Source organism: Limimaricola variabilis (assembly GCF_034371605.1).
In the GTDB taxonomy this organism is placed as follows: Bacteria; Pseudomonadota; Alphaproteobacteria; order Rhodobacterales; family Rhodobacteraceae; genus Limimaricola; species Limimaricola variabilis.
In genome coordinates, this window is sequence record NZ_CP139691.1 from 1,324,912 (window position 1) to 1,381,677 (window position 56,766).

The following is a 56,766-nucleotide window of genomic DNA, read 5'->3' on the forward strand; positions in this document are numbered from 1 at the left end:
GAGCGTGCCATCGGGCGGCATGCGGTGGTTGGTGCGCCCCGGCAGGTCGCGGATCTCCGGATGCAGCGAGCCGCCCATCGCCACGTTCACCTCCTGGAAACCGCGGCAGATGCCGAGGAAGGGCTGGCCACGCTCGACGCAGGCGCGCACCAGCGGCAGGGTGATGGCGTCGCGCGAACGGTCGAACGCCCCATGCGCGGGGGTCTCCGGCTCGCCGTATTCGTCGGGATGCACATTGGGCCGCCCACCGGTGAGCAGGAAGCCGTCGCAGACCTCGAGCAGTTCCTCGACCGAGACCAGCTTGGGATCGGCGGGGATCACCAGCGGCAGCCCGCCCGCGACCTGCGACACGGCCGAGGAGTTCATCGCGCCGCCGCCATGGGTGACGTAATGGCCGTCGATGACGTGGTTGTTGCCGATGATGCCGATGACGGGACGGGTCATGATCGCTCCGGTTGCTGCCCCTTACAGATATACAGCCGAACCCTTCGTGAAAAGCATCGCGCGGCCCGGGAAACCCGGGCCGCGCGCACATTCGCCGTCAATCACGGCACAATCGGGCGGTGACGCTCAGGCGTCGCCCTTGAGCCCTGCCGCGGCGATCCCCGCCAGCGCCGCCTCGGCGTCGTTGTCGGAGGTATCGCCGGTCACCCCGACCGCGCCAAGCACGGTGCCGTCCTCGCCGCGCACGATCACGCCGCCCGGGACCGGCACGACCTTGCCGCCGAAGGCGCCGTTGGCGGCGGTCATGAAGTAGTGCTGCGCCTCGGCACGGGCCATCTGCGCCGAACCGGGCATGCCCAGCATCACCGCGCCATAGGCCTTGCCCTCGGCGATCGCGTAACGGCCGGGCGACGCCCCGTCCTCGCGCTCGAAGGCGAGCGGGTGGCCACCGGCGTCGAGCACGATCACCGACATGGGCTTGAGCCCCATCTCATGCGCCTTGGCGAGGGTTTCGCGGATGATGGTGCGGGCGGCGTCGATGTTGAGCTTGGTCATCAGACGTTCTCCATGTTCTTCAGTTCGAGGCGACGGCGGTGCAGCACCGGCTCGGTGTAGCCGGAGGGCTGCTTGCGGCCTTCGAAGACGAGGTCGCAGGCCGCTTGGAAGGCGAGGCTGTCGAAATGCGGCGCCATCGGCTTGTAGGCCGGATCGCCCTCGTTCTGGCGGTCCACCACTTCGGCCATCTTCTTCATGGCCGTCATCACCTGCTCCTCGGAGACGACGCCATGATGCAGCCAGTTGGCCAGCGCTTGGGACGAGATCCGGCAGGTCGCGCGGTCCTCCATCAGGCCGACATCGTTGATGTCCAGCACCTTGGAGCAGCCGACGCCCTGATCGATCCAGCGCACCACGTAGCCGAGGATGCCCTGGGCGTTGTTCTCGATCTCGCGGGTGACCTCGGCGTCATCGAAGTTGCGCCCCGTCGCCAGCGGGATCGTCAGCAGGTCCTCGAGCGTGCCACGTGCACCGCCCTTGGCGATCTCCTCCTGCCGCGCCAGCACGTCGACATGGTGGTAATGCGTGGCATGCAGCGTCGCCGCGGTCGGCGACGGCACCCAGGCGCAGGTGGCACCGGCCTTGGGGTGGCCGATCTTCTGGTCGAGCATGTCGGCCATCCGGTCGGGCATCGCCCACATTCCCTTGCCGATCTGCGCCTTTCCCTTGAGACCGCAAGCCAGGCCGATATCGACGTTGCGGTCCTCATAGGCCTGGATCCAGGCCGAGGACTTCATCTCGCCCTTGGGCACCATCGGCCCGGCTTCCATCGAGGTGTGGATCTCGTCGCCGGTGCGATCGAGGAAACCGGTGTTGATGAAGGCCACCCGGTTCTTCGCGGCGCGGATGCACTCCTTGAGGTTGGCCGAGGTGCGGCGCTCCTCGTCCATGATGCCGAGCTTGACCGTGTATTGCGGCAGGCCGAGCATCTTCTCGACGGCGGTGAACATCTCGTCCGAGAGACGCACCTCGTCGGGGCCGTGCATCTTGGGCTTCACGATGTAGACCGAGCCACGGGTCGAGTTGCGCGGTCCTTGGTCCTTGTTGAGGTCGTGCATGGCGATCAGCACCGTGATCACCGCGTCCATCAGGCCCTCGGAGATCTCGCGCTCGTCATCCTTGCCGACGATCGCCGGGTTGGTCATCAGGTGGCCGACATTGCGCACCAGCATCAGCGAGCGGCCTTTGACCGTGCGGGTCGAGCCGTCGGGCGCGGTGTATTCCCGGTCGCCTTCCATGCGGCGGGTCATCTCCTCGCCGCCCTTCTGGAAGGTGGCCTGCAGCGTGCCCTGCATCAGGCCGAGCCAGTTGCGATAGGCCAGGACCTTGTCCTCGGCATCGACCGCGGCCACCGAATCCTCGCAGTCCATGATGGTCGAAACGGCGCTCTCGAGGCGGATGTCGGAGATACCGGCGCGGTCGGAGCCGCCGATCTGGCTCGACGGATCGACCACGATCTCGATCAGCAGGCCGTTCTTCTCCAGCAGCACGCGCAGATCCGCGCCGTCGCCGGTGCTCGAGCCCGCGAACTGCTCGGGCTCCTTGAGACCGTGCTCGGCGTCGCCCTTGCAGCCGACCAGCGTGCCGCCCTTGACCTCGAGCCGGTCGATCTCGGCCCAAGAGGTGCCGTCGAGCGGCGCGACCTCGTCGAGGTGCTTGCGGCCCCAGGCGATCACCTCGGCGCCACGCGCCTCGTCGTAACCCTTGCCCTGCGGCAGGCTGCCCAGCGCGTCGGTGCCGTAAAGCGCGTCATAGAGGCTGCCCCAGCGGGCGTTGGCGGCGTTGAGCGCGAACCGCGCATTGGTGATCGGCACGACGAGCTGCGGGCCCGGCGTATGGGCGATCTCGGGATCGGTGTTCTCGGTGCCGATCTCGAAATCGTCGCCCTCCGGCACGAGATAGCCGATCCCCTTGAGCATCTCGCGATATTCGGCTGGGTCGATCGGCTTGCCCTTGCGGGTCTGGTGCCAGGCGTCGATCTCGGCCTGCATCTTGGCCCGTACCGACAGCGCGTCGCGGATGCGCGGACCGAATTCCTGCGCCAGCGCGGCGAAGCCCTTCCAGAACTCGTCCGCGTCGATCCCCGTGCCCGGCAGCGCCTCTTCCTTGATGAATTCCACCAGCTCGGGGGCCACCATCAGCCCATGCTTGTCGATCCTCTCGGCCATCCGCCGTCTCCTCCTCAAACTGCGTTGCGCAATGGCTAGTCGATCCCCGCGGGAGCGGCAACTAGAAGCCTGTTGCATAAAAGGGGCGCGTGGCCCCGGCCCGCGCCCCCTTCCCTTTCCGTCGGGCGGCTCCGCTTACTGCTGTTCGGCGGTGCCCACGCTGTCGTTGATCTGCTCGGGCGCACCAACGATGTCTTCGCTTTCGGTCTCGACCTCGCCGCTGCCCACGGCTTCGACGGTGCTTTCGGCCTCGGGCTCGTTGCCCTGGCCGAAGCCGAGGAAGACCAGCAGCAGGATCAGTAGCACGCCGAACACCGCCACGATGGCCATGCCGGTCAGCGGTCCCTTGTGGCGTTTTTCCTGTTTCTCGACGTCTGTATGCGGGGCGGACATGGTGTCTCTCCTTGGCTGGGTGCCGTGCGGGCATCGACCCGACGGCGCGGGGCGCGCTTGAAGGCCCCCTGTCGTGGGCCTAACGTCCCGCCTGCCCCGAAGGTTCAGCGAAAGGTTTCGGCATGACGCAGCATGACCCCCGCACCGTGTTTTTGCGGGATTACACGCCGCCCGCCTATCTGGTGGAGGAGGTTCGGCTGACCTTCCGCCTCGCGCCGCACGCGACGCGGGTGCTCTCCGAAATCCGCTTCCGCCCCAACCCCGACGCGGCGGATCGCGACTTCTTCCTGCATGGCGAACAGCTGAAACTGGTCTCCGCCCATGTCGATGGCGCCCCGGTCACGCCCGAGCTGGTCGAGGGCGGCCTCAGGCTCGACGCGCCTGACGCGCCCTTCACCTTTGCCGCCGAGGTCGAGATCGACCCCGAGAACAACACCGCGCTCGAGGGGCTCTACCGCTCGAACGGCATGTATTGCACGCAGTGCGAGGCCGAGGGCTTTCGCAAGATCACCTTCTATCCCGACCGCCCCGACGTGATGGCGCCGTTCCACGTGCGCATCGAGAGCGACCTGCCGGTGCTGCTGTCGAACGGCAACGAGGTGGCGCGCGGCGAAGGCTTTGCCGAATGGTACGATCCCTGGCCCAAGCCGTCCTACCTCTTCGCCCTCGTGGCCGGCGACCTCGTCGCCCATGCCGACAGCTTCACCACCCGATCGGGGCGCGAGGTCGCGCTCAATGTCTGGGTGCGCGAGGCCGACATCGACAAATGCGCCTTCGCGATGGAGGCGCTCAAGAAATCGATGGAATGGGACGAGGAGGTCTATGGGCGCGAATACGACCTCGACCTGTTCAACATCGTCGCGGTGGACGATTTCAACATGGGCGCGATGGAGAACAAGGGGCTGAACATCTTCAACTCCTCGGCCGTGCTCGCCTCCCCCGAAACCGCGACCGATGCCGATTTCGAGCGGATCGAGGCGATCATCGCGCATGAATACTTCCACAATTGGACCGGCAACCGCGTCACCTGCCGCGACTGGTTCCAGCTCTGCCTGAAGGAAGGCCTCACGGTGTTCCGCGACCAGCAGTTCACCGGCGACATGCGTTCGCATCCGGTGAAACGCATCGACGACGCGATGCTGCTGCGCTCGGCCCAGTTCCGCGAAGACAACGGCCCGCTCGCCCATCCTGTCCGGCCCGAGAGCTTCGTCGAGATCAACAACTTCTACACCGTCACCGTCTATGAGAAGGGCGCCGAGATCGTCGGCATGCTCAAGCGGCTCGTGGGGGACGAGGGCTACAGGAAGGCACTCGACCTCTACTTCGAGCGCCATGACGGCCAGGCGGTGACGATCGAGGACTGGCTGAAGGCCTTCGAGGACGCCACCGGTCGGGACCTGTCGCAATTCGCGCGCTGGTATCATCAGGCCGGCACGCCGCGCGTGCATGTGGCCGAGGACTATGCCGACGGCACCTACACCCTGACGCTCTGTCAGGAGACGCCGCCCACCCCCGGCCAGGACGACAAGGCGCCGGTGGTGATCCCGGTCGCGGTGGGCCTTTTGAACCCGAATGGCGACGAGGTGGTCGCGACGCGGGTGCTGGAGCTGAGCGAGGCCGAGCAGAGCTTTGCCTTTGAGGGGCTCTCCACCCGGCCGGTGGCCTCGATCCTGCGCGGCTTCTCCGCCCCGGTGATCCTGCGCCACGAGCAGTCCGACGAGACCCGCGCCTTCCTGCTGGCGCATGACACCGACCCGTTCAACAAGTGGGAGGCGGGGCGCGACCTCGCCAGGACCGGCCTGCTGGCGATGATCCTGGACGGCGCCGGGCCGGATGCGGGCTATGTCGACGCGCTGGGCCAGGCGGTCTCTGACGAGGCGCTCGACCCGGCCTTCCGCGCGCGCCTGCTGGCCCTGCCGGGCGAGGACGAACTGGCGCAGGCGATCTTCGAGACCGGGACCGCGCCGGACCCGACCGCGATCCACGCGGCGCGCGAAGCGCTGCGTCGGGCCATCGCGGAGCGACTGGGCGACACGCTGTCCCGGCTCTACGAGACCCATCAGGTCACCGGCCCCTACAGCCCCGAGGCCAAGGATGCTGGCCGCCGGGCGCTCACCAATGCTGCCCTGTCGCTGCTGACGCTCACGCAGGGCGGCGACCGGGCGCGGGCGCAGTACCGCGTCGCCGACAACATGACCCAGCAGATCGCGGCGCTGGGCGCGTTGCTGGTCATTGGCGAGGGCGAAGCCGAACTGAAGGCCTTCGAGGAGCAGTGGCATCATGAGCGGCTGGTGATGAACAAATGGTTCGGCCTGCAGGTCGCGGCCGCCCGTCCCGAAGAGACCGCCGTCACCGCCGAGGCGCTGACGCGCCACCCGGCCTTCGATTGGAAGAACCCCAACCGTTTCCGCGCCGTGTTCGGCGCGCTGGCGGGCAACGCGGCGGGCTTTCACGATCCTTCGGGTGCGGGCTACAGGCTGCTCGCCGACTGGCTGCTGAAGCTCAACCCGCAGACCACCGCCCGGATGACGCAGGCCTTCTCGACCTGGAAGCGATACGACGAAGATCGCAAGCGCCTGATCCGGACCGAGCTGGAGCGGATCGCGGGCGCGCAGGGGCTCAGCCGCGACACCTCGGAGATGGTCGGGCGGATGCTGGCCGACTGACGGTGACGTGAGGGGGCGTCCCGGAACGCCCCCTCCCTCCTTTCGGTTTGGACCTCGAAGAATTCGAGCCGAGAACCGCAAGGAGACGGACATGACCGATATCAAAGACGCGAAGATCCTGATCATCGCCACCGATGGTTTCGAGAAATCCGAGTTGGAGGTGCCGCGCGACAAGCTGCGCGACGCCGGCGCCACGGTGCATGTGGCAAGCCCCGACGGCACCGCGATCACGAGCTGGGACGAGACCGATTGGGGCCCCGAGGCCGCGGTCGACCTGAAGATCGCGGACGCTAAGGCCGAGGACTATCATGCCATCGTGCTGCCGGGCGGCCAGATCAACCCCGACAAGCTGCGCACCGTGCCCGAAGCGGTGCAGCTGGTGAAGGACTTCACCCTCTCCGGCAAGATCGTCGCCGCCATCTGCCACGGGCCTTGGCTTCTGATCGAAGCCGACGTCGTGCGCGGACGCGAGGTGACGAGCTATCACTCGATCCGCACCGACCTGAAGAACGCGGGCGCCAATATCGTGGACAAGGAAGTGGCCACAGATCAGGGCATCGTGACGAGCCGCAACCCCGGCGATCTCGACGCCTTCGTGGCCAAGATCATCGAGGAAATCCGCGAAGGCCGTCATGAGAGGCAGGCCGCGTGACGACGTCGCGAGGGGCCGTGGCGAACCGGCGTCACGGCCCCGTTTCGGGCCCGGCGCAGGGCCGCCGCTTTCGCAACGATCCGGTCCGCGTCATTGCCAAAACGACCATGATGCCTCAAATGTCACGGAACCGCCGTGTGGGAATGGGTATTGAGGCTCCATGAAAGACCGCATCGACCCGCTGATCGCCGAACGTGCGCCTTGGATGTTCCGGCGGTCGCCCCTGATCCGGCCGTTGCGCGGTCTTCTGCATCTCGCTCTGAGCTATGACCGCACCGTGTCCATCGGTACGCGGCTGCAAGATGAGCCGACCCCACGGATCATGGGGGAGATGGGCGACATGCTGGCGCGGCACCTGACGGTGAACGGCCTCGACAACATTCCCCGGCATGGTCCGGCATTGATCGTTGCCAACCATCCCACCGGCATCGCCGACGGGATCATGCTCTACCATGTTCTCAAGACGATCCGGCCCGACCTCTTCATCTATGCCAATGGCGACATCTTGCGTGTTTTGCCGCAGATGGCGGACCTGATCGTGCCGGTCGAGTGGCGCAAGGAAAAGCGCAGCCACGCCAAGACCAAGGTGACGATGGACCTGACCCGTCAGGCGGTCGAGGACGAACGGCTCGGCGTGATCTTCCCTTCGGGGCGGCTGGCCAAGCGTCGCGGCCTGCGGCTGCACGAGCGGCCCTGGATGGCGTCGGCGGCGATGCTGGCGCGCAAATACGACCTGCCGGTGATCCCGGTGAACATCCGCGCCCGCAATTCGGCGCTGTTCTACCTGTTCGACCTGATCCACCCGACATTGCGTGACATCACGCTGTTCCACGAGATGCTCAACAAGGACCGTCAGCCCTATGTCGTGACGGTCGGCGAGGAGATCTCTCCGGCGGCGCTCCCGGCCAAGTCCGAGGAAGGCATCGAGATGCTGCGCAAGGCGACCTTGGCGCTGGGCGGCCGCGATGCACCGACAGTGAGCCTCGTACGTGCGACGCGACCGCTGCTGCGGACCCGCGCCTGAGCTTCAGGCCGGTCGCGCCTTGGGGCGCGGCACCCGCGCCAGCGGCGCGGGCCGACAGTAACTCTGCGAACGTGTCCATGCCGCCATTTCGGCGCGCATGGTCGGCTTGGTCATCGGCCCCCAATCGGCAGCGATCCCGGCCCGGCGGCCGCCGCTCAGCGCGACGGCGTTGTCCCGTTTGACGGTGCGGGCCATGATCCGGGCGGCGCAGCTCAGGTTGCGGACCGGGTCGCGCAGCGCCGCGCCGTCCCGTGCGACGCAGCCGTATCCGCGTGCCGTGCCGGGCAGGATCTGCAGCAGCCCGTGATAGAGCCCGCCCCCACCGACCGCGTCGGCCCGGTGCCGGCTCTCGAAGCGCGACAGCGCCGACATCACCCCTACCCAGAAGGCGCGACGCATCCGCGGCGGGTTGGCCGCGTAGGCCGGGCACCAATCGGCGATGTCGGCGGGCACGACTTCGGCCAGCTCAGCAGCCGGTCCCCGGAGCGCCGCCATCAGCCCACGGGTCCACAGCCCCGTGCCCTCGCGCCCGTCCCAGCGCGCCGCCGGCAGGAAAGGATCGCGCGCGCGGGGCCGCAGGGTGGCGACGCTGGACGGCGCGGGTGCGGCCAGCGTCATGGGCCGTGGCATCGGTCGCAATGTCGCGGCTGGCAGGGGATCGCCAAGCGTGTCCGGCGCCTCCGGCACGGCCAGGTCAGGGATGGCGGGACCGGTTTCTGGCGGGTTCGGAGTGGGGTGCGCCGGCGCCTTTTCGGACGCGAGGTGCACGGCCGGGCCCGACGGCTCGGCATGGACCGACGGACCCGGCATCACGGCCATCCAACCCCCCAGGATCGTCAGTGCCACGAGCATGGGGCGATAACTGCACCGTGGCGCGGCCACGATGCAACGCGAAAACGACGATATGCCGCGAGGTTGGCGCCGGTCGCAGCCGGCCTGTGTCGCGGCTGCGACAGCCACCCGTCTCAGCCGGCCTTGGCGGGGTCACCCGCCTGCGCGGACTGGCGCGGCTGGCAATAGCTCTGGCTGCGGGTCCAGGCCGCCATCTCGTTGCGCTTGCGCGCCGAGTGGAACGGACCCCAGTCGGCGGCGAGACCGCGCATGCCGGCGGCAACGACGCCGTCGCGGCGCACCGTGCGGGCGGCGATCCGCACCGCGCAGGACAGGTTGGCGACGCCGTCCTTGAGCGCCGAGCCGCTGCCCGCCGCGCAGCCATAGCTGCGCGCGGTCGCGGGCGCGATCTGCACCAGGCCGAACCACTTGCCACCGCCGCCGACGGCCGCAGGATTCCAAGTGCTCTCATGCTTGGCCAGCGCCGACAGCATTCCCGCCCAGAAGGCGGCGCGTTCATCCTCGGAGGCCTGGACGTAGCCGGGGCACCATGTCGCGATGTCGCCGGGCACCTGGCTCAGCAGCGGTGCGCCATGCGCCTTGAGCGCCGCGAGGGTCGCATCGGTCCACTGCGCGCTCTCGGGCCTGTGGTCCCAGGCCATCACCGGCATCGCGGCGGGCGCGGCGGCAACGGGTTCTTCGGGCTCGGGCAGCTGGGCGCAGGCGGCGGCGAGGCTCAGCGCGGCGATCGGCACGAGACGGCGCAAACGCGCGGAAACACGTTTCTGGAACATATTCAGAATTGATCCGTTGTGGCAGCAACTGGAACGATCTGCGTCGCGGCGCGACGCGCTGTCGAGCCTGCTCGACCCATCCCCATGATTTGAGCGGGATATCGCCCATCGCCTGCACCGTTCCGCGCATCCCGCGCCGTGATGCCCGCCCGGCCGTCACCCTTGAAGACGGCCCCGTTCGCGCCTAATCAGGCCCCGACAACGGTGCAAGGAGAGGCGTCCATGCTGGACCTGACTTACGAGGCCCCCGCCCCCAAGGTGATCGCGGGTGCCACGGGCGACTGGGAGCTGGTGATCGGCCTCGAGGTGCACGCGCAGGTCGCCACCCGCGCCAAGCTGTTCTCCGGCGCTTCGACCGAGTTCGGCGCCGAGCCCAATTCCAACGTTTCCTTCATCGACGCGGGCATGCCGGGCATGCTGCCGGTGATCAACGAGGGCTGCGTGGCGCAGGCGGTGCGTACCGGTCTCGGCCTCAAGGCGGAGATCAACCTGCGCTCGGCCTTCGACCGCAAGAACTACTTCTATCCGGACCTGCCGCAGGGCTACCAGATCAGCCAGCTCTACCACCCGATCGTCGGCGAGGGTGAGGTGATCGTCGAGATGGGCGCGGGCGTCGCCCGCCGCGTGCGCATCGAGCGCATCCATCTCGAGCAGGATGCGGGCAAGTCGATCCACGACATGGACCCGCACATGTCTTTCGTCGATCTCAACCGCACCGGCGTGGCGCTGATGGAGATTGTCAGCCGCCCCGACATCCGCGGCCCCGAAGAGGCCGCCGCCTATGTCGGCAAGCTACGGCAGATCCTGCGCTATCTCGGGACCTGCGACGGCAACATGCAGAACGGCAACCTGCGCGCCGACGTGAACGTCTCGGTCTGCCGCCCCGGTGACTACGAGAAGTACCAGGAAACGCAGGATTTCTCGCATCTGGGCACCCGCTGCGAGATCAAGAACATGAACTCCATGCGCTTCATCCAGGCGGCGATCGACTTCGAGGCGCGGCGCCAGATCGCGATCCTCGAGGATGGCGGCAGCGTCGTGCAGGAGACGCGCCTCTACGATCCGGACAAGAACGAGACCCGGTCGATGCGCTCCAAGGAAGAGGCGCATGACTACCGCTACTTCCCCGACCCCGACCTGCTGCCGCTCGAGATCGAGCAGGCCTGGGTCGACGATATCAAGGCCCATCTTCCCGAGCTGCCCGACGCAAAGAAGGCGCGCTTCATGGCCGATATGGGCCTGTCGGATTACGACGCGGGCGTGCTGACCGCCGAGTTGGCCAATGCCGTCTATTTCGAGGCGGTGGTGAACCATCTCGACAGCGCCAAGGATGGCAAGCTCGCCGCGAACTGGGTCATCAACGAGCTGTTCGGGCGGCTCAAGAAGGATGATCTGGGCATCGAGCAAAGCCCGGTCAGCCCGGCGCAGCTCGGCGACATCGTCGCGCTGATCGCCAAGGGCGACATCTCGGGCAAGATCGCCAAGGACCTGTTCGAGATCGTCTATACCGAGGGCGGCGCGCCGGCGAAGATCGTCGAGGAACGCGGCATGAAGCAGGTCACCGACACCGGCGCCATCGAGGCGGCGGTCGACGAGATCATCGCCGCCAACCCGGCGCAGGTCGAGAAGGCCAAGCAGAATCCCAAGCTCGCGGGCTGGTTCGTCGGCCAGGTCATGAAGGCCACCGGCGGCAAGGCGAACCCCGCCGCCGTCAACCAGATCGTCACCGCCAAGCTCGGACTCTGAGCCCGCCACAGGAGAGCGCCATGACCGCTTACGAATACCGCGTCGTCCCCGCGCCCAAGCGCGGCGTCAAGGAACGCGGCCTCAAGACCGGCGAGGACCGCTACGCCCACGCCCTGCAGGGCACGATCAACGAGATGGGTGCGAAGGGCTGGGAATACCTGCGCGCCGAGACCCTGCCCTGCGAGGAGCGCCAGGGCTTCCGGGGCCGCAGCACGGTCTATCATTCGGTGCTGGTGTTCCGCCGCGGCGCCGCCGCCCAGCCGGCAGCCACCCCGGTCGCGGCCGAGCCGATGGCTCAGCCCCAAGCCCCGGGGCTGAGCGCCAGCCGCAACGAGACGCCCGCCGCCGCCCGCCCGGTCGCCTCCGGCCGCGAGGCGCAGGAGATTCCCGACCGTCCGGCGCCGCCGGTTACGGCCGATCGCGGAGAATAATCCCGGCGGAGCCGCGCCGAGGGGGCGGAAAATGCCCGCCGCCCCTTCAATCTCCGGCTCCTTGGACTAAACTGCCGCGTCCGACTCGATAGGATGAGGCAGAGCATGGCGAAGAACGACCCCTTCGGTTTCGATATGTCCGTATCGGCATCGAAGAAGAAAAACCCGCGCGGCAGACGCGGGATGTCCGGTGCCTTCGAGACATCGACGCGGGTCTGCGACCACCCGGGATGCGAGGAGGCGGGCAAGTACCGGGCTCCTAAATCTCCCGACGTGCTCGACGACTATTTCTGGTTCTGCAAGGAGCATGTGCGCGAGTACAATCTCAAGTGGAACTTCTTCGACGGCTCAACAGAGGCGGAATACGCCGAGCAGGTCGACAATGACCGGGTCTGGGGCCGTTCCACCAAGCCCTTCGGCAAGCGCAGCGAGGAGCAGCGCGCCTGGGCACGTCTCGGTGTCGACGACCCGCACCAGGTGCTCGGCGAGAACGCCACCCGCAATCCCGGCCGCAACGCCGCCCAGCAGGGGCATACCCGCCGCCTGCCGGCGACAGAGCGCCGCGCGCTCGAGGTGCTCGACGCCAAGGACAGCTGGTCGAAGGCGGAGATCCGCAAGTCCTACAAGGCGCTGATCAAGGTGCTGCACCCGGACATGAACGGCGGTGACCGCTCCCAGGAGGAGCAGCTCTCCGAAGTGGTCTGGGCCTGGGATCAGATCAAGGACAGCAAGTCGTTCCGCGACAAGGACTGAATGCGAGAGAGATACCGGCGCCGCGCAAGCGGCAGCCGGGATCTCGCATGAGCCCGAGGGACGTGACCGGTCAGAGGGTTGTGACCGGTCCCGCCGCCAGGACCGGGCCGGTGGGCCCCGCCGCGGGCGAACCGCCCGCGGGCTCGTCCGAAACGGCCAGCACCGCCTGCATGAGCATTGGCCGCAGCTCTTCGGGCACACTCACGCGCCCCTCGCGGTCTTCGGGCAGCAGGCCGAGCGAGACAGGCGCCGCCTCGCCCGCAATCAGCCACAACTCCAGCGACCGCCCGGGCGCGGCTTCGCCGCTCGGACGCGAGACGCGCAGCGCATCCGGCTCGGACGGGTCATAGGCCACTTGTACCACGAGGCTGCGATCCTCGGCCGCGATCTCGGCCTGCAGCCCCGGCCCCACCGGGTCGGGACGCAGCAGGTCGAGATTGGTCACCACCGCGTAGGTGCCGGCGGCCAGCGCCGCTGCCGTCAGCGCCGGCCACAGCCCGAGCCGGCGCAGCAGGCTCTCGCGTCGGGCGCCGAAAAGCCGCCTCTCGATCGCCTGCCTGAGCCGCGCGGGCGGTGCCGCAGGCGCCACTTCGTCGGCCAGCGCCGCGAAATCCTCGGCCCAGGCGGCATGGGCGTCGCGATAGGCGGCATCCGTCTCCAGCCGCCTTTCGGCCCGCGCCAATTCCTCGCCTTCCAGCAGCCCGAGCACGTGCTCCGCGGCCAGCAGGCGATCCTCTTCGTGCTGATCTCCTGCCCCGGTCATCGCGTCAGACACTCCTTCAGGCGCAACAGGCTGCGCCGCAGCCAGGTCCGCATCGTGTTGAGCGGGACGTCGAAGCGCGCGGCGAGGTCCGCGTAGCTCTCTCCCGCCAGATAGGCGCCACGCACGGCTGCCGCGCGATCGGGCTCCAGCTCGGTCAGGCAGCCCTCGATCCGAACCCGCTCCGACCCGGCCACGGCCAGCGCCTCCGGCCCCGGCGCCGCGTCGGCCAGATCCGCCGCCTCGGCCATGTCACCCCCCGCACGCCGCTCCGCGCGGCGCCGCGTCCGCAGCCGGTCGATGGCATGGTTGCGGGCGATGGTGATGAGCCAGGTCATCGGGCTCAGCCCGTTCACCTGATAGCGCCCCGCATTGTGCCACACCTTCACATAGATCTCCTGCAGCGCGTCCTCGGCCTCGGCGCGATTGTCCAAGACACGCAGGCAGATGCCGAAGAGTTTCGCCGAAGTGGCGTCGTAGAGCGCGCCGAAGGCGGCGCGGTCGCCCAGCGCGACACGGGCGATCATCGCCTCGATCTCGGTCAGGCGCGACATGATGATGCTGATCCCCCCTGCGTTCGGTTGCAGACAATGACGCCGCGCCCTGAAAAGGCAAGCAGCCCCCGGCCGATGGTCGCAGCCTGCGGCCCTTGAACCCCGCCGCGCGATGCTCCATCACTTGGCGCGACCGCAGACAGGGCCCATGCCCGCACGCGAAAGGATCATCATGGCCGACGCCCAGACCGACCCCAATGCCCGCCCGACCGAGGAAATCGATATCCGCGAGACCTTCGGCTTCGACAGCGCCATGAAGGTCAAGGGCTTCGCCGAGCGCTCCGACCGGGTGCCCGACATCGATCCCACCTACAAGTTCGACCCCGACACCACCCGGGCCATCCTCGCGGGCTTCGGCCACAACCGCCGGGTCATGGTGCAGGGCTATCACGGCACCGGCAAATCGACCCATATCGAGCAGGTCGCCGCCCGCCTCAACTGGCCCTGCGTGCGCGTCAACCTCGACAGCCACATCAGCCGCATCGACCTGATCGGCAAGGACGCGATCAAGCTCAAGGACGGCAAGCAGGTCACCGAGTTCGCCGAGGGCATCCTGCCCTGGGCACTGCGCCACCCCTGCGCCATCGTGTTCGACGAATACGATGCGGGCCGCGCCGACGTGATGTTCGTGATCCAGCGGGTGCTGGAGACCGACGGCAAGCTGACCCTGATGGACCAGAACCAGGTGCTGACGCCGAACCCCTTCTTCCGGCTCTTCGCCACCGCCAACACGGTCGGCCTCGGCGACACCACCGGCCTCTACCACGGCACCCAGCAGATCAACCAGGCGCAGATGGACCGCTGGAGCCTGGTGGCGACGCTGAACTATCTCAGCCATGACGCCGAGGCGGCGATCGTCCTGTCGAAGGCGCCGCATTACAACACCGCCGAGGGCCGCCAGCAGGTGAGCCAGATGGTCACCGTGGCCGATCTCACCCGCACCGCCTTCATGAATGGCGACCTGTCGACGGTGATGAGCCCGCGCACGGTCATCAACTGGGCTCAGAACGCCGAGATCTTCCGCGACGTGGGCTATGCCTTCCGCCTGTCGTTCCTCAACAAGTGCGACGAGCTGGAGCGGCAGACCGTGGCCGAGTTCTACCAGCGCTGCTTCGACGAGGAGCTGCCCGAGAGCGCGGTGAGCACCGCCGGACGCTGAGAATGGGGGCCGGGCTGCATATCGGCCTGATCGGCGGCATCGGCCCGGCGGCCACCATCGTCTATTACCAGCGGCTTTGCGACGCGATGCGCGCGCGAGGCGCCACGCTGGAGCTGACGGTGGTGCAGACCGACATCCACGCGCTGATCGAGAACAACCTCGCCGATCGGCGTCAGGCGCAGGCCGAGATCTATGCCCGGCTGATCGACCGGCTCGCGGCCGCCGGCGCGGATTGCGCCGCCATCACCTCTCTCGGCGGGCATTTCTGCATCGAGGAGACGCGCGCCCTCTCCTCCCTGCCGCTGGTCTCGGCGGTCGCCCCGCTCGACGCCTTCTTCGCCGCCGAGGGGTTGTCGCGGGTTGGATTGCTGGGCACCCGCGTGGTGATGCGCACCCGCCTTTATGGCCAGCTCGAGCGCACGCAGGCCGTCGCCCTCGACGACGAGATCGACCGCCTCGGCCAGCTCTATCAGGATCTCGCCGTGGCCGGGCGCTGTGACACGGCCACTCGGACGGCGCTGATCGAGGCCGGGCGGCGCATGGTCGACGAACAGGGCGCCGAGGCGATCGTGCTCGCAGGCACCGACCTGAATCTCGTCTTCGACGGGCAGGATCCGGGCTATCGTGTGATCGATGCGCTCGACGTGCATGTGGCGCTGCTGGCCGATCTTGCCTCCGGGGCCCGCGGCCTCGACACCCTGCGCGACTAGGACCGGCCGCGCGCTACCTCGAGGGCCGGGTCCCCCGGCCCTTGCCGCCCTGCCACTCAGGTGAAATATCTCTGTCATGAGCCCCAAGTCCGACAACCCCGCCGATCCGTTCAAGAAGGCCCTGACCGAGGCGACCAAGGTCATGGCCGACGACCGCGAGCTCAATGTCAGCTTCTCGGTCGATCCGCCGGGCCTGTCACCGGACAGCCTGCGCCTACCGCAGGTGAGCCGTAGGATGACCGCCGAGGAGGTGCTGCTGGCGCGCGGGACCGCCGACGCGCTGGCGCTGCGCCACCGCTACCACGATGCCGCCGTCAACGCGCGCTACCAGCCGCAGGCCGGCATCGCGCGCGATCTCTATGACGCGATGGAGGGTGCGCGGGTCGAGGCGGTGGGCGCCAAGCGCATGCCCGGCACCGCCGGCAACATCGACGCCAAGATCGGCGCCGAGGCGCGGCGCAAGGGCTACGACCAGATCCGCGACAAGGCCGACGCGCCGCTCGCCGTCGCCGCGGGCTACCTGATCCGCCACCTCGCCACCGGGCGCGACCTGCCTGGCGGCGCCGACAACGTCATGGAGCTGTGGCGCGGCTTCATCGAGGAGATGGGCGGCGACCGGCTCGAGGGGCTGACCGAGGCGCTGCACGACCAGAAGAGCTTCGCCCGCTTCACGCGCGAACTGATCCGCGACCTCGGCTATGGCGACCAGCTCGGCGACGATCCGGATATGGAGGATCCCGATCAGGAGGACGAGGCCTCCGAAGAAGAGGACGACCAGCAGCCGGATTCGACCGGCGAGGACGAGGATCAGGAAGAGGACGAGGCCTCTCCCGAGCAGAGCCAGGATCAGCAGCAAGATCAGAGCCAGGCCCAGGTCTCGATGGACGAGCAGGCCGAGGCCGAGGATGCCGAGGAACAGGAGATGCCCGAGGGCGAGGCGCCGCAGGACCCGCCGCCCCCCGCGATCTCGGATGCCGACCCGAACTACACCGTCTTCGAAACCCGGCATGACGAGGAGATCGGTGCCGAGGATCTGGCCGAACCGGCCGAGCTGGAGCGGCTGCGCGCCTATCTCGACCAGCAGCTCGACCCGCTCAAGGGCGCGGTGAGCCGCCTCGCCAACAAGCTGCAGCGCCGGTTGCAGGCGCAGCAGAACCGGTCCTGGGAGTTCGACCGCGAGGAAGGCATCCTCGACGCGGGCCGCCTCGCCCGCGTCGTCGCCAACCCGACAACGCCGCTCTCCTTCAAGGTCGAGAAGGATACCGAGTTCCGCGACACCGTGGTGACGCTGCTGATCGACAACTCGGGCTCGATGCGTGGACGGCCGATCTCGATCGCCGCGATCTGTGCCGACGTGCTCGCCCGCACGCTGGAGCGCTGCCAGGTGAAGGTCGAGATCCTCGGCTTCACCACCCGCGCCTGGAAGGGTGGCCAGAGCCGCGAGGACTGGCTCGCCGCCGGGCGCCCGCCCCTGCCCGGCCGTCTCAACGATCTGCGCCACATCGTCTACAAGCGCGCCGACGCGCCCTGGCGCCGCACCCGCGACAATCTCGGGCTGATGATGAAGGAAGGGCTGCTGAAGGAGAACATCGACGGCGAGGCGCTCGAATGGGCACATCGACGGCTGCTGGCGCGGCGCGAGGCGCGCAAGGTGCTGATGGTGATCTCGGACGGCGCGCCGGTCGATGACAGCACTCTGTCGGTGAACCCTGCCAACTATCTCGAAAAGCACCTGCGCGACGTGATCGCCATGGTCGAGAAGCGCAAGGCCGTGGAATTGGCCGCGATCGGCATCGGGCACGACGTGACGCGCTACTACGACCGTGCGGTGACGATCACCGATGTGGATCAACTCGCCGGGGCGATGACCGAACAGCTCGCCTCGCTCTTCGATGCGGATCCGCGCAAGCGGGCCCGCGTCCTCGGAATAAACAGGGTCGCCTGATGTACCAGAACTTCGCCACCACCGCCCGCCCCGAACAGGGGCCGCCTCGGCTCGCCAAGCTGCGCGAGCGCATGGAAGCCGTGGGCCTCGACGGCTGGATCGTGCCGCGCGGCGATACTTGGCGCGGCGAGAACGTGCGCGCGCGCGACGAGCGTCTCGCCTGGCTCACCGGCTTCACCGGCTCGGCCGGCTTCGCCGCGATCCTGCAGGACCGGGCCGGGGTCTTCATCGACGGCCGCTACAAGATCCAGATCAAGACGCAGGTCGCATCGGACTTCACCCCCGTCGACTGGCCCGCGACCAAGCTCGCCGACTGGCTGATCTCGGCGCTGCCCGAGGGGGGCACGGTGGGCTACGACGCCTGGCTGCACACGCCCGAGGAAATCCGCGCCCTGCATGACCGGCTGCAGCCCAAGGGCATCGGCCTCAAGGCGCATGACAACCTCGTCGATGCGATCTGGGAAGACCGACCGGCGCCGCCGCCCGCGCCATTCTTTGCCTGGCCGGAGGAGTTCGCAGGCCGGAGCCATGCCGAGAAGCGCGCCGAGATTGCCGCTGTCTTGCGCGAGGCGGGCCAGAAATGCGTGGTCCTCACCCTGCCCGACTCGATCGCCTGGCTGCTCAACATCCGCGGCGCCGACGTGCCCTGCACCCCGGTGCCGCTGAGCTTCGCGATCCTCGACGACACCGGCCGCTGCGAGCTGTTCTGCCCGAAGGGCAAGGCGGACGAGCTGCGCGACCATCTCGGGCCGAATGTCGACGTGCTCGACATCGACGCCTTTCTCGGGGCGCTGGGCCAGTTGTCGGGGCCGGTGCGGCTCGACCCGAAATCGGCGCCCTCCATCATCGAGACGACGCTCAAGGGCTGGGAAACCCATATCGCCGAGGCCGAGGATCCCTGCATCCTGCCCAAGGCGCGCAAGAACGACGCCGAGATCGCCGGTGCCCGCGAAGCGCATCTGCGCGACGGTGCGGCGGTCTGCCGCTTCCTGCACTGGCTGGAAGAAGAGGCCGAGAGCCTTGCCAATGATCCCGGCCACCGGCTGACCGAAATCGGCGTGGTCACCGCGCTCGAAGGCTTCCGCCGTGACACGAACGCGCTGCGCGGCATCAGCTTCGAGACCATTGCCGGCGCGGGCGAGCATGGGGCGATCACCCATTACCGCGTCACCGAGGAGACCGACCGCGACGTGCGGACGGGCGAGCTGCTGCTCGTGGATTCGGGCGGCCAGTATCTCGACGGCACCACCGACATCACCCGAACCATCGCCATCGGCACGCCCCCCGAGGACGCCGCCGAATGCTATACCCGCGTCTTGCAGGGGATGATCGCGCTGAGCCGGGCGCGCTTTCCCAAGGGGCTCGCGGGGCGCGACCTCGACGCGCTGGCGCGTTTCCCGCTCTGGACCGCCGGGCTCGATTACGACCACGGCACCGGCCACGGCGTCGGCGCGTTCCTTTCGGTCCATGAAGGGCCGCAGCGGATCTCGCGGGCCTCTGACACCGTGCTCGAGCCGGGCATGATCCTGTCGAACGAACCTGGCTACTACCGCGAGGGGGCCTTCGGCATCCGGATCGAGAACCTGATCGTCACCCGCACGGCCGCCGCCCTGCCCGGCGCTGATGATCGCGAGATGTACGAGTTCGAGACGCTCACCTACGTACCCTTGGAGCGGCGACTGATCGTCGCGGAGATGCTCTCGGCCGTCGAGCGGGACTGGATCGACACCTACCACGCCGCTACAGTCGCGAAAATCGCCCCGCGCCTCGACGGCGCGGCGCGGGAATGGCTCGAAGCCGCCTGCGCGCCGCTGTGACGGCGGGCCATCCACAGGGAGCATGACGAGATGAGCGATCACATCACGATCCGCCCCGCCGAGGGCACCTGGGTGGTGCGCGCGGGCGGTGCGGTTCTGGGCGAAAGCAGCCGGGCACTCGAGCTGGTCGAGGGCGACTACCCGCCGGTGATCTACTTCCCGCGCGAGGACATCGCGATGGCCTTCCTCGAGCCGTCCAAGACCCGCTCGCACTGCCCGTGGAAGGGTGATGCGCGCTATTTCAACATCATCGCCAAGAGCGGTGCGATCGAGGACGCGGTCTGGTCCTACGAGGAGCCCAAGGACGGCATGGAGCAGATCAAGGACTGCCTCGCCTTCTACAAGAACAAGGTCGCGGTCGAGCAGGTCTGACCGCCTGTCTCAGGAGTGCTCCTCGGCGGCCATCCGCGTCAGCGCGCGGTTGACCGCGCGCAGCGCATCGACCTGGAACAGCGCCCCCCACAGCTCCGGCGCGGCGTCGCCGGGGCCGAAGCGGACCACCGGCACGAAGGGGCGCTGCACGGTCTCGAAGAGCGGCATCGCCTCTTCGAGCGTCGCCCCGGATTGAATGAAGACGCCCTCGGCGATCATCTCGGCGCAGGCGTCGTCGGGCGCGGCCCGCGGCGCGCCTTGGGCGCGCATCACCGTCTCGACCCGGATCGTCCCGGCGAGCCAAGCCTGCGGCCCGGCCGCGAGATGCACGCCGCGCCGCTCCAGCTGGGTCAGGAAGAACGACCGGTGAACCAGCCGCGAGGCCAGCGCCGAGGAAAGCGACACCGCCACCATCACCGCGAGGCCGGTCTGCCAGTCCCCCGTCAGTTCGAACACGATCAGCGTGGTCGAGATCGGCGCGCCCAGCACGGCCGCCGCCACCGCCCCCATGCCTGCCAGCGCGTAGAGCGTCCCCTCACCCGAGAATTCCGGGGCGATGCCCGTGGCCACGGTCCCGAAGGCCAGGCCGGTGAGCGCCCCGATCATCAGCGATGGCGAGAACACCCCGCCGCCCATCCGTCCGGCCATCGTGATTGCCACCGCCGCCACCTTGATCACCACGAAGATCACCGCGAGGTCGAAGGCGATGTTACCCTGCAGCGCCGCCGAGGTGGTCTCGTAGCCGACCCCGATGATGTGCGGAAAGAAGATCGCGATCAGCCCGAGGATCAGCCCGGTCGCCGCCGGGCGCAGCCGGCGCGGCAGCGACAGCCGCTCCTGCACGGTATTGCCGAGATCGTCGGCCCAGAAGATCGCACGCATTTGGACGACAGCGACGAGGCCGCATAGCAGGCCCAACAGCATGAAGGCGGGCAGTTCGACATAGAAGGCCAGCGCGTTCTTGTCCGGCAGCACGAACTCGGTGACGTCGCCCCAGATCAGCCGGCTCAGCACCGTTCCGGCGACGCTGGCGATGACGATCGGCGCGAAGGCGTGCACCGCGAAATGCCGCAGCACCACCTCGAGCGCGAAGAGCGCACCGGCGATGGGGGCGTTGAAGCTCGCCGAGACCGCCGCCGCGACGGCGCATCCCAGAAGGTCGCGCCCGGTGATCCCGTCGGCCCGGATCCAGCTCGAGACATAGGTGGCGAAGACCGAGGCCAAATGCACGACCGGTCCTTCGCGGCCGGTGGAGCCCCCCGTAGACAAGGTGATCATCGAAGCCAGCGCCGAGATCAGCCCGCGCTTGCGTTCGACCCGTCCCTCGCGCAGCGCGGCCCCCTCGATCACCTCGGCCACCGAACGCACGCGACCGTCCTCGGTGAAGCGGTCGAGCAGCAGACCGACGACGAGGCCCCCCGCGACCGGCAGCCCCAAGAGCCAGTACCAGGGCAGCGAGGCGGCGAAGCTGTGCAGCATGGCGACGTCGTCGGTGCCGTAGAGCGCGGCCTGCAGCCATTCGATCCCGGCGCGGAAGCCGATGGCGGCCAAGCCAGAGGCCCCGCCCAGCGCCAGGGCGATGAACCAGAACTGCACCTGGCTCGGCCCGTGGCTGCGCAGCAGGGCCCAGCCTCCGCGCCAGGACCGGCCCAGACGCGCGCTCAGCCGCTCCTTCTGATCGTCTTCCATGCCGCTCATGCCGGCTCGTACCCCGCCATTTCCGTTTCGCTTCTAGGGGGCTGCGCCCAAAAGGAGAAGCCGAACGGTCGCCTTCGGGCGACGCCGCATACGAGGCCTGCCCGTTTTTTCGGCCATCCTAACCGAACGGGGTATGATAAAAAGGGCAGGAACCGGCTAGGATCGTCTCATTGACCTGAGACATTAGCGACCCTCGATTAATTCCGCACGCTTCGCGCGGACATGCATTGGCCGAGATGCGGTGAGGAGCCGTGATCGGCAGGATCTCATTTCTACCCGTCCGGCCGGGCAATGCCGTATTCGGGCGATGTGACGGTTTCGGGAATCCCCCGCCGACGCATCGCCCTATTACCGTCGAGCGCCGCCTCAGGCCGCGTCGGCATCCCCCAGCAGGACACGCGCCGCGCCGCGTGCGGCATCGGTCACGATATCGCCCGCGAGCATCCGCGCGATCTCGTCGATCCGCGCCGGTTCGTCGAGCGGAACGACCCGCGAGGTCGTCATTTCACCGGTCGGACCGGTGCTGACGGACTTCTCGACTCGCCAATGATGGGCGCCGAGCGCCGCGACCTGCGGCGAATGCGTCACCACCAGAACCTGCGCTCTCGAGGCCAGCCGCGACAGCCGTCGTCCCACGGCGTTGGCCGTGGCCCCGCCCAGACCGCGGTCGATCTCGTCGAAGATCAGCGTCTTGCCGGCATTGTCACCGGTCAGGCAGACCTTCAGCGCCAGCAGGAAGCGCGACAATTCACCGCCCGAAGCGATGCGCGACAGGGGCCCGGAGGGCGCGCCGGGGTTGGTGGCAACCCGAAAGCTCACTTCGTCGCGGCCCTCTGGGCCGGGATCGGTGGGGGCAACGTCGACCTCGAAGACCGCGCGGTCCAGCTTGAGCGGGGCCAGCTCCTCGGCCATCGCGCGCGCCAGGCGCCCGCCCGCTTCGACGCGGCGGGCCGTCAGCTCAGACGCGGCCGCGTCATAGGCCGCATCGGCCGCGCGCACCGCCGCCTCGAGATCGGCCATGTCGCCTTCGGAGGCGTCGAGCGCGCGCAGCCGGGCGCGCAGCGTTTCGGCGAATTCCGGCAGCTCGTCCGGCATGACCTCGTGCTTGCGCGCGAGGCCGCGCAGCGCGAAGAGCCGTTCCTCGGCCGTCTCGAGCGCGCGCGGATCGACCTCCATCGCGTCGAGCGCGTCACGCACGCCGGTCTCGGCCTCGCCGAGCGCGTCGAGCGCGCGGGTGAGCGCCTCGATCGCCGGATCGAGCCGTCCCTCGGCGGCCTCGACAGCGCCGTCGAGCCAGCGCAGCGCGTCTGCCACCAGCCCCTCGGCCCCTTCGCCCGCAATTACCTGATGGGCGCGCGCCATGTCGCCGCGCACCCTCTCCGCGCCCTGCATCCGACGACGCAGCGTGTCGAGCTCGGCTTCCTCGCCCGGCTGCGGGTCGAGCGCATCGAGTTCGGCCACGGCATGGCGCAGATACTCCTCTTCGGCACGAAGGGCGGCGACCTGCTCGGCGGCGGCGTCGAGCGCCCGGCGCGCGGTACGCCGCGCGGCCCAGGCGGCGCGGGTCGCGGCGATCAGCGGCTCGGCCCCGGCAAAGTCGTCGAGCATCAAACGATGCCCGCGCGGATCCAGAAGGCCACGGTCGTCATGCTGCCCATGCAGTTCGAGCAACTCGTCCGACAGGGCGCGCAGCACCTCGCCCGACACCCGGCGATCATTGACCCATGCGGTCTTGCGGCCGCCCTCGGTGTTGACCCGACGCAGGATGAGCTCGCCCTCGGCCTCGATCCCGGCCTCGGCCAGTACCGCGCGGGCGGGATGATCCGGTCCGACCTCAAACACCGCCGTGACCTCGCCTTGGCTCGCGCCCGCGCGCACCAGCTCGGCCCGGCCACGCCAGCCCAGAACGAAACCCAGCGAATCGAGGAGGATCGACTTGCCCGCGCCGGTCTCGCCGGTGAGGACGTTGAGGCCGGGCTGGAACTCGAGCTCCAGCCGGTCGATGATCAGCATGTCGCGAATGTCGAGCGCGCGCAGCATAGGCTTATCCCCCCGGAGCCAACGTCAGCGCGCGCATCTCAGATCCATTCACCGCGCACCAGCTGGCGGTAGATCGTGGCGAGCCAGTTGTCGCCCGCGGCCTCCACCGGCAGGCCCCGCCCGGTCAGCAGGGCATAGCTGTCGCGGTACCAGTCGGTGCCACGGTAGTTGTAGCCCAAGATCGCGCCGGCGGTCTGCGCCTCCTGCACCAGCCCGAGCGAGAGATAGGACTCGACCAGCCGGTGCAGCGCCTCGGCGGTATGGGTGGTGGTCTGGAAATCCTCGACGACGACGCGGAAACGCCGGGCGGCGGCGGCGTAATGACCGCGCTTGAGGTAGTAGCGCCCGATCTCCATCTCCTTGCCGGCGAGGTGATCGAAGGCGAGGTCGAACTTGAGCTTGGCCTCGGCGGCATAGCTGCTGTCGGGATAATGCTCGATCACCGCGCGCAGCGCCTGCAGCGCTTGGAAGGTCAGACCCTGGTCGCGGCCGATGTCGTCGATCTGGTCGTAATAGCTCAGCGCCAGCAGGTACTGCGCATAAGCCGCATCCTCGGCGGTCGGGTAGAAGTCGAGATAGCGCTGCGCGCTGGCGCGGCTCTCGTCATAGGCCCGGTCCTTGTGATGGGCGAAGGCCTGCATGATCAGACCGCGCTTGGCCCATTCGGAATAGGGATAAAGCCGCTCGATCTCACCGAAATAGAAGGCCGCGTCGTCGGCGGCGCCGCCTTCGAGGCTGGCCTCGCCCTGCTGGTAGATCTCGATGGCGCTGAGCTCCTCGAGCGCGCCGCGCTCCAGCCGGTCGCTGGGGCTGCCGCAGCCGGCCAAGAGTCCGAGGGCCAGTATCAGGCCCAAGCCGGCCCGTGTTCCGCTGCCTGCCATCCGCGCGTCCTGCATCCTGTCGGTCATCTGCCCATCCCGGGGTCCACGCCCCGTTCACGCCCCGTACCGGGGCCGCTCAGGCCTCGGTCTAGCATGAAAAAATCGGGGGCAAAATGGCTTTTCCCGAAGCCGTCCCGCAGCAGGCCTCAGGCCACTGCGGCGAAGTCCGCCGGCTTCAGGCGGCTGCCCGGCAGGCGATCGGCAAGCGCGGCGTCGCAGGTCACGACGCGCCAGGCGTCGGGATGCGCGAAGAGCGCGCGCAGCAGCCGGTTGGTCATCGCATGGCCGGCCCGGCGGCCCTCATAGACACCAAGGATCGGCAACCCGGCGGTGCCCAGATCACCCAGCGCATCGAGCATCTTGTGACGCACCGCCTCATCGGGGTGCCGCAGCCCGCCCGGGCTGAGCACCCGCGCGCCATCGACCACCACGGCGTTGTCATAGGTGCCGCCCAGAGCCAGCCCCTGCGCCTGCATCGCCTCGACATCGGCGAGGCGGCAGAAGGTGCGGCTATCGCACAATTCACGCAGGAAGGCACCGTTGGCCATGTCGAGCGTCCGGCTCTGATGGCCGATCGCCGGATCCGGGAAATCGATCTCGAAATCGATCTGCAGCCCGGCGGGCTCATCGGCGCGCTGCGGCCGCAGACGCGCCAGCGCGGCACCCTGCTCGACCTCGACGGGTCTCAGCACTTCGATCGCGCGGAGCGGCGCGTCGAGCCGGCGCAGACCGGCGGCGAGGATCGCACGGGCGAAGCCCGCGGCGCTGCCATCGAGGATCGGCACTTCGGGTCCGTCGATCTCGATCAGCGCGTTGTGCACGCCGCAGCCGACCAGCGCCGCCATCAGATGCTCGATGGTCGACACCGACACGCCAGCCGCGTTGACCAGCCGGGTGTTGAGCGGGGAGATCTCCACATGGTCCCAACGAGCGGGCAGGATCGCGTCGCGATCGGTCACGTCGACACGGCGGAAGACGATGCCATGATCCGCCGGAGCCGGCTGCAGCGAGAGCCGCACCGGACGCCCCGAATGGAGGCCTGTACCGGCAAAGCCGGTTTTGGTGATCATCGTCGTCTGCACGTCTTTCTGCCCGGATCCATTTCGGATTTCGTTGCCCGTGACCTAAGTCCTTATGGCGATGGTCACAATTCACTCTTTGCGACAGCGTGAAACATGTGACCCCGAGCCCGCATCGGCGGCGATTTGGCAAGCAAAAACAAAGGGCCGCCCCGAAGGGCGGCCCTTTTCACGCATAACAGCTATGCGTTGAGTTCAGTTCGCCTGACGGCGCAGGAAGGCCGGGATCTCGATGCGTTCCTGCTCGGGATCGGTCTCGCCGTCATCCGACCAGTTCGGCGCCTGGCGCGGACCGGAAGGCTGCTGCGGCTGCGGACGCTGGGCCTGCGGCTGCTGACGCGGCTGCGGCGCCGGCGCGGCGCCCGCCTCGCCCTGGCCGGTCATCCGGTTGATCAGTGAGTTGATGCCGAAGCGCGGCTGCTGCTGGCGGTCGGCTTCGGAGGCGCGGGCCGGAGCGGCCGGGCTGCGCGGTTCGGCGCGCGGCATCTCGGGCTGAGCCTGACGCGGCTGGCCCTGCGAAGCGGCGCGCAGACGCGCCATGTCGCCAGCGGAGCTGCCACCCTGACGCGGCGCGGGCGCCACGAAGCTCTCGGGCTCGGCCTGCGGCGCCTCACGACGCGGCTCGTAGGCCGGCGGCGGCAGCTCGTCGTCGCGCTGCGGCTGGAAGCGGCTCTCCTCGCGCGGGGCAGGACGACGGGTGTCGAAGCCCTCGGAGTAATCCTCTTCCTGCTCATAGGTGGGCTCGGGCTCGCGGCGCGCCTGCGGCTGAGCCTCGCGGCGCGGCGCCTGAGCGCGGGCGGGCTGCTGCGGCGCTTCGCGGCGCGGCGGCACCGGCGCGGCGGGCGCCTCTTCCTCGGCCGAGACGCGCTCGCGCAGCGGCTCGCTCATCTTGCGGCGCGGCACCGGCACTTCCTCGGGCTTGACCATCGCGTCGATGCCGGTGGCGACCACCGAGACGCGCATCCGGCCTTCCATGCCGGTGTCGAGCGTCGAGCCGACGATGATGTTGGCCTCGGGATCCACCTTCTCGCGGATCTTGTTGGCCGCCTCGTCGAGTTCGAACAGGGTGAGGTCGTAGCCGCCGGTGATGTTGATGAGCACGCCACGCGCGCCCTCGAGGCTGATCTCGTCGAGCAGCGGGTTTGCGATCGCCTTCTCGGCGGCCTGCACGGCGCGATCTTCGCCATCGGCTTCGCCGGTGCCCATCATCGCCTTGCCCATCTCGTCCATCACCGCGCGCACGTCGGCGAAGTCGAGGTTGATCAGGCCCGGCCGCACCATCAGGTCGGTCACGCCCTTCACACCCTGGTAGAGCACGTCATCGGCGAGCGCGAAGGCCTCGGTGAAGGTGGTGTTCTCGTTGGCGAGCCGGAACAGGTTCTGGTTCGGAATGATGATCAGGGTGTCGACCACCTTCTGCAGCGCCTCGACGCCGGCCTCGGCCTGCTTCATGCGCTTGCCGCCCTCGAACTGAAACGGCTTTGTGACGACACCTACGGTCAGCACGCCGAGCTCGCGCGCGGCCTGGGCAATGATCGGCGCCGCACCGGTGCCGGTGCCGCCGCCCATGCCGGCGGTGATAAAGCACATATGCGCGCCCGCGAGGTGGTCGACGATCTCTTCGATCGATTCCTCAGCCGCGGCGGCGCCGACGGTCGGCCGGGCCCCGGCGCCGAGGCCCTCGGTGACCTTCACGCCCATCTGGATCTTGGAGTGGGCGCGCGACTGCTGCAGCGCCTGCGCGTCGGTGTTGGCGACCACGAACTCGACCCCGTCGAGTTCCTTCTCGATCATGTTGTTGACCGCGTTGCCACCAGCGCCGCCCACGCCGAAGACGGTGATCCGGGGCTTGAGATCTTCCTGCCCCGGCAGAGAGAGGTTGAGTGCCATCGCTGTCTGCCTGTCCTGAATCTGGCCCGTCCCGCCGGGCGTTTTTGCCACTATTCGGCCAAACTATCCGCGCGCGCGCGCAGCGTCACGGGGAAACTCGGGCGTTCTTACTTATTTTCGGCGCCTTCCGCAGCGTCGATTCCCGGCCTTTCGGGCTGGTAAGCGACATCTTGCCGGATCACCAGTTGTCCTTGAACCACTTGAAGGCACGCTTGAAGGAGCGCGCCGGGTGTTTCTCGGCGGGCACGTCGAAATCCCACCATTCGTCCTGCGGATGCGCGGCGAAGAGGCACAACCCGACCGAGCCCGCGAAGGCCGGCCCGGTGGCCGCCTGCGGCAGCCCCTGCACCCTGAGCGGCCGGCCGAGCCGGACCTGCTGGCCGAGGATCCGCGTCGCCAGCCCGTCGAGGCCGGGGATCTGGCTGCCGCCGCCGGTGAGCACGATCTGCTGGGAGGGCAGATGTTCGAAGCCCGCCGCGTCGAGCCGCTGGCGCACCTCCTCGAGGATCTCCTCGACGCGGGGCCGCATGATGCCGATCAGTTCGGCCCGGCTGACGGTGCGGCGATCATGCTCCCAGTCGCCGGTATCGCCACCGATCTCGATCATCTCACGGTCGTCCATGCCGGTGGCGACGACGCCGCCATAGAAGGTCTTGATCCGCTCGGCGGTGGCCATCGGCACCTGCAAGCCCATGGAGATGTCCGAGGTGACGTGATCGCCGCCCATCCGCACCGAATCGGCGTAGATCATGTGCTTGCGGATGAAGACCGAGATGCCGGTCGAGCCGCCGCCCATGTCGATGCAGGCGGCGCCCAGCTCCTGCTCGTCTTCGACCAGCGAGGAGATCCCCGAGACGTAGGCCGAGGATGCCAGACCCGCGACTTCGAGATCACAGCGCTTGATGCAATAGAGCAGGTTCTCGATCGCGGTCGCGTCGACCGTGAGCAGGTGCATGTCGGTGGTCAGCCGCTGGCCGATCTGGCCGCGCGGATCGGCGAGACCCGAGCGGTGGTCGAGCGCGAAGTTCACCGGCTGGGCGTGCAGCACCTCGCGGCCATCGCCGTAATCGGGCATTTCGCAGGCCGCGAGCACCCGGCCGATATCGCCCTCGGTGACCTGCCCGGCCTCGATCTCGACCTCGCCGTCTAGCCCGTAGCTGCGCGGCCGCGCTCCGGACAGCGTGGCGATGACGTGATCGACCCGGACCCCGGCCATCTTCTGCGCTGCCTGCACCGCGGTGCGGATCGCCCGCTCGGTCTCGGCCATCGCCGCGACCTCTCCGAAGGACACGCCGCGCGAGCGGGTGGTGGCGGCGCCGATGATGCGGAAATTGGACTGACCGGCCATGGAGCCGACGCCCTCGAGCGCCGGGGCATCGCCGTCGAAGCGCAGCACCAGACAGGCGATCTTGGACGTGCCGACGTCAAGAATGGCGATAACGCCCCGTTGCATCGCCGCCTTGCGCATGTGCCGCATTGCCCGCTGCGTCTGGTAGAGCTGCCCCATCTGTCCGTCCCCGCTCCGTAATCGTTAATTGTTCTCGCTGACGCGGCGGAGCCGCACCAGTGCCTGCTCGGTCAGCCTTATGGTCGGCCGATCCTCGTTCCGGACGTCGACCGCCGCGATATCGCGGTCGAGCATGTCCTCTGCCTCATCGAGCGCCATCACCCGCTCCAGCGCCGGGACCGGGTCCTCGGCGGGCAGCAGGATGCGCTGGTCACGGTCGAGCACCAGGTCCCAGCGCCGTTCGCCCATTCGCACCAGACCACGGATTCGCGGCGCCACCGGTGCGGCGGCGGCGAAGAGCGCCAGCGCCTCGTCGATCTTTTCGCGGGCACCGTCGCCCGCGATCAGCGGCAGGTCGGAGCGGTCGGAACGCTGCGCGATCATGCCGGTCATCACGCCCTCGGCGTCGACCAGCCGCAGCCCGTCGACATAGCGCCAGACCGCGACCGGCACCCGCTGGGTCACCACGATCTCGAGTGTGCCGCCCGGGCGCACCCGCACCGTCGCGTCCGCCACCGCCGTCAGCTCGCGGATCCGGGTGCGGATCTCGGGCAGGTCGAGGTCGAAGGAGGACACCGGCAAGGTCTCGGGGAGAAAGGCCTTGATCGCAGCGGCGAGCGCCGGCTCGGCGCCTTCGATCTCGACGGCGCCGACCATGAATTCGGGGCGCTGCTGCACCATCGCCTTGACCCGGTCGACCTGCGCGGCAAATGTCGCGCGGTTGTCGGCTTGGCCGAACCAGATGCCACCGATCAACGCGACGAACAGCGCCGGCAGACCGAAGCGCATGCCGATCCGGAAGGCCGGGGTGAGCATCAGCCGCTGGTAGCGATAGCCCCAGCGGGTCGGCGCCGGGTCGCGGCGCACACCATGGGCGGGGGGACGGCGGAACAGGCGGCTCAGCGATCGCACGAAGCGTCCTCCACCAGCCAGCGGCACAGATCCGGGAAGCTGATCCCGACCTTCGCCGCCTGCTCGGGCGCGAGCGAGGTCGGGGTCATGCCGGGCTGGGTGTTGGTCTCGAGCAGCACCAGCCCGTCGAGCCCCTTGGTCTCGTCCCAGCGGAAATCGGTCCGCGTGAGCCCACGGCAGCCCAGCGCGCGATGCGCCCGCAACGCGTAGTCGAGGCAGGCTTCGAAGATCACGGTGGGGATTTCGGCCGGCACGACGTGGCGCGAGCCGCCGGTCTTGTACTTGGCGTCGTAGTCGTACCAGCCGCTCGTCACGATGTCGGTCACGGTCAGCGCGCGCTCACCCATCACGGTGGTGGTCAGCTCGCGTCCCGGCAGGAAGGCCTCGACCATCACGATCTCGGGCATGTCGTCGGAGAGCGTCGGCGGCTGGTTCGCGCCCTCGGGCACGATATAGACCCCGACGCTGGAGCCCTCGTTATAGGGCTTCACCACATAGGGCGGCGGCATGACATGCGCGGCCATGACCTCGGCCTTGGTGGCCAGACGGCTCTCGGCGACCGGCAGCCCCTCGGCGCGGAAGGCGGCCTTGGTCGCTTCCTTGTCCATGGCCAGCGCCGAGGCCAGCACGCCGGAATGGGTATAGGGAACGCCCAACCATTCCAGCAGGCCCTGAACGCAGCCATCCTCGCCGCGGCGGCCATGCAGTGCGTTGAAGACGACGTCGGGGGCGTGCTTGCGCAGTTGCGCGGGCAGGTCGGGGCCGGCATCGACCTCGATCACCTCGTAACCCGCCTGCCGCAAGGCCGTCGCGCATTCGCGCCCGCTCGACAGCGATACCTCGCGCTCGGCCGAGGGTCCGCCCATCAATACGACGACCTTGGGATGTGTCCCGCTCGACATTCCCAAACTGCCCCATTCGCGCGCCGCTGACCGACGCGTCATTGTTTCGGCCCATTACGGACCTCCCCCGCTTCGCGAGGGTCTCGTTATTCGCTTGTCACGCGGCCGGATCGCCGATCCGCATGATTTCCCATTCTAGCGTCAGGCCGGAATGATCGTAAACCCTTTTCCGGACCCGCTCGCCCAGTCCCTCCAACTCGGCCGCCGTGGCGTCACCGGAATTGGTGAGGAAATTCGGATGCTTGTCGTTCATCACCGCGCCGCCCAACCGGGCGCCGCGCAGACCGGCATCCTCGATCACCTTCCACGCCTTGAGCTCGTGACTGTCATCGGCCCGCCCGGTGGAGGAGAATCCTGCCGGATTGCGGAAGGTCGATCCGGCAGTGCGGTCCTTGGTCGGCTGGCTGGCATCGCGCCGCTCGATCTGCTCGGCCATCCGCGCCTCGAGCGCCTCCGGCTCACCTTCGGGTGCGTCGAACACCGCCTCGACGATCACCGCCCCCTCGGGCAGATGGCTGGAACGGTAGGCCAGCTCCAGCGCGGAGGCCGGCAGCACCTCTTCGCGGCCGTCGCGGTGAATCACCGTCACCTCGCGGAGCGCGTCGGCGACATAGGCGCCGTAGCAGCCTGCATTCATGCGCACCGCACCACCGATCGCACCGGGAATGGTGCGCAGGAAGGTCAGATCGCGCCCCGCAGCAGCAGCCTTGCGCGCGACATGCGCGTCGAGCGCGGCGGCGCCCGCGGTGACGGTGCCATCCGCTGCGATCTCGATGCCGTTGAAGCCGCGCCCAAGCCGGATCACAACGCCCCGCACCCCGCCGTCGCGGACGATCAGGTTGGAGCCGACTCCCATCGGGAAGACCGGAACCGAAGGGTCGAGATCGCGCAGAAAGGCCGCGAGATCCTCGCGATCGGCCGGTTGGAACAGCCAGTCGGCCGGGCCACCGACGCGCAGCCAGGTCAGGTCGGCCAGCGGCCGGTCCGGCGTCAGCCGTCCACGCACTTCGGGAAGCGCCGCCATCATGCCCGCTCCGCCGTCAGCCGCCAGCGCAGCATCGCGGCACCCAGGGCGAACAGCGCCACGCCCGCGACCGGGCCCAATGCGAAGGTGGTCCAGCCGAGCAATGGCACACCGGTCGCCACCAGGATGGCGCTGCGACCATGGCGGCCGTCCTGCACCGGCCGCATTGCCAGAATATTGGCCGCGATCAGCCAGAGCGCCGCCATCGCCAGCGGCCAGAGCTGAGCGCCGCTCACCCGCCCTGCTCCAGCCTTGCGGGCAGCGCCCCGGCCCAGGCGCTGATCGTGCCCGCGCCGAGGCAGACCACGATGTCGCCCGGCCGCGCCTGCTCGCGCACCAACCGCGCCAGATCCTCCTCGGAGGTGACGGCGCGGGCGTGGCGGTGGCCGTGGCGGATCAGCCCGGCGACGAGGTCGTCGCGTCCGGCCCCGTCGATCGGCTGCTCACCGGCGGCGTAGATGTCGGAGATCCCGACCACGTCGGCATCGTTGAAACAGGTGCAGAAATCCTCGAACAGCGAGGCGAGCCGTGTGTAGCGATGCGGCTGGTGCACGGCGATCACCCGCCCCTCGCTGGCCTGCCGGGCCGCCCGCAGGACGGCGGCGATCTCGACCGGATGATGGCCGTAATCGTCGATGATCGCGACCCCGTTCCACTCGCCCACCTTGGTAAAGCGGCGGTTGACCCCGCCGAAGGCGGCGAGCGCGGCACGGATCTCTTCGCGCTTCATCCCCAGATGGCGGGCCACGGCAACCGCAGCCAGGGCGTTCGACACGTTGTGGTCGCCCGGCATCGGCAGGGTGCAGCCCTCGATCACCATGTCCTCGGCCCGCAGCACGATATCGAAATGGGCGACGCCGGCCTTGTAGGTCAGGTTGGCGGCGCGCACATCGGCCTGCGCGTTGAAACCGAAGGTGGTGACGCGACGGTCGGTGATCTTGCCGACCAGCGCTTGCACCTCGGGGTGGTCGGTGCAGCAGACCGCGAGACCGTAGAACGGGATGTTCGAGACGAAGTCGAGGAAGCCTTTCCGAAGCCCCTCGATCGAGCCCCAGTGATCCATGTGCTCGGGATCGATATTGGTGACGATGGCGATCGTCGCGGGCAGCCGGTTGAAGGTGCCGTCGCTCTCGTCGGCCTCGACCACCATCCACTCGCCCTGGCCCATCCGGGCGTTCGAGCCATAGGCGTGGATGATGCCGCCATTGACCACGGTGGGGTCGAAATGGCCGGCATCGAGCAGCGTCGCCACCATGGTGGTCGTGGTCGTCTTTCCATGGGTGCCACCGACCGCGACGTTCGAGCGCAGCCGCATCAGTTCGGCCAGCATCTCGGCCCTGCGCACGACGGGCAGACCGCGGCGGCGCGCCTCGTCGAGTTCGGGGTTGCCCGGCTTGATGGCCGAGGAGATCACCACGACCTGCGCGCCGTCGAGGTTCTCGCCCGACTGGCCGATGAAGACCCGTGCGCCCAGCCCTTCGAGCCGCTCGGTGATCTTCGAGCCTTTCAGATCCGAGCCCTGGATCGTGTAGCCCTGGTTGAGCAGCACCTCGGCGATACCGGACATGCCGATACCCCCGATGCCGACGAAGTGGATCGGTCCGACATCGAGCGGCAATTTCGTCGCAGCGTTCATGACCTGTGTCCCGTCCATCAAGAATCCGTGCCCTTCTGTTCATCCGCGAGGCGTTCGACAACCCCCGCAAGCCGCTCCGCCGCGTCCGCCACCCCGACCGAGCGCGCCGCATGCGCCATGCGCATCGCGCCCTCGCCGTCGCTCAGAACCCGCGCCACCTGCTCGGACAGCGCTTCGACGTGAAACCGGCTCTCCGGGAACATGATCGCCGCGCCCGCTTCGACAAGCCCCCGCGCGTTCGCCGTCTGATGATCGGCGGCGGCGGCGGCATAAGGCACGAGAATCGCGGGGCGTCCGATCACGCTCAGATCGGCGACGGTCGAGGCACCGGACCGGCAGATCACCAGCTGCGCCTCGCTCATCCGGGTCGGCACATCGGCGAAAAAGGTCTGGACGTCGGCGTCGATGCCCTCGTCCGCGTAATAGGTCGAGACGCGCTGGACATCCTCTTCGCGCGCCTGATGGCTGACCCGGACCCGGCGACGCAGCTCGCCCGGCAGGTTCGCGATCGCCGGCGGCACGACGTCGCTGAGGATCCGCGCCCCCTGGCTGCCGCCGATCACCAGCACCGACATCGGGTAATCGCCCGGCGGGATATAGGCCGCACCGGCGCGCTCGATCACCGCGCCGCGTACCGGGTTGCCGGTATGGATCGCCTCGACGCCCTGCGGCAGTTCGGTCGGCCAGGTACCGCAGGCCACCGCGTGGACGCGGCGCGCGAACAGCGCGTTGACACGGCCCAGCACGCCGTTCTGCTCGTGGATCATGCGCGGCAGGCCCAGCATGGTCGCGGCCGAGAGCGCCGGGATCGACGGGTAGCCGCCGAAACCCACCACCATGGCCGGGCGGTCACGCATCATCCGGCTCACCGCCGCGGCCACGCCGCCGCCGATCCTGAGCGGCGCAAGCGCCTTGGCCGTCAGCCCGCCACGCGCGAAGGTGGCCGAGCCGACCTGCTCGATCTCGACCGCGCGCGGAAAGCCTTGGGTGTAGCGCGCGCCGCGCGCATCGGTGGACAGCTTCACCCGCCAGCCGCGGGTCAGCATCAGCTCGGCCAGCGCCTGGGCGGGGAACATGTGCCCGCCGGTGCCGCCGGCGGCGATCACGAGAAGCGGTCCCGCCATCAGCGGCTCCGCCGCAACAGGATGTCGCCGATGCCGCCCTGCGGACGGGTGCGGGTGAAGGCCAGCAGCATGCCCAGCGCGATGCCGGAGGCGATCACAGAGGAGCCACCATAGCTCACGAAGGGCAGCGTCATGCCCTTGGCCGGCAGCAGCCGGACCGCCACGCCCATGTTGATCATCGCCTGCACGCCGAAGGCGCAGGCGAGGCCGGTCCCGGCGAGGCGGATGAAGGTGTCGCGCTCCTTCATCAGCCGCAGCAGCGAGCGGACGACGATGGTCGCATAAAGCAGGATGATCGCGATCACGCAGATCAGCCCGTATTCCTCGGCGGCCACCGCGATGATGAAGTCGGTATGCGCGTCGGGCAGCGACCACTTCACCTGGCCCTCGCCGACGCCGACGCCGAAGAAGCCGCCTTCGCGGATCGCGTTGGTGGCGTAGCCGAGCTGGGTGTTGGGGTCGACCTCGGCGGCGAGGAAGCCGTCGATGCGGCGAGCGAAGTGCTCAGAGCTGTTATAGGCCAACGTGCCGCCGGCGACGACCGCGCCGGCGAGGCCGAGGAGCAGCACCATCGGCGCGCCGCCGACGAAATACATCACGCCCCAGGAAAACAGCACCAGCGCCGCCTGTCCAAAGTCGGGCTGCAGCGCGAGGAACATGACGATGGTGAAAGCCAGTGCAAAGGACCACAGCCGGCCCGGAGGGCCCGACGGCTCCATCCCGGCTGCCATGAACCAGGCGGCGACCACGACGAAGCCGGGCTTGAGGAACTCCGACGGCTGAACCGAGGCAAAGCCGAAGGAATACCAGCGCACCGCGCCCTTGCCGAAATCGGTGCCAAAGATCGGCAGCAGCGCCAGCGCGACGAAGGCCCCAAGGAAGCCCACCACCGCGAGACGGCGCACCAGATAGGGCTTCATCATCGAGATGCCGAGCATCACGGCGAGCGAGAGCACCCCGAAGAAGGCCTGGCGGCTGACGTAGTAGAACGGATCGAGCCCGTTGCGCGACGCGAGCGGCGGCGAGGCCGCGAGGCCCAGCAAAAGGCCGATCGCGAACAGCAACAGGATGCAGGACATGGTCCAGACATCGATAGTGCGCCACCAGCGCGGGAGAATCGGATCGACGGTCCTGACCGGGACCGCGCCATGCACCATTTCGGTCATGAACCTGCTGCCTGATTGCCTCTGCCCTGCCCGCTTGAGCGGGTCTATACGAGAGACTAGCGTGGATGGCCCGGATTGACCATGAAAATAACGTCCAGTGATTTTCGCACCAAGGCTTGAGCCCGTGGCCGAAAAGCGGCAGGTCGCGAGACATGGAGTCCCTTCGACATATCAACACCCTGATCCTCGGTGCCGGCGCCGCTGGCCTGTTCGCGGCGATCCACGCGGGCGGCGACACGCTGGTAATCGATCACGCGCGCAACCCCGGCGAGAAGATCCGAATCTCCGGCGGCGGGCGCTGCAACTTCACCAACACGCGCACCGCACCCGAATGCTTTCTCGGGGCCAACCCGCATTTCCACAAGTCGGCGCTGGCCCGCTATACGCCGTGGGACTTCCTCGACCTCGTGCAACGGCACGGCATTGCCTGGCATGAGAAGACGCTGGGGCAGCTGTTCTGCGACGGTCGCGCCACGCAGATCGTCGCGATGCTGGTGGAGGAGGCCCGCGCCGCTGGTGCCACCCTGTCCCTCGAGACCGCCCTCGTGGAGATCGACCGGGACGAGAGCAGTTTCCGCGCGGTGATCGAGCGCGGCGGCCGCCGCGAGACGATCCGCGCGGCCCGGGTCGTCGTGGCCACCGGTGGCAAGTCGATTCCCAAGATGGGGGCCACGGGCCTCGCCTACCGGATCGCCGAGCAATTCGGCATCGCCGTCACCGAAACCCGCCCCGGTCTGGTGCCGCTGACCTTCCCGGACAGGTTCTCGGGGCTGTCGGGTGTGGCGCTACCGGTGCGCGCGCAGGCGCAGGGGCCTGCCTTCGACGAGGCGCTGCTCTTCACCCATCGCGGGCTCTCCGGCCCCGCGATCCTGCAGGCTTCGTCCTATTGGCGCGAGGGGGAGGAGATCCGCATCGACCTCGCCCCCGACGGGCAGCTGGCCGAGGCACTGCGCGCGGCGCGGCGCAGCGATGGCCGCAAGGCGGTGACCACCGTGCTGGCCCAGCACCTGCCGGCCCGGCTGGTCGATGCCTGGGCCGCCGAGCACCCGATGCCGGGCAACATGGCCGACCAGTCTGACCGCGCCATCGACGCGCTCTGCGAGAGCCTGCGGGACTGGCGGCTGGTGCCCGCCGGGACCGAGGGCTACCGCACTGCCGAGGTGACGCTGGGCGGCGTGTCCACCGACGCGCTATCCTCCAAGACGATGGCGGCAAAGACCGTGCCGGGGCTGTATTTCGTGGGCGAATGCGTCGACGTCACCGGCTGGCTCGGCGGCTACAATTTCCAATGGGCCTGGGCCTCGGGCTTCGCGGCGGGCACTGCGATCGCGCAGGGCGGCTGACCGCCCTGCCGCCCGGGGTCGCCCGCCTGGGCGTGTGGCCCCGGGATCTCAGAGCCGCGCGCGCACCTGCGCGACGAAATCCTCGCCGCGCTTCTCGAAATTGTCGTACTGGTCGAAGCTCGCCGCGGCCGGCGCCAGCAGGACCGTGTCACCCGGCTCCGCCTCGGCCATGGCGCGCTCGACTGCGACGGCCATGGTGCCGCAGACCTCCGCCTCGACGCCCGGAAGCTTCACGGCGAACGCCTCGGCCTCGCGGCCGATCACGTAGGCCTTCGCCACATTCGCGAGCCCCGTGCCCAAGCCGCCGAGGCCGCCTTCCTTCTCCAGCCCGCCACAGATCCAGCGGATCCGCGGAAAGGCGGCCAGCGCCTTGGCAGCCGCGTCGACATTCGTGGCCTTGCTGTCGTTGACGAAAATCACGCCGTCCTTCTCGCCCACGCGCTGCGAGCGGTGCGGCAGGCCACCATAGGAGCGCAGCGCCGCCTCGATGCCGCGCGGCCCCAGCCCGAGCGCCCGCGCCACCGCCCAAGCCGCGCAGGCGTTCTGGTGGTTATGCGCGCCCGGCAGTCCGGGGATGTCGCGCAGATCGACGGAGGCGACCTGCCGCCCCTTGCGATACTCCGCGAGGAAACCCTTGCGGGCGAAGACGTTCCAGCCCGGCCCGGTGAGCTTGCGGCCCGAGGAGATCGCGATGACGCGGTCGTCGGCCTGCCCGGTAGCGAGTTGGTTGGCGAGGTAGCGCCCCTCGTTCTCGTCCACTCCGACCACGGCGCGATCCGGGCCGCCCTCGGAAAAGAGCCGGCGCTTCGCGGCGAAATAGCCGCCCGGCCCCGCGTGGCGGTCGAGATGATCGGGCGACAGGTTCGTCAGCACCGCGATGTCCGGGGTCAGCGCGCGCGCGAGCTCGGTCTGGTAGCTCGACAGCTCCAGCACCACCACCTCGCCGTCATGCGGCGGGTCGAGGTCGAGCACACCGCGCCCGATATTGCCGGCAAGCTGCGCGGGCCGCCCGTTCTCGGTCAGGATGTGATGGATCAGCGCGGAGGTGGTCGACTTGCCGTTCGAGCCGGTGACCGCGACGATGCGCGGCATGGTATCGAACTGGTCGAAATCCTCGGTCGCGTAGCTGCGGAAGAAGAGGCCGATATCGTTGTCGACCGGCACGCCTGCCTCCCAAGCGGCGGCGATGGCCGCGTGCGGCGCGGGGTAGAGATGCGGGATGCCCGGCGAGGTGACGAGCAGCGACACGCCTTCATAGGCCGAGGCACGGGTCAGGTCGCGCAGCTCGATCCCCTCGGCCTCGGCGGCCTCGCGGCCTGAGGGACCGTCATCCCAAGCGACGACCTGCGCGCCACCCGCGCGCAGCGCCGCCGCCGTGGCCCGGCCCGACCGGCCAAGGCCAAGCACCGCGACGGTCTGGCCGTCCATTCCACGAACCGGGATCATGCGTGTCTCTCCGTAATGTCAGCGCAGCTTGAGCGTGGCGAGGCCGATCATCGCGAGGATCAGCGAAATGATCCAAAAGCGGATCACGATCTGCGGCTCGGACCAGCCCTTCTTCTCGTAGTGATGGTGGATCGGCGCCATCAGGAAGACCCGGCGACCGGTGCGTTTGAAATAGAGCACCTGGATGATCACCGAGAGCGCCTCGACCACGAAGAGCCCGCCGACGATGGCCAGGACGATCTCGTGCTTGGTCGCGACCGCGATGGCACCGAGGCCCCCGCCCAGCGCGAGGCTGCCGGTGTCGCCCATGAACACCGCCGCAGGCGGCGCGTTGTACCACAGGAAGCCGAGGCCGCCGCCGATCAGCCCCATGGCGAAAATCAGAATCTCGCCGGTGTCGGGCACGTAATGGACGCCGAGATACTCGGTAAAGTCGGTGCGGCCCACGGCATAGGCGATGACGCCGAAGGCACCGGCGGCGATCATCACCGGCATGATGGCGAGCCCGTCGAGCCCGTCGGTGAGGTTCACCGCGTTGGCCGCGCCGACGATGACGATCATCGCGAACGGCACGAAGAGGATGCCGAGGTTCAGCAGCATCTCGTTATAGACCGGGAAGGCGAGTTGATGGGTCAGGTTGTCAGGGTGGTACATCGCCGCCCACCAGCCGGCGAGACCGGCGATCGCGAAGCCCAGCCCCAGGCGGACCTTGCCCGAGACGCCGTCGGTGTTCTGCTTGCGCACCTTGGCGTAATCGTCGGCAAAGCCGATCAGCGCGAAGCCCAGCGTCACGAACAGCACCATCAGCACGTAGGGGTTGTCGAGCCGCGCCCAGAGCAGCGTCGAGGTCAACAGCGCGCCGACGATCAGCAGGCCGCCCATGGTCGGGGTGCCTGCCTTCACGAAATGTCCCTCGGGGCCGTCGGTGCGGATCGGCTGGCCCTTGCCCTGCGTGCGGCGCAACACGTTGATCAGCGGCGGCCCGAACAGGAAGCCGAACAGCAGCGACGTCAGGAAGGCCCCGCCTGCCCGGAAGGTAATGTAGCGGAACAGGTTGAAGAAGTCGCCGCCGTCGGAGAGCAGCGTCAGCAGATAGAGCATGGGCCTCAGGCCTCCTTGTCGCCGGAGGGGTTGCGTTGCCCCAGTTTGCGGATCGCGTCAACGAGGCGGCTCACCTGGCTGCCCTTCGAGCCCTTGACCAGCACGACATCGCCGGAATCGACGAGCCTTGCCAGATCGGGCAGGAGTTCCTCGGCCCGCCCGACCCAGCGGCCGCGCCGCTCGGCCGGCAGCGCCGCGTGCAGCGCCCGCATCCGCGGGCCGACGCAATGTACCGTACGGATCGCCGCTATCGCCGGATCATCGGCCATCGCCGCATGCATCTCGTGCTCCTGTGGACCGAGTTCCAGCATGTCGCCGAGGATCGCGATGCGCCGGCCGCGATGCACCCGCCCTACCCCGTCGCGCGGGGTCGAAGCGGCCAGCACCGCGAGCGAGGCCGAAAGCGAGGTCGGGTTGGCGTTGAAGGCGTCGTCGATCAACTCCAGCGTCTCGCCCTCGCGGGCGGGGTCGAGCACGACCGTCTCGCGCGTGCCGCGCCCGGCGGGCGGTGCCCATGCCGAGAGGTTGCAGATCGCCCGCGCCCGGTCGGCGCCCATGGCCTGGGCCACGGCGATGACGCCAAGCGCGTTGAGCATGAAATGCCGCCCCTCGGTCGCCACCTTGAGCGCCACCTCGGTCCGCCACAGCCGGGCCCGGCCCACCGTCGCGCCGTCGCGCAGATGCGCCTCGCGCAGACGGTGATGATTGCTGACACCCGCGCCGAAGCCCACGATCCGCGCTCCGGCGGCGCGTGCTGCCGCGCGCAGGATCGGGCTGGTCGGAAGATCGCCATTGACCACGGCACAGCCGCCGGGCTCCAGCCCTTCGAATATCGAGGCCTTCTCGCGCGCGATCCCCTCGACGTTCTCGAAGGCCTCGAGATGGACGGCGGCGACGGTGGTGACCATCGCCACATGCGGCCGCGCCATGCGCGCCAGCGGCGCGATCTCGCCGGGGTGGTTCATGCCGATCTCGATCACCGCGAAATCGGTGTCGGCGGGCATCCGCGCCAGCGTCAGCGGCACGCCCCAATGGTTGTTGTAGCTGGCCTCGGCGGCATGGACCTTGCCCTGCCCTTCCAGTGCGGCCCGAAGCATCTCCTTGGTCGAGGTCTTGCCGACCGAGCCGGTAATCGCCGCGACCTTGGCCTTCGTGCGGGCGCGACCGGCCATGCCCAGCCGCTCCAGCGCCGGGAGCACCTCGTCGACGATCAGCAGCGGTGCATCGGGATCGACGCCTTCGGGAATGCGGCTGACCAGCGCGGCCGCCGCCCCCTTGTCGAGCGCCTGCGCCACGAAGTCATGCCCGTCACGCGCGGCAGCGAGCGCCACGAACAGGTCGCCAGGCCGGATGGTGCGGGTGTCGATCGAGACGCCGGTGGCGGCCCAGCCGGTCGTGGCCCGGCCGCCAGTGGCTTCGGCCGCGTCTGCGGCGCTCCACAATGTCATGCGTGCCCCTCCAGCGCGGCCACGGCGACCGAGGCCTGCTCGGCGTCATCGAATGGCAGGATATCCTGGCCGACGATCTGGCCGGTCTCATGCCCCTTGCCGCAGATCAGGAGCGCGTCGCCGGGCCCCAGCGCGTCGACCCCGCGCAGGATCGCCTCGGCCCGGTCGCCGGTCTCGGTGACGCTCTCGGCCCCGCCCATCACGCCCCGCGCACCTTCGAGCACGGCGGCACGAATCGAGGCAGGATCTTCAGAGCGCGGGTTGTCGTCGGTGACGATCACCGCGTCGGCATGATGCGCCGCCGCCGCGCCCATCAGCGGTCGCTTGGTGCGATCGCGGTCGCCGCCGGCGCCGACGATGGCGATGATCCGCCCCATCACATGCGGGCGCAGCGCCTTGAGCGCGGTTTCGATCGCGTCAGGCGTATGGGCATAGTCGACGAAGATCGTGGCGCCGTTGTCGCGTTGCGCGGCAAGCTGCATTCGGCCGCGCACGGTGGTGAGCTCGGGCAGCGCGCGGAACACCTCGTCGGGATCCTCGCCCGCCCCGATCACCAGCGCCGCGGCAAGCAGGACGTTCTCGGCCTGGAATCCGCCGACGAGATCGAGCCGGCACATCCGCGCCACCCCCTGCCAGGCGAATCGCAGCTCCTGCCCGGTGGCATCGAAGCGCTGGGCCAGCAGCCGCAGCCGCGCGCCCTCGCCCCGCCCGACGCCGATCACTTCCTGGCCACGCGCAGCGCAACGGCGGGCAATCTCGGCACCCTTCGCATCGTCGAGATTGGTGGCGACCACCCCCTCTTCGGGGAGCACCCGCTCGAACAGCGCCAGCTTGGCTTCGAAATAGGCCTCGAAGCTGTGATGGTAGTCGAGATGGTCCTGGCTGAAATTGGTGAAGCCCGCCGCCGCCGGGATCACCCCGTCGAGCCGGTGCTGATCGAGCCCGTGGGAGGAAGCTTCCATCGCCACATGGGTGACACCCTCGCGCGCGGCCTGCGCCAGCGTCCGGTGCAGGGTGAGCGGATCTGGCGTGGTATGGCGCAGCGGGTAGGTCCAGGCGCCCTCGACCCCGGTGGTGCCGAGATTGACCGCGCGGCGGCCCAGCGCCATCCAGATCATCCGGGCGAATGTCGAGACCGAGGTCTTGCCGTTGGTGCCGGTGACCGCGACGATGGTCTCGGGCGCCGCTCCGAACCAGAGCGCGGCTGCCCGCGCCAGGGCCTGGCGCGGCTCCTCGGCCACCACCAGCGCGACATCCGATCCGGCCAGCGTGGGCGCGGCGATGCGTGCGCCCTCCGCATCGGTGAGGATCGCAGCCGCGCCCTTTTCGAGCGCGGTCTCGATGAAGCCCGCCCCATGCGCGACGCTGCCGGGCAGCGCCGCGAAGAGATGGCCCTCGCGGACCTCGCGGCTGTCCGCCGTCAGCCCGGTCAGCCGCGCTTCGCGGCCACCCTGGGCCGTCAGCCCCAATTCGGCCAGCGTGGCCTGTTTGCCGTCCATGTCAGCCCCTCGCAGCCTAGTTCGCAGCGAGCGATATACCCTCGAAGGGCGCACCTTCAACCTGCGGCCTGACACCCAGCAGCGGCGCGGTCCGCCGGATCATCTCGGCGGCCACAGGAACGGCCGTCCAGCCGGCGGTGCGGCGCGGGATCGAACCGGTGGTTTCCACGGGCTCGTCGAAGGTCACGACGAAGACGTATTTCGGATCGGAGGCCGGGAACATGCCGGCGAAGGTGGAGATCACCTTGTCCTTGTAATAGCCACCGCCGTTTTCCTTGGGCTTGTCGGCGGTGCCGGTCTTGCCACCGACCTCGTAGCCGTCGACATCGCCGAGGCTCGCGGTGCCGCGGCTCACCACGGCGCGTAGCATGGCACGGGTGGCGGCGGCGGTCTGCTCGCTCACCACCCGCTCGCCGGGGGCCCGGTTCGCCTTGTGCAGCAGCGTCGGCGTGACCTTGAGACCGCCATTTGCCAGCGTCGCGTAACCCGCGGCGAGGTGCAGCGGCGTGACCGAGAGGCCGTGGCCATAGGAGATCGTCATGGTCGAGATCTCCGACCACTGGGCGGGCAGCAGGGGCTTGCCGGTCGGCGCCTCGATCATCTCGACTGCCGTAGGCTCGAGCATGCCGAGCTTGCCGAGGAATTCCTTCTGCTTCTCAGCGCCGAACATCAGCGCGATGCGCGAGGTGCCGATGTTGGAGCTTTCGACGATCACGTCTGTGGCCGAGAGCTGCGGGCCGTAATCGTGGAAATCGCGGATTCGGAACCGGCCCCAAGTCATGGGGCCCTTGGTGTCGATCATGGTCGAGGGCTGGATCAGCCCCATCTCGAGACCCTGCGCGACAGCGAAGATCTTGAAGACCGAGCCAAGCTCGTAGACGCCCTGCACCATGCGATTGAACAACGGGCTGTCGGCGGGCGAGCCCTTGGTCAGCGGCCGGGGCCGGTTGTTCGGGTCGAAGTCCGGCAGGCTGGCCATGGCGACGATCTCGCCGGTCTTGGCCTCCATCAACACGGCGGCCGCGCCACGGGCGTTGAGCAGATTCATGCCGCCCAGCAGCACCTCCTCCACCGCAGACTGCACGGTGAGGTCCAGGGACAACCGAAGCGGCGCGCCTTCGTTGGCCGGGTCGCGCAGGTAGGCATCGAATCGACGCTCCACCCCGGCCACGCCGATCACTTCGGCCGAGGAGACGCCCTCGCGACCGTAGCTCGCACCACCGAGGATATGCGACGCGATCGGCCCGTTGGGATAGATCCGCATTTCGCGCGGGCCGAACAGCAGGCCGGGATCGCCTATGTCATGCACCGCCTGCCGCTGCTCGGGGCTGATCTGCTTGCGGATCCACATGAACTTGCGGGGACCGGTGAAGTCCTCGAGCAGTTCCTGCTCGTCCAACTCGGGGAAGATCCGCACCAGCTCGGCCGCCGAGCGGACCGGGTCGATCATCTGTGGCGGCTGGGCGTAGAGGGCGTAGGTGTCGAGATTGGTGGCGAGGATCCGGCCCTCGCGGTCGATGATGTCGGCGCGCTGGGCGATGATCGGGTTGCCCGAGGCCGAGGCGCGCGGCTCTTCGGCGGGGGCGCCGGCCATGCCGGCCATCTTCACGCCGATCGCGCCGAAGGCCAGCAGGAAAAAACCGCCCATCACCAGGAGGCGTCCTTCGGCGCGGCTCCTCGCCCGGTCGCGGACTTCCTCGTGACGGAGCCGGAGGTTTTCGCGTTCGATCGCGTCCGGATTCTCGCCGCGTTCGCGGGCCTTGAGGATACGCGCCAGCGGGCGCAGCGGCCGTCGGATCACAGCGGTTCCTCGTCGGTGTTCATGAAGGCCGAGGACACCTCGACCGGGTTCATGATCGGCGGCAGCATCTCGGGCGGGAAGCCGACCTGCTGGACATGACCGAAGGCCTCCGGGCGCAACGGAAGCAGGCCGAGCCGGTCGAAGTTCAGGTCGGCGAGATCGCGCAGCCGGTCGGGACGGTTGAGATAGGCCCATTCGGCGTTGAGCATGCCCAGCCGCGCATGCGCCGCGCCGATCTTGGCGTAGAGCTGCCGAACCTCACGCAGAGATTGCTGCGTGGCGTAGTTCTCCTGGTAGGCCCAGAACCCCAGAGCGACGACGGCCAAGGCCGAAAACACGTAGATCACGCCCCTCATCGGCGTTTCTCCCCCTTGTCCAGAACGGGCATTCCCAGCGCGGCCGGTTCGGCCCGGCCCGCCGGGGCATCGGTGCGCCGCGCGATCCTGAGCCGCGCCGAGCGGGCACGCGGATTGACGGCGAGTTCATCATCATCGGCGGCCACCGCCTTGCGCCCCACCAGCTCGAAGGCCGGCGGCGGGCCCTCGACCTCCGGGGCGAAGCGGTTGGCGTTGCCGGTGGCGCCGGATCGCAGCTGCATGAAGCGCTTGACCATCCGGTCCTCGACCGAGTGGAAGGTCACCACGCCCAGGAGACCACCGGGCTTGAGCGCGCGCTCGGCGGCGGCGAGGCCCTCGAACAGCTCGTCATACTCTTCGTTCACCGCAATCCTGAGCGCCTGGAAGCTGCGCGTGGCGGGGTGGCTCTGACCCGGCTTCTGACGCGGCAGGCAGGATTTCACGATCTCGGCGAGCTGCAGCGTCGTCGTGACAGGGCGCGCCGCGATGATCGCGCGAGCGATGCGGCGGCTCTGCCGCTCCTCGCCATAGAGGAACAGGATGCGAGCCAGATGCGCCTCGTCGGCCTCGTTGACCAGATCGGCGGCGGAGGGGCCGTCGCGCCCCATGCGCATGTCGAGCGGGCCGTCTTTCTGGAAGGAGAACCCCCGCTCGGCCTGATCGATCTGCATCGAGGACACGCCCAGATCGAGCACGACGCCGTCGAGCGGCTCGCCCGCCAGCGCGTCGAGCTGCGAGAACCGCCCCTCGCGCATCTGCAGCCGGTCGCCATACTTCCCGGCCCAGGCTTGGGCCATTTCGAAGGTCGAGGGATCGCGGTCCACCGCGAAGACCTTGTCGGCCCCCGCGTCCAGGAGCGCCCGGGTATAGCCACCGGCCCCAAAGGTGCCGTCCAGCCAGACGCCCTCGATCGGCGCCAGCGCGGCGATCAGCGGACGCAGCAGGACCGGGATATGCGGCGCGTCGGTCATAGGCTCAGAGCCCCTCTACCAGGCTCAGCGGATCGAAACCTTCGGGCTGCTCTTCGAGCCAGTCGGTGACCTCCTGGCCCACGGTCTGCTCGAAGGTATCGGCCTTCCAGATCTCGAAATAGTCGCCCACGCCCATGAACAAGACCTCGCCCTGCTCCAGTCCCAGCTTGCGGCGCTGGCGGATCGGCATGACGATGCGGCCGTCGCGGTCGACCTCGAGCTTCATCGACTGGCCGAGATAGAGCCGGCTCACCATCTGCTTTTGCTTGGAGCCTGCGGGCATGGCGCGGATCTGCGCGGCGATACGGTCGAATTCCTCGACCGAATAGACCCGCAGATTGTCTTTAAGATGATCGCCGAACTGCAAGTAAAGCTTGGGAGAAAGTCCTTCGGTCCAGTCCGGGTCACCGGCCTCGAGCACGCGGCGGAAGTCAGCCGGGATGGACATGCGCCCTTTCCCGTCGATCTTCTGCGGATACTCTCCGGTAAACCCCAGCACGCTGTCCGCGACCCTCGTTCCTGCCCGCCCAGGTCGTCAGACCCGTGATACGAAAACGGCGGATCGAGCTGCTGCCACTGCTCGATCCGCCGCATCGTCCCGTTTCCGGGATGTCCGATCGCGCGCGCCACCTGGGGGGATGTCTGCTCGCTCGCGCGCCGGATCTCTTGTTAGAAAACAGCGGGTTGCCTGTATGAACCTGCTCTATTTTGCCGATGGGGTCTTGGGTGCCCCTAGTCCGTCTGTCCACCGTTTCCTTGGCCATAGGGATGCCATGGGAATTCATGGGAGGCAACAAATTTCCGGGCCAAATTGGCGCTTGTCGGGAGTGTTGTTTCTCAACCGCACCGCCATTGTCACGATTCGGTCACCCCATGAACACACCATCTAGAGGCGAGGAGCGAGACTCATCAATATATGGGGATGTGATGAAGGTGAGGTGGGGCCACCATTTCCCGAACCCACCCGAAAGAGACCGCACAAGGTGCGGGCCCGACTTCACCATCAGAACGTCGAAATCAGGGAAAAGTTCCACCGGTTGTGGATAAGGCCGGGGGTAAGCCGTTCCAACTAGTCGAATCGATTGTCACGATTCGGGAATGAAACGAGCGTCCCAGGAATTCCCGGGACGCGCCGGAGCGGGATTCCATCGGATCCCACCCCGCGATTGTTCAGGCCATTCCGCCCGCGACGAGACCGCGGGCGATCTGGAGATAGGCATCGGCCATCGGCCCTTCGCCGACCGCGACCGGGCGGCCCGAATCCCCGGCAAGCCGGGTGTCGAGATCGATTGGCAGGCTGCCCAACAGCGGCACCCCGATCCGCTCGGCCTCGCGACCCACGCCGCCATGGCCGAATATATGCGCCTCGTGGCCGCATTCGGGACATATATAAAGAGACATGTTCTCGATCAGCCCGAGCACCGGCGTCTTGAGGGTGTTGAACATGTCGATCGCCTTGCGCGCATCGAGCAGGGCGACATCCTGCGGGGTCGAGACGACCAGAGCGCCGGTCAGGTGGGTGCGCTGGCACAAGGTCAGCTGCACGTCGCCGGTACCCGGCGGCAGATCGACGATCAGCACGTCGAGCTCGCCCCAGGCGACTTGGCCGATCAGCTGCTGCAGCGCGCCCATCAGCATCGGCCCGCGCCAGACCACCGCCTTGTCGGGATCGAGCATCAACCCGATCGACATCATCGTGACGCCATGGGCGACCAGCGGCTCGATCGTCTTGCCGTCCGGCGAGCCCGGGCGCTTGGACACACCCATCATGCGCGGCTGCGAGGGGCCGTAGATGTCGGCGTCGAGCAGGCCGACGCGCCGCCCCTCCCGGGCCAGCGCCACGGCGAGGTTCGAGGCCACGGTCGATTTCCCGACCCCGCCCTTGCCCGACCCGACCGCGAGGATCCGGTCGATGCCCGCCACCCGCTGCGGACCGCTCTGGCCCGGCGCCTGCGGCGTGGGATGGCGGCCGATCTTCAGCGAGGGCGCCTCGCCGGCAGGACGCGCGGCGGGGGCGGCTGGCCCATGGGCGGTCAGCACGACGCTGACCGACTCGACCCCGTGCAGCGCCGCCACCACGGATTCGGCGGCGCGGCGCACCGGCTCCAAGTCGCGCGCGGTCGCGGCATCGGGCGCCTCGAGTACGAAACGCACCCGCCCCCCATCTATTCCCAGCGCCCGCACCATGTCGCGCGACACCGGATCGCCGCCGCCGGGAAGGCCGATGCGGCGCAGTTCATCGAGGATCTGGTCGCGGGTCACTGTCATCTCGGGTCCAATTCCTTGTGTTTCGTCAGGCCCCTGCCCGATCGCCGCGCAAGACTCGCGCTTTGCCGCCCAAAGCGCAAGCAGCCCCAGAAAAGCCACAATTCCCCTAGGGAAGCCCATGTTTTCATGAAACTTTTACCATGCATTCGCTGCATAGCAGCATTGCCGATGCGAGGGATTGTGCATCCGCAGCATGAGCCTATTTTGATCCTCGAAGACGCAATACGGCGGCTTCGACGACCGGTCCCGCAAATCTGGGATCGACCAGAGCAGTAGAGACCGGCCCCGAACGGGCCCTGAATGAAAGAGGTATGCGACATGGCATACACGACCGAAACCCGCAGCGCTGGCCTGGGCCAGCGCATCGCCGCCTTCCGCGCCACTCTGGCCGACCGTGTGGCGAAGAACAAGATCTATCGCGCGACCTACAACGAGCTGCAGGCGCTGAGCGACCGTGACCTCGCCGATCTCGGCCTGAGCCGCTCGATGATCAAGCGCGTGGCGATCGAGGCCTCCGAGGCCAAGTAAGATTCCCGCTTCCCGACCGGTTCCTCCTCCTCCCTGAACCGGTCGCGAGCCGCGGCATCGCCCCTCCTCCTCCCTGGGCGATCCGCAACGAGGCGACGGCATCTCCTCCTCCCTGATGCCGTCGCCTTGACGAACACCGAGATACGGGCCGCTCCCTCCTCCTCCCTGGGGCGCGCGCGTAGATCAGACCGGCCGGGCCCTCCTCCTCCCTGGCCCTCGCCGGTCGCACACCACGGGCGCTTCTCCTCCTCCCTTGGAGCGCACGCGGACCAAAGAGCGGCGGGGCTCCCTCCTCCCTGCCCCGTCGCTCGCAGGAATTCGAATACGGGCCGCCCCCTCCTCCTCCCTGGGGTGCGCACGTAGATCAGACCGGCCGGGCCCTCCTCCTCCCTGGCCCTCGCCGGTCGACCGAGACGCGCGGTGCCCCTCCTCCTCCCTGGGTGCCTCGTGGATCTGAGCGGCGGGGCTCTCCTCCTCCCTGCCCCGCCGCTCGCAGACATTCGAATACGGGCCGTTCCCTCCTCCTCCCTGGAACGGCGCGCATCAGACCGGCGGGGTCCTCCTCCTCCCTGACCCCGCCGGTCGCACAGGATACGGATGCCCCTCCTCCCATACAGGCATCCGTTGCATGGACCGGCCGGGCCCTCCTCCTCCCTGGCTCCGCCGGTCGACAGAGACGGACACGGGTTCTCCTCCTCCTCCCTGAGGACCCGCGGACCGGAACAGACGGCGGCGCCCCTCCTCCTCCCTGGGCGTCGCCGTTTCTCGTTTTGGGACTTTCCATTCTCCCCGACGCGTGCAGATTGACGGCATGACCTCGCTCGCGCTCCTGCCCGCCCTGATGGGCTTCGCCCTCGTGACCCTGTTCACGCCGGGGCCGAACAACTTCATGCTGATGGCCTCGGGCGCCAATTTCGGGCTGCGCCGCTCGGTGCCGCACATGGCGGGCGTGGCGCTGGGCTTCGCCGCCATGGCCGGACTCGTAGGCCTCGGACTTGCACGGGTCTTCGAGCTGTGGCCGGCGCTGACCACCGTGCTGCGGATCGCCTCGATCGGCTTCCTGCTCTGGCTGGCCTGGAAGATCGCCACGGCGGCGCCGAAATCGGCCGACGCGCCCGAGACCGAAGGTCGTCCCCTCACCTTCATTCAGGCAGCGGCGTTCCAATGGGTGAACCCCAAGGCCTGGGCGATGTCGGTGACGGCAACCAGCGCCTATGTCGGGGATGCCGGGCTCTGGGGTGTGGCGCTGGTGGTGGCGGTCTTCGCCGTGATGGGCACGGTCTCGGCCGGGCTATGGATCGTGCTCGGGACTTCGCTGCGGCGCCTGCTGTCGCAGCCCCGCCGTCTCAGGATCTTCAACGTCACGATGGCGGCGCTGCTGGTCGCCACGCTCTGGCCGATCCTCGCGGCGCTCTGACGAAAAACGCCGGAGACCCATCTGGGTCCCCGGCGTCGCGGTCGTTTCTGTCAACGTGAGCCCTAGGCCTTAGCCTTCGGCATAGGCCTGCATCACCTCGTCGGAAGCGTCGACATTGGTGGTGACGGTCTGCACGTCGTCGTCATCTTCGAGCGTCTCGACCAGCTTCATCAGCTTCGCGAATTCCTCGGCGCCGAGCGGCGTGCGGTTCTGCGGCTTCCAGATCAGCTTGGTGGTCTCGCTCTCGCCGAGCGAGGCCTCGAGCGCCGTCGCGACCTCGTTGAGATCGGTGTCAGCGCAATAGATCCAGTGGCCGTCCTCGTCGCTTTCGACATCCTCGGCGCCGGCCTCGATCGCGGCCATCATCACCGTGTCGGCGTCGCCGACCTCGGGCTTGTAGAAAATCTCGCCCTTGCGATCGAACATGAAGGAGACCGAGCCGGTCTCGCCCAGATTGCCGCCGCTCTTGCCGAAGGTCGAGCGCACGTTCGAGGCGGTCCGGTTGCGGTTGTCGGTCATCGCCTCGACGATGACGGCGACGCCGCCGGGGCCGTAGCCCTCGTAGCGGATCTCATCATAGCTCTCCGCGTCGCCGCCCTGGGACTTCTTGATGGCGCGGTCGATCACGTCCTTGGGAACCGAGACCGACTTGGCCTCCTTAACCGCCATGCGCAGGCGCGGGTTCTTGTCGGGATCGGGGTCGCCCATCTTGGCGGCGACGGTGATCTCCTTGGAGAGCTTCGAGAACAGCTTGGAGCGCGCGGCGTCCTGCCGCCCCTTGCGGTGCTGGATGTTGGCCCATTTGGAATGGCCGGCCATGGCGGGGCTCCTGTCGTGAATGCGAGAACCGGGTCTCTATATGCCAGCCCCCTCGAAGGGGGCAAGCGCAGCGTCACAGCGGAAAGAACAGCGGGATCACGATCGCCGCGGTCAGCGCCGTCAACACGTTGAGCGGCACGCCGATCCGAAGGAAGTCGGTGAACTTGTAGCCGCCGGGACCATAGACCAGCGTGTTGGTCTGGTAGCCGATCGGCGTGGCGAAGCTGGCGCTCGCGCCGAACATCACCGCCACCACCAGCGGCCGCGGATCGACGCCCAGCGCCTGCCCCAGACCGATCGCCACCGGGGTGAGGATCACCGCCACCGCGTTGTTGGACACGATCTCGGTCAGCACCGAGGCCAGCAGGTAGACGACCAGCACCAGCGCCCAACTCGGCATGTGCTGCAGCACCGGCGTCAGCCACTCGACCAGGAGCGCCACCGCGCCGGAATGGTCGAGCCCCGCTCCCACCGCCAGCATCCCGAAGATCAGCGCCAACAGCCTTCCGTCGATGAAGCCGAAGGCCTCATCGGCGTCGATGCACCGCGTCAGCAGCACCACCGCGACGCCGAGAAAGCTCATCACCGCGATGTTGGCGACACCGATCGCCGACAGCCCGACGATGCCGAACAGAACGGCGAGCACGATCGGCGCGTGGCTGCGCCGGTAGGCCCGCTCGGTCGGCTGGGCGACGTTGACGAGGTTCATGTCCGTGGCGAGACGCTGGATGTCGGCCATCGCGCCCTCGAGCAGCAGCGTATCGCCGATCCGAACCACGAGATCATCGATCTGGCGGCCGATGTTGCGGTCGCGGCGATGCACCGCCAGCGTATAGACGCCGTAGCGACGGCGCAGTCGCAGATCGCCCAGCTTGCGCCCGACCATCCGGCAGTCGGGGGTGATCAGCACTTCGACCGTGGTGGTCTCGACCGCCGAGACCTGGTCGACGCGGCGCAGGCTCTTGTTGGCCTGCAGCGAGAGCAGCTCGGTCATCGCGGTCCGCAGCACCACCCGGTCGCCGACCTGCAGCGTGACGCCGGTGAGGTCGCGCCGCAGCGAGGCGTCGCCGCGTACCACGTCGATCAGCCGCACGCCGTCGCGCTTGAACAGCTGCACGTCGGTGACCTCGCGGCCGATCAGGTTGCTGTCGGGCGGGATCACCGCTTCGGTGAAGAAACGCATCTTCGACTTGTTCGACAGCAGCCCGGCCATCGAGTCGCGGTCTGGCAGCAACTTGCGCCCGAACAGCCCGAGATAGGTGACCGCCACGGCCGCCATGATCAGCCCCGGCCCGGTGATCTCGAAGATACCGAAGGGCTTCATCCCGGTGGCCTGCACAACGCCGTCGACCAGCAGGTTGGTCGAGGTGCCGATCAGCGTCAGCATGCCGCCGAAGATCGCGAAGTAGCTGAGCGGGATCAGCAGCTTTGACGGCTGATGCCCCATCTGCCCCGACAGCTTCACGAAGATCGGGATCATCACCACGACGATCGGCGTGTTGTTGATGAAGGCCGACATTGCCAGCACGGTGAAGGTCAGCGTGATCAGCGTCGTCTTGGGCCGCTGTTCGACATGGCGGGCGGCTTGGGCCGAGAGCCAGTCGAGCGCGCCGGTGCGCACCAGCGCCCCGACCACGACGAAAAGCGCGGCGATGGTCCAGGGCGCGGGGTTGGCAAAGATGCTGATCGCGGTGGATTCGGGCAGGATGCCCAGCACCAGCATCAGCACGGCCCCGGTGATCGCCACCACTTCGACCGGGTAGAACTCGCGCAGGAAGGCGAGGAACATCGCCAGCACGATCAACATCGCCGCGATGGCCTCGGCGTCCGGCGACAGGGAAATTCCGAACATTTCAGAACCTTTCTACGACCACGGATGTGGCCGGAACTCTACTGCCCCGCGGTTGCTGCCGCGGGTCCGCACTGAGACAGCCGCCCCCCCTGACGGACCATCTCGACCCGGGTGGCGAGGCCAGTCCGGTCGTCGGTCTCCACGTAGAGACCGGCCAGCGTGACCTCCTGCATCGCCGGGGTGAAGCGTCCGCCCGGCATGCCAGTGACGAAGCGCCTGAGCGGCTCATCCTTCTGCATGCCGATGACGCTGTCGTAATCGCCGCACATCCCGGCATCCGACTGAAAGGCGGTGCCGCGCGGAAGGATCTGCACATCGGCGGTGGGCACGTGGGTATGGGTGCCGACCACGACGCTCGCGCGGCCATCGCAGTAATGGCCGACGCCCATCTTCTCGCTCGTCGCCTCGCAATGGATGTCGATCAGGCTCGCCGCGACCGCGCCGCCGGGCGGATGCGCCCGCAGCACCGGGTCGAGCGCCGAGAACGGATCGTCATAGGGGCGGCTCATGAAGACCTGCCCCAGCACCTGCGCCACCAGCACCTTGCGGCCGCGCGTCGCCTCGAACACCCGCGCGCCGGTGCCGGGCGCGGATTTCGAGTAGTTCAGGGGACGGATGATGCGCGGCTCGGTCTCGCAAAAGCGCATCATCTCCTTCTGGTCGAAGGCATGATCGCCCAGCGTGATGACGTCCGCGCCGGCCTCAAGGATGCCCTTGGCATGCTCCGGCGACAGGCCCCGCCCACCGGTGGCGTTCTCGCCATTGACCACCACGAAATCGAGCCGCCAGTCGCGACGCAGGTTCGGCAGGCGCTCGGCCACCGCCTGTCGTCCGCCACGCCCCATCACATCGCCAAGGAATAATATTCTCATTCCGCAGGTGTTAGGGGGGGCATCCGTAAAGGGCAAGCGCAGCGTTGCGGCGCGCCGCAGCGTCTCCGGCGCCCCCTGTCGGACCGCCCGATCCGTGGCCGTGCCTGCCTTCGGAACGCCCGTTCCCCGGCCGCATTCAGCCCAGAACGACGATCCCGGTTTCGGTCACGATCAGGTCCAGCGGCTGGTCGGTCGGCTCGATCGGAATTTCCACGGCCTCCTGCGCCGCGAAGGCGAAACCGACCGCCGTCACCGATCCAAGCGCGCGCAGCCGCGCCAGAGTCCGGTCGTAGAAGCCGCCCCCATAGCCCAGCCGGTGCCCCTGACGGTCGAAGGCCACCAGCGGCACGATGACGATTCGCGGCTCGATCCAGTCACCCGAAACCGGCACCTGCGCGCCGAAGCGGCCCGGCTCGAGCGCGCAGCCCGGCCGCCATTCGCGAAACCGCAGCGGCAGTCCCGGCCCGTCGATCACCGGCACGCCGACGCGCGCCGTCTCGGCGGCCACCGCCATGGCGGGCAGCGGGTCGATCTCGGTGCGCATCGGCATGTATCCCGCGACGTCGAGCCCCGGATGCGCGCGCAACCATCGTGCGAGATGCACCGCCTGCGGCCCCTCGACGCGATGGGCCGCGGCGCGACGCGCGAAGGCCGCCTCGCGCGCCGCCCGCTTGCGCGCCGCCAGATCGCTCACAGCAGGATCACCGAGGCGAGGCCGAGGAAGGCGAAGAAGCCCACCACGTCGGTCACCGTGGTCACGAAGGTGCCCGAGGCCAGCGCCGGGTCGATCCCGAACCGATCGAGCACCACCGGCACCACCACCCCTGACAGCCCGGCCACGACGAGGTTGATGACCATGGCGACGGCGATCACCGCGCCGAGCATCGGCGACCCGAACCACAGCAGGCCGACCACGCCCATGACCAGCGCGAAGGCTAGGCCGTTGATCAGCCCCACCGCCACCTCGCGGCGGATCACCCGCCAGACGTTCGACGTGGTGAGGTCGCGCGTCGCGATGGCCCGCACCGCGACGGTGAGCGACTGTGTACCCGCATTGCCGCCCATCGAGGCGACGATCGGCATGAGGACGGCGAGTGCCACCAGCCCGGCGATGGTCTCCTCGAAGAGCGAGATCACGAGCGAGGCGATGATCGCCGTGCCGAGGTTCACCGCGAGCCACGGCAGACGCTGCTTGGTCGTCTCGCGCACCGAATCCGACAGCTCGCTTTCGCCGCCGACGCCGGCGAGGCGCAGGATGTCCTCCTCGTGCTCCTCGTCGAGCACGTTCATCGCGTCGTCGATGGTGATGACCCCGACCAATCGGTCGTCGTCATCGACCACCGGGGCCGAGATCAGGTGGTACTGGTTGAAGGCATAGGCGACCGCGCCCTCGTCATCCTCGACATGGAAGGTGCGGAAGCTCTCCTCGGTGATGTCGCGCAACGGCGTGGCCCGCGGCTTGGACAGGAGCCTGCCGATCTGCACGTAGCCCACCGGCTTCATGCGCGGATCGACCAACATGACATGGTAGAACTGGTCCGGCAGCGTCTCCGAGCGGCGCAGGAAGTCGATCGCCTCGCCCACGGTCCAGTGCTCGGGCGCGCGCACCACCTCGACCTGCATCAGTCGGCCGGCGGATTCCTCCGGATAGGCGAGCGCCTTCTCGACCGCGATCCGGTCGGTGGCGGCCAGCGCGTCGAGCACGGCCGCCTGCTGGTCCTCGTCGAGATACTCGACGAGATCGACCACGTCGTCGGATTCGAGCTCGCGCACCGCCTCGGCCAGCTCGGTCGGCGCGAGGCTCTGGATGATCTCCTCGCGCAGATTGTCGTCGAGCTCGGACAGGATCTCTCCGTCCATCCCGCCCTTCCACAGTGCGAGCAGCGCGCGACGGTCGCGGCCATCGATCTGTTCGAGAAGGTCGGCGACGTCGGCCGGGTGCAGCGGATCGAGCAGCGCGTCGAGCCGCGCCGCGTCGCCTGCCTCGACCGCGTCGAGCACCTCGTCGAAGAGCCGTGCCGGCAGGCCGAAATCGTCCTCCTCGGTCTCCAGCTCCGGGCTCTCGATCTGGTCGTTCATGGCGTCTCCCGGTGTTTGCGCGGACCATAGTGATTGTTCGCGCCACGGCAACCGGAGCGCGGCCCGCTTGGCCGATTTACCTGCGCGCGCGGCGCTCCTATCGTTGGCACATGACAAAGACATTGCATCTCGGGCAGACCCTGAGCTTCACCGGCGATCCTTTCATCGAGGGCCCCGTCGCCGCCACCCATTCGAGCCGCGGCGCGGTGCTGGTCGAGGGCGGACGCGTCGCGGCCACCGGTGAGGCCGACGCGCTGCGCGCCGCGCATCCCGAGGCGATTGTCGAGGATCACGGTGACGGCCTGATCCTGCCCGGCTTCGTCGACGCGCACATGCATTACCCGCAGACCGCGATGATCGCGAGCTGGGGCAAGCGGCTGATCGACTGGCTCAACAGCTATACCTTTCCCGAGGAAGGCAAGTTCGCCGACCGGGCCTATGCCGACGAGATCGCGGGTCGCACGCTCGATCTGGCACTGGCGCATGGCACCACCACGCTGACCAGCTTCTGCACCATTCATCCCGGCAGCGTCGACGCCTTCTTCGAGGCCGCGCAGGCGCGCGGCATGGCGGGCTTCGCGGGCAAGACCTGCATGGACCGCCACGCCCCCGATTACCTCAGCGACACGGCGCAAAGTGCTTATGACGACAGCAAGGCGCTGCTCGAACGCTGGCACGGCCAGGGCCGCGCGACCTATGTCATCACGCCGCGCTTCTCGCCCACCTCGACGCCCGAGCAACTCGGGGCGCTGGGCGCACTCTGGGGCGAGAACCCCTCCTGCCTGATGCAGACCCATCTTTCCGAGCAGGTCGATGAGATCGAATGGGTCAAGGGCCTCTACCCGCAAGCGCGCGACTATCTCGACACTTACGAGGCGCATGGGCTGCTGGGCGAACGTGGACTCTACGGCCACGCGATCCACCTTGAGCCGCGCGAGGCCGACCGGCTGCGCGAGACCGGCGCGGGGCTGGTGCACTGCCCGACCTCGAACACCTTCATCGGCTCCGGCCTGTTCGACATGGCCGCACGGGTGGCCGAGGGGCAGCGGATCGGGCTGGCCTCGGATACCGGCGGCGGCTCGTCGTTCTCGATGCTGCGGGTGATGGGCGCCGTCTACGAGATCGGCCAACTCAAGCGGAACCCGATCCATCCGGCGCAGCTCCTCTGGCTGGCCACCGAAGGATCGGCGAAGGTGCTGCATGCCGAAGGCGAGATCGGCCGGCTGGCGCCTGGCGCCATGGCCGACATGATCGTGCTCGACCTCGCCTCAACGCCGGGCATCGCGCAGCGCAGCGCGGTGGCCTCCGACATCTGGGAGGCGTTGTTCCCGAC

At 68.5% G+C, this 56,766-nt stretch carries 50 protein-coding genes (2 of these 50 cut by a window edge); 15 read left to right on the forward strand and 35 right to left on the reverse strand.

Features of this window, described 5'->3' with window-relative positions; all coding sequences use genetic code 11:
- The 4 genes from T8T21_RS06530 to T8T21_RS06545 form a co-directional block, all read right to left on the reverse strand.
- Positions 1-444, reverse strand: partial view of a gamma-glutamyl-gamma-aminobutyrate hydrolase family protein gene (locus tag T8T21_RS06530; protein WP_322337265.1) — the 5' portion only. The gene continues 339 nt to the left of window position 1, outside the view; only the first 444 of its 783 coding nucleotides appear in the window; it begins with the start codon at positions 442-444; its stop codon lies beyond the left edge, outside the window.
- A gap of 126 nt (positions 445-570) precedes the next feature.
- On the reverse strand, positions 571-999 hold the full coding sequence (locus T8T21_RS06535; protein ID WP_183474294.1) for a GlcG/HbpS family heme-binding protein: 429 nt from the start codon (positions 997-999) through the stop codon (positions 571-573).
- Positions 999-3,167: a malate synthase G gene (locus T8T21_RS06540; protein ID WP_322337266.1), complete on the reverse strand. Its 2,169-nt coding sequence runs from the start codon at positions 3,165-3,167 to the stop codon at positions 999-1,001. Before T8T21_RS06540 ends, T8T21_RS06535 begins: the two co-directional genes overlap by 1 nt.
- A 135-nt stretch (positions 3,168-3,302) precedes the next feature.
- Positions 3,303-3,560: a hypothetical protein gene (locus tag T8T21_RS06545; protein ID WP_183474291.1), complete on the reverse strand. Its 258-nt coding sequence runs from the start codon at positions 3,558-3,560 to the stop codon at positions 3,303-3,305.
- Positions 3,561-3,682: 122 nt separating this feature from the next.
- On the opposite strand from T8T21_RS06545, the gene pepN reads away from it, so the two are divergent.
- From pepN to T8T21_RS06560, 3 genes are all read left to right on the forward strand, one after another.
- Entirely contained in the window at positions 3,683-6,226 is a 2,544-nt protein-coding gene (gene pepN / locus T8T21_RS06550) for an aminopeptidase N (RefSeq protein ID WP_322337267.1), read from the forward strand.
- Positions 6,227-6,317: 91 nt separating this feature from the next.
- Entirely contained in the window at positions 6,318-6,878 is a 561-nt protein-coding gene (locus T8T21_RS06555) for a type 1 glutamine amidotransferase domain-containing protein (protein ID WP_322337268.1), read from the forward strand.
- 160 nt (positions 6,879-7,038) lie between these two features.
- The gene (locus T8T21_RS06560; RefSeq protein ID WP_322337269.1) at positions 7,039-7,902 is read left to right on the forward strand and encodes a lysophospholipid acyltransferase family protein; all 864 of its coding nucleotides are present in this window, start codon (positions 7,039-7,041) and stop codon (positions 7,900-7,902) included.
- A 3-nt stretch (positions 7,903-7,905) separates the two neighbouring features.
- Here T8T21_RS06560 and T8T21_RS06565 read toward each other — a convergent pair whose 3' ends face one another.
- Complete coding sequence (locus T8T21_RS06565; RefSeq protein ID WP_322337270.1) at positions 7,906-8,532, reverse strand: transglycosylase SLT domain-containing protein; 627 nt, start codon at positions 8,530-8,532, stop codon at positions 7,906-7,908.
- A 335-nt stretch (positions 8,533-8,867) separates the two neighbouring features.
- Positions 8,868-9,527: a transglycosylase SLT domain-containing protein gene (locus tag T8T21_RS06570; protein ID WP_183474279.1), complete on the reverse strand. Its 660-nt coding sequence runs from the start codon at positions 9,525-9,527 to the stop codon at positions 8,868-8,870.
- Positions 9,528-9,749: 222 nt separating this feature from the next.
- On the opposite strand from T8T21_RS06570, the gene gatB reads away from it, so the two are divergent.
- The 3 genes from gatB (at position 9,750) to T8T21_RS06585 (ending at position 12,457) form a co-directional block, all read left to right on the forward strand.
- A complete protein-coding gene (gatB, locus tag T8T21_RS06575; RefSeq protein WP_322337271.1) occupies positions 9,750-11,273 on the forward strand; it encodes an Asp-tRNA(Asn)/Glu-tRNA(Gln) amidotransferase subunit GatB in 1,524 nt (507 codons plus the stop codon).
- A 20-nt stretch (positions 11,274-11,293) separates the two neighbouring features.
- Positions 11,294-11,704 (forward strand): DUF4177 domain-containing protein, encoded by a 411-nt coding sequence (locus T8T21_RS06580; RefSeq protein ID WP_322337272.1) that lies wholly within the window; start codon positions 11,294-11,296, stop codon positions 11,702-11,704.
- A gap of 105 nt (positions 11,705-11,809) precedes the next feature.
- Positions 11,810-12,457: a J domain-containing protein gene (locus tag T8T21_RS06585; RefSeq protein ID WP_183474273.1), complete on the forward strand. Its 648-nt coding sequence runs from the start codon at positions 11,810-11,812 to the stop codon at positions 12,455-12,457.
- A 70-nt stretch (positions 12,458-12,527) separates the two neighbouring features.
- On the opposite strand, the gene T8T21_RS06590 is transcribed toward T8T21_RS06585, so the two are convergent.
- Together T8T21_RS06590 and T8T21_RS06595 are read right to left on the reverse strand one after the other, a co-directional pair.
- Positions 12,528-13,220, reverse strand: coding sequence for an anti-sigma factor (locus tag T8T21_RS06590; protein WP_322337273.1), 693 nt, complete (start codon positions 13,218-13,220; stop codon positions 12,528-12,530).
- Positions 13,217-13,771 carry a sigma-70 family RNA polymerase sigma factor gene (locus tag T8T21_RS06595; protein WP_183474267.1) on the reverse strand — a complete coding sequence of 185 codons (555 nt, stop codon included), beginning with the start codon at positions 13,769-13,771 and terminating at the stop codon, positions 13,217-13,219. The genes T8T21_RS06590 and T8T21_RS06595 overlap by 4 nt, the downstream gene beginning before the upstream one ends.
- A gap of 172 nt (positions 13,772-13,943) precedes the next feature.
- On the opposite strand from T8T21_RS06595, the gene cobS reads away from it, so the two are divergent.
- The 5 genes from cobS to T8T21_RS06620 all read left to right on the forward strand — a co-directional run bounded on the left by cobS (position 13,944) and on the right by T8T21_RS06620 (position 19,774).
- A complete protein-coding gene (cobS, locus tag T8T21_RS06600) occupies positions 13,944-14,930 on the forward strand; it encodes a cobaltochelatase subunit CobS (RefSeq protein WP_322337463.1) in 987 nt (328 codons plus the stop codon).
- A gap of 2 nt (positions 14,931-14,932) precedes the next feature.
- Positions 14,933-15,640 carry an aspartate/glutamate racemase family protein gene (locus T8T21_RS06605; RefSeq protein ID WP_407660118.1) on the forward strand — a complete coding sequence of 236 codons (708 nt, stop codon included), beginning with the start codon at positions 14,933-14,935 and terminating at the stop codon, positions 15,638-15,640.
- A 76-nt stretch (positions 15,641-15,716) separates the two neighbouring features.
- Complete coding sequence (gene cobT / locus T8T21_RS06610; protein WP_322337274.1) at positions 15,717-17,585, forward strand: cobaltochelatase subunit CobT; 1,869 nt, start codon at positions 15,717-15,719, stop codon at positions 17,583-17,585.
- Complete coding sequence (locus T8T21_RS06615) at positions 17,585-19,402, forward strand: aminopeptidase P family protein (RefSeq protein WP_322337275.1); 1,818 nt, start codon at positions 17,585-17,587, stop codon at positions 19,400-19,402. Before cobT ends, T8T21_RS06615 begins: the two co-directional genes overlap by 1 nt.
- Positions 19,403-19,432: 30 nt before the next feature.
- Positions 19,433-19,774 carry a DUF427 domain-containing protein gene (locus tag T8T21_RS06620; RefSeq protein WP_183474240.1) on the forward strand — a complete coding sequence of 114 codons (342 nt, stop codon included), beginning with the start codon at positions 19,433-19,435 and terminating at the stop codon, positions 19,772-19,774.
- Between the two features lie 9 nt (positions 19,775-19,783).
- Here the strand turns inward: T8T21_RS06620 and T8T21_RS06625 are convergent, their stop codons facing one another.
- The 13 genes from T8T21_RS06625 to T8T21_RS06685 form a co-directional block, all read right to left on the reverse strand.
- Positions 19,784-21,463, reverse strand: coding sequence for a chloride channel protein (locus T8T21_RS06625; protein WP_322337465.1), 1,680 nt, complete (start codon positions 21,461-21,463; stop codon positions 19,784-19,786).
- A 375-nt stretch (positions 21,464-21,838) separates the two neighbouring features.
- Positions 21,839-23,512: a DNA repair protein RecN gene (recN, locus tag T8T21_RS06630; RefSeq protein WP_322337276.1), complete on the reverse strand. Its 1,674-nt coding sequence runs from the start codon at positions 23,510-23,512 to the stop codon at positions 21,839-21,841.
- A 38-nt stretch (positions 23,513-23,550) separates the two neighbouring features.
- Positions 23,551-24,393 carry an outer membrane protein assembly factor BamD gene (locus T8T21_RS06635; RefSeq protein ID WP_322337466.1) on the reverse strand — a complete coding sequence of 281 codons (843 nt, stop codon included), beginning with the start codon at positions 24,391-24,393 and terminating at the stop codon, positions 23,551-23,553.
- Between the two features lie 146 nt (positions 24,394-24,539).
- Positions 24,540-25,475 carry a UDP-3-O-acyl-N-acetylglucosamine deacetylase gene (lpxC, locus tag T8T21_RS06640; RefSeq protein ID WP_322337277.1) on the reverse strand — a complete coding sequence of 312 codons (936 nt, stop codon included), beginning with the start codon at positions 25,473-25,475 and terminating at the stop codon, positions 24,540-24,542.
- Between the two features lie 192 nt (positions 25,476-25,667).
- Positions 25,668-27,362: a cell division protein FtsZ gene (gene ftsZ / locus T8T21_RS06645; RefSeq protein ID WP_322337278.1), complete on the reverse strand. Its 1,695-nt coding sequence runs from the start codon at positions 27,360-27,362 to the stop codon at positions 25,668-25,670.
- Positions 27,363-27,540: 178 nt separating this feature from the next.
- Positions 27,541-28,869, reverse strand: a complete 1,329-nt coding sequence (gene ftsA, locus T8T21_RS06650; RefSeq protein ID WP_183474226.1) for a cell division protein FtsA — start codon at positions 28,867-28,869, stop codon at positions 27,541-27,543.
- Between the two features lie 24 nt (positions 28,870-28,893).
- Positions 28,894-29,781: a cell division protein FtsQ/DivIB gene (locus tag T8T21_RS06655; RefSeq protein ID WP_322337279.1), complete on the reverse strand. Its 888-nt coding sequence runs from the start codon at positions 29,779-29,781 to the stop codon at positions 28,894-28,896.
- Entirely contained in the window at positions 29,769-30,683 is a 915-nt protein-coding gene (locus T8T21_RS06660) for a D-alanine--D-alanine ligase (protein WP_322337280.1), read from the reverse strand. Before T8T21_RS06660 ends, T8T21_RS06655 begins: the two co-directional genes overlap by 13 nt.
- A 97-nt stretch (positions 30,684-30,780) precedes the next feature.
- Positions 30,781-31,710, reverse strand: a complete 930-nt coding sequence (gene murB, locus T8T21_RS06665) for a UDP-N-acetylmuramate dehydrogenase (RefSeq protein WP_322337281.1) — start codon at positions 31,708-31,710, stop codon at positions 30,781-30,783.
- Positions 31,707-31,943 (reverse strand): DUF2484 family protein, encoded by a 237-nt coding sequence (locus T8T21_RS06670; protein ID WP_322337282.1) that lies wholly within the window; start codon positions 31,941-31,943, stop codon positions 31,707-31,709. Before T8T21_RS06670 ends, murB begins: the two co-directional genes overlap by 4 nt.
- Positions 31,940-33,343 carry a UDP-N-acetylmuramate--L-alanine ligase gene (gene murC, locus T8T21_RS06675; protein WP_322337283.1) on the reverse strand — a complete coding sequence of 468 codons (1,404 nt, stop codon included), beginning with the start codon at positions 33,341-33,343 and terminating at the stop codon, positions 31,940-31,942. Before murC ends, T8T21_RS06670 begins: the two co-directional genes overlap by 4 nt.
- A 17-nt stretch (positions 33,344-33,360) precedes the next feature.
- A complete protein-coding gene (locus tag T8T21_RS06680; RefSeq protein WP_322337284.1) occupies positions 33,361-34,467 on the reverse strand; it encodes a UDP-N-acetylglucosamine--N-acetylmuramyl-(pentapeptide) pyrophosphoryl-undecaprenol N-acetylglucosamine transferase in 1,107 nt (368 codons plus the stop codon).
- A complete protein-coding gene (locus T8T21_RS06685; protein WP_183474204.1) occupies positions 34,467-35,633 on the reverse strand; it encodes a peptidoglycan glycosyltransferase FtsW in 1,167 nt (388 codons plus the stop codon). Before T8T21_RS06685 ends, T8T21_RS06680 begins: the two co-directional genes overlap by 1 nt.
- 152 nt (positions 35,634-35,785) lie before the next feature.
- On the opposite strand from T8T21_RS06685, the gene T8T21_RS06690 reads away from it, so the two are divergent.
- A complete protein-coding gene (locus T8T21_RS06690) occupies positions 35,786-36,976 on the forward strand; it encodes a BaiN/RdsA family NAD(P)/FAD-dependent oxidoreductase (RefSeq protein ID WP_322337285.1) in 1,191 nt (396 codons plus the stop codon).
- 48 nt (positions 36,977-37,024) lie between these two features.
- Here T8T21_RS06690 and murD read toward each other — a convergent pair whose 3' ends face one another.
- The 9 genes from murD to T8T21_RS06735 form a co-directional block, all read right to left on the reverse strand.
- A complete protein-coding gene (gene murD / locus T8T21_RS06695; RefSeq protein WP_322337286.1) occupies positions 37,025-38,422 on the reverse strand; it encodes a UDP-N-acetylmuramoyl-L-alanine--D-glutamate ligase in 1,398 nt (465 codons plus the stop codon).
- A gap of 18 nt (positions 38,423-38,440) precedes the next feature.
- Positions 38,441-39,523 carry a phospho-N-acetylmuramoyl-pentapeptide-transferase gene (mraY, locus tag T8T21_RS06700; RefSeq protein WP_183474195.1) on the reverse strand — a complete coding sequence of 361 codons (1,083 nt, stop codon included), beginning with the start codon at positions 39,521-39,523 and terminating at the stop codon, positions 38,441-38,443.
- Positions 39,524-39,528: 5 nt separating this feature from the next.
- A complete protein-coding gene (locus T8T21_RS06705) occupies positions 39,529-40,971 on the reverse strand; it encodes a UDP-N-acetylmuramoyl-tripeptide--D-alanyl-D-alanine ligase (RefSeq protein ID WP_322337287.1) in 1,443 nt (480 codons plus the stop codon).
- Complete coding sequence (locus tag T8T21_RS06710) at positions 40,968-42,470, reverse strand: UDP-N-acetylmuramoyl-L-alanyl-D-glutamate--2,6-diaminopimelate ligase (protein ID WP_322337288.1); 1,503 nt, start codon at positions 42,468-42,470, stop codon at positions 40,968-40,970. The genes T8T21_RS06705 and T8T21_RS06710 overlap by 4 nt, the downstream gene beginning before the upstream one ends.
- 16 nt (positions 42,471-42,486) lie before the next feature.
- Positions 42,487-44,271: a peptidoglycan D,D-transpeptidase FtsI family protein gene (locus T8T21_RS06715; protein ID WP_183474186.1), complete on the reverse strand. Its 1,785-nt coding sequence runs from the start codon at positions 44,269-44,271 to the stop codon at positions 42,487-42,489.
- On the reverse strand, positions 44,268-44,627 hold the full coding sequence (gene ftsL / locus T8T21_RS06720; protein WP_183474183.1) for a cell division protein FtsL: 360 nt from the start codon (positions 44,625-44,627) through the stop codon (positions 44,268-44,270). Before ftsL ends, T8T21_RS06715 begins: the two co-directional genes overlap by 4 nt.
- Positions 44,624-45,598: a 16S rRNA (cytosine(1402)-N(4))-methyltransferase RsmH gene (rsmH, locus tag T8T21_RS06725; protein ID WP_322337289.1), complete on the reverse strand. Its 975-nt coding sequence runs from the start codon at positions 45,596-45,598 to the stop codon at positions 44,624-44,626. The genes ftsL and rsmH overlap by 4 nt, the downstream gene beginning before the upstream one ends.
- 4 nt (positions 45,599-45,602) lie before the next feature.
- On the reverse strand, positions 45,603-46,097 hold the full coding sequence (locus T8T21_RS06730; RefSeq protein ID WP_085894713.1) for a division/cell wall cluster transcriptional repressor MraZ: 495 nt from the start codon (positions 46,095-46,097) through the stop codon (positions 45,603-45,605).
- Positions 46,098-46,768: 671 nt separating this feature from the next.
- Positions 46,769-47,866: an Mrp/NBP35 family ATP-binding protein gene (locus tag T8T21_RS06735; protein WP_322337290.1), complete on the reverse strand. Its 1,098-nt coding sequence runs from the start codon at positions 47,864-47,866 to the stop codon at positions 46,769-46,771.
- Positions 47,867-48,184: 318 nt separating this feature from the next.
- Here T8T21_RS06735 and T8T21_RS06740 point away from each other — a divergent pair, with 318 nt between their 5' ends.
- Entirely contained in the window at positions 48,185-48,394 is a 210-nt protein-coding gene (locus T8T21_RS06740; RefSeq protein WP_183474171.1) for a DUF1127 domain-containing protein, read from the forward strand.
- A gap of 811 nt (positions 48,395-49,205) precedes the next feature.
- On the forward strand, positions 49,206-49,811 hold the full coding sequence (locus T8T21_RS06745) for a LysE family translocator (RefSeq protein WP_322337291.1): 606 nt from the start codon (positions 49,206-49,208) through the stop codon (positions 49,809-49,811).
- A gap of 69 nt (positions 49,812-49,880) precedes the next feature.
- Here the strand turns inward: T8T21_RS06745 and T8T21_RS06750 are convergent, their stop codons facing one another.
- From T8T21_RS06750 to mgtE, 5 genes are all read right to left on the reverse strand, one after another.
- Positions 49,881-50,630, reverse strand: coding sequence for a YebC/PmpR family DNA-binding transcriptional regulator (locus T8T21_RS06750; protein WP_322337292.1), 750 nt, complete (start codon positions 50,628-50,630; stop codon positions 49,881-49,883).
- A gap of 73 nt (positions 50,631-50,703) precedes the next feature.
- Positions 50,704-52,482, reverse strand: coding sequence for an SLC13 family permease (locus T8T21_RS06755; RefSeq protein WP_183474162.1), 1,779 nt, complete (start codon positions 52,480-52,482; stop codon positions 50,704-50,706).
- Between the two features lie 38 nt (positions 52,483-52,520).
- On the reverse strand, positions 52,521-53,354 hold the full coding sequence (locus tag T8T21_RS06760) for a TIGR00282 family metallophosphoesterase (protein ID WP_183474159.1): 834 nt from the start codon (positions 53,352-53,354) through the stop codon (positions 52,521-52,523).
- Between the two features lie 136 nt (positions 53,355-53,490).
- Positions 53,491-54,048, reverse strand: a complete 558-nt coding sequence (locus T8T21_RS06765; protein WP_322337293.1) for a 5-formyltetrahydrofolate cyclo-ligase — start codon at positions 54,046-54,048, stop codon at positions 53,491-53,493.
- A complete protein-coding gene (gene mgtE, locus T8T21_RS06770; protein ID WP_322337294.1) occupies positions 54,045-55,433 on the reverse strand; it encodes a magnesium transporter in 1,389 nt (462 codons plus the stop codon). Before mgtE ends, T8T21_RS06765 begins: the two co-directional genes overlap by 4 nt.
- Positions 55,434-55,543: 110 nt before the next feature.
- On the opposite strand from mgtE, the gene guaD reads away from it, so the two are divergent.
- Positions 55,544-56,766 carry the 5' portion of a guanine deaminase gene (guaD, locus tag T8T21_RS06775; protein WP_322337295.1) on the forward strand. The gene runs 67 nt beyond the window's last position, so only the first 1,223 of its 1,290 coding nucleotides appear in the window; its start codon is at positions 55,544-55,546; the stop codon falls past the right edge of the window.

Excerpts from the sequence above, each read along its gene's own strand:
- T8T21_RS06755 (WP_183474162.1), bottom strand. The coding sequence starts at position 52,482 with ATGTTCGGAATTTCCCTGTCGCCGGACGCCGAGGCCATCGCGGCGATG.
- T8T21_RS06735 (WP_322337290.1), bottom strand. The coding sequence starts at position 47,866 with ATGACAGTGACCCGCGACCAGATCCTCGATGAACTGCGCCGCATCGGC.
- murB (WP_322337281.1), bottom strand. The coding sequence starts at position 31,710 with ATGATGGCGGCGCTTCCCGAAGTGCGTGGACGGCTGACGCCGGACCGG.
- T8T21_RS06620 (WP_183474240.1), top strand. The coding sequence starts at position 19,433 with ATGAGCGATCACATCACGATCCGCCCCGCCGAGGGCACCTGGGTGGTG.
- T8T21_RS06745 (WP_322337291.1), top strand. The coding sequence starts at position 49,206 with ATGACCTCGCTCGCGCTCCTGCCCGCCCTGATGGGCTTCGCCCTCGTG.
- T8T21_RS06540 (WP_322337266.1), bottom strand. The coding sequence starts at position 3,167 with ATGGCCGAGAGGATCGACAAGCATGGGCTGATGGTGGCCCCCGAGCTG.
- T8T21_RS06590 (WP_322337273.1), bottom strand. The coding sequence starts at position 13,220 with ATGACCGGGGCAGGAGATCAGCACGAAGAGGATCGCCTGCTGGCCGCG.
- T8T21_RS06690 (WP_322337285.1), top strand. The coding sequence starts at position 35,786 with ATGGAGTCCCTTCGACATATCAACACCCTGATCCTCGGTGCCGGCGCC.
- T8T21_RS06565 (WP_322337270.1), bottom strand. The coding sequence starts at position 8,532 with ATGCCACGGCCCATGACGCTGGCCGCACCCGCGCCGTCCAGCGTCGCC.
- T8T21_RS06750 (WP_322337292.1), bottom strand. The coding sequence starts at position 50,630 with ATGGCCGGCCATTCCAAATGGGCCAACATCCAGCACCGCAAGGGGCGG.
- T8T21_RS06740 (WP_183474171.1), top strand. The coding sequence starts at position 48,185 with ATGGCATACACGACCGAAACCCGCAGCGCTGGCCTGGGCCAGCGCATC.
- ftsL (WP_183474183.1), bottom strand. The coding sequence starts at position 44,627 with ATGAGGGGCGTGATCTACGTGTTTTCGGCCTTGGCCGTCGTCGCTCTG.
- T8T21_RS06580 (WP_322337272.1), top strand. The coding sequence starts at position 11,294 with ATGACCGCTTACGAATACCGCGTCGTCCCCGCGCCCAAGCGCGGCGTC.
- T8T21_RS06615 (WP_322337275.1), top strand. The coding sequence starts at position 17,585 with ATGTACCAGAACTTCGCCACCACCGCCCGCCCCGAACAGGGGCCGCCT.
- T8T21_RS06570 (WP_183474279.1), bottom strand. The coding sequence starts at position 9,527 with ATGTTCCAGAAACGTGTTTCCGCGCGTTTGCGCCGTCTCGTGCCGATC.
- recN (WP_322337276.1), bottom strand. The coding sequence starts at position 23,512 with ATGCTGCGCGCGCTCGACATTCGCGACATGCTGATCATCGACCGGCTG.
- rsmH (WP_322337289.1), bottom strand. The coding sequence starts at position 45,598 with ATGACCGACGCGCCGCATATCCCGGTCCTGCTGCGTCCGCTGATCGCC.
- T8T21_RS06760 (WP_183474159.1), bottom strand. The coding sequence starts at position 53,354 with ATGAGAATATTATTCCTTGGCGATGTGATGGGGCGTGGCGGACGACAG.
- gatB (WP_322337271.1), top strand. The coding sequence starts at position 9,750 with ATGCTGGACCTGACTTACGAGGCCCCCGCCCCCAAGGTGATCGCGGGT.
- T8T21_RS06555 (WP_322337268.1), top strand. The coding sequence starts at position 6,318 with ATGACCGATATCAAAGACGCGAAGATCCTGATCATCGCCACCGATGGT.
- T8T21_RS06560 (WP_322337269.1), top strand. The coding sequence starts at position 7,039 with ATGAAAGACCGCATCGACCCGCTGATCGCCGAACGTGCGCCTTGGATG.
- cobT (WP_322337274.1), top strand. The coding sequence starts at position 15,717 with ATGAGCCCCAAGTCCGACAACCCCGCCGATCCGTTCAAGAAGGCCCTG.
- murD (WP_322337286.1), bottom strand. The coding sequence starts at position 38,422 with ATGATCCCGGTTCGTGGAATGGACGGCCAGACCGTCGCGGTGCTTGGC.
- mgtE (WP_322337294.1), bottom strand. The coding sequence starts at position 55,433 with ATGAACGACCAGATCGAGAGCCCGGAGCTGGAGACCGAGGAGGACGAT.
- T8T21_RS06685 (WP_183474204.1), bottom strand. The coding sequence starts at position 35,633 with ATGACCGAAATGGTGCATGGCGCGGTCCCGGTCAGGACCGTCGATCCG.
- murC (WP_322337283.1), bottom strand. The coding sequence starts at position 33,343 with ATGAACGCTGCGACGAAATTGCCGCTCGATGTCGGACCGATCCACTTC.
- T8T21_RS06680 (WP_322337284.1), bottom strand. The coding sequence starts at position 34,467 with ATGGCGGGACCGCTTCTCGTGATCGCCGCCGGCGGCACCGGCGGGCAC.
- pepN (WP_322337267.1), top strand. The coding sequence starts at position 3,683 with ATGACGCAGCATGACCCCCGCACCGTGTTTTTGCGGGATTACACGCCG.
- cobS (WP_322337463.1), top strand. The coding sequence starts at position 13,944 with ATGGCCGACGCCCAGACCGACCCCAATGCCCGCCCGACCGAGGAAATC.
- T8T21_RS06660 (WP_322337280.1), bottom strand. The coding sequence starts at position 30,683 with ATGTCGAGCGGGACACATCCCAAGGTCGTCGTATTGATGGGCGGACCC.
- T8T21_RS06705 (WP_322337287.1), bottom strand. The coding sequence starts at position 40,971 with ATGACATTGTGGAGCGCCGCAGACGCGGCCGAAGCCACTGGCGGCCGG.
- T8T21_RS06710 (WP_322337288.1), bottom strand. The coding sequence starts at position 42,470 with ATGGACGGCAAACAGGCCACGCTGGCCGAATTGGGGCTGACGGCCCAG.
- T8T21_RS06595 (WP_183474267.1), bottom strand. The coding sequence starts at position 13,771 with ATGTCGCGCCTGACCGAGATCGAGGCGATGATCGCCCGTGTCGCGCTG.
- ftsZ (WP_322337278.1), bottom strand. The coding sequence starts at position 27,362 with ATGGCACTCAACCTCTCTCTGCCGGGGCAGGAAGATCTCAAGCCCCGG.
- T8T21_RS06535 (WP_183474294.1), bottom strand. The coding sequence starts at position 999 with ATGACCAAGCTCAACATCGACGCCGCCCGCACCATCATCCGCGAAACC.
- T8T21_RS06635 (WP_322337466.1), bottom strand. The coding sequence starts at position 24,393 with ATGGCAGGCAGCGGAACACGGGCCGGCTTGGGCCTGATACTGGCCCTC.
- mraY (WP_183474195.1), bottom strand. The coding sequence starts at position 39,523 with ATGCTCTATCTGCTGACGCTGCTCTCCGACGGCGGCGACTTCTTCAAC.
- T8T21_RS06625 (WP_322337465.1), bottom strand. The coding sequence starts at position 21,463 with ATGGAAGACGATCAGAAGGAGCGGCTGAGCGCGCGTCTGGGCCGGTCC.
- T8T21_RS06545 (WP_183474291.1), bottom strand. The coding sequence starts at position 3,560 with ATGTCCGCCCCGCATACAGACGTCGAGAAACAGGAAAAACGCCACAAG.
- T8T21_RS06585 (WP_183474273.1), top strand. The coding sequence starts at position 11,810 with ATGGCGAAGAACGACCCCTTCGGTTTCGATATGTCCGTATCGGCATCG.
- ftsA (WP_183474226.1), bottom strand. The coding sequence starts at position 28,869 with ATGGGGCAGCTCTACCAGACGCAGCGGGCAATGCGGCACATGCGCAAG.
- T8T21_RS06605 (WP_407660118.1), top strand. The coding sequence starts at position 14,933 with ATGGGGGCCGGGCTGCATATCGGCCTGATCGGCGGCATCGGCCCGGCG.